Genomic DNA, 47,958 nt, shown 5'->3' on the forward strand with positions numbered 1-47,958 from the left:
AAAAGGGCGCAATTGCTGCGTTCATTAGACATTGTATTTAACCAGGATTAAATTGACCTGATGTAGGTCGGAATTAAAGAGAATGCTTAAGCATTCTGGAGCATAGCGATGAAACAACATCAATATCATGTGACAGTCCAACACTTAAAAGATAATAAAGGGCAAGCCTCAACCTACACCGAACGTCTGGAATTCTATACAGGCAATCATGATGACATTTTCGAGATTGTTGAGCGTTTAAAGAAGGGCGAATTTTTTGATGATCAAACCACCAAGTCATTTGCAGTTGGCTTAAAACTGTTTAGTGAAGTCATGCTAGAACATCGGGATCATCCACTATTTGAAGATTTCTGGCCGCACTTTGGTCAGTTTATGAAGAACCTAAAACAGCAAGTGAAAAATTCAGCATGAATATTTCCAGCTTTGAATTGAGTCTGATCTATTGAAAACGTCCAAACCATTCATCCGTAAATTACCTGCTCAATATGCGGCATGGATTATCCCGCTCATCTTGTCTTGCCTGATGAGTGGCACTTTATCTTTTGCAAATCTGTTGATGAACCTCGGTTTTTCAACAGCATTGATCAATCAATGGCTGAGCACATGGATGGTTTCATGGGTGATTGCCTATCCGCTGGTTTTGATTTTCTTGCCTTTGGTGAGGCGATTGACCAGCCTGATTGTGGAAATGCCACCTCATTAATATTTGAATGAACGTGTGGTGGGATTGTCTCATGAATGGCACTCTGCGTATTACCAAAAGACTATATTGAATGAGGTGGGTATTGTTAAGATCAATAAAACAACTCATTGCAATAGCATAGGTAAAAGAGAGCAAAATCATGAGCAATAATAATGACTACGATATTTCTGACTCAAAAGACTGCGAAACGTATATCAATCAATTTATTCAGGAATTTACCATTCGCTCAGCGGAAATTGGCAAAGGAACTGTCATCAAACGTGCGTTACCGAGTCGCCATAAACGCTTAGTCGGCGCATGGTGTTTCCTTGATCATGCAGGGCCTGTGAGCTTTCCTGCTGGCGATGGGCTTGATGTTGGGCCACATCCGCATATTGGTTTACAGACCTTTACCTGGATGATTGAAGGCACCATGATGCATACCGATAGTCTGGGTTCAAAACAGTTGATCCGTCCAAAACAAGTCAACTTGATGACTGCGGGTCGAGGTATTTCGCATACTGAAGTAGCACCTGATAGTGAAACTAAAATGCATGCCGCACAGCTCTGGATTGCCTTGCCAGATGATAAGCTCAATATTGACCCTAAGTTTGAGCATTATCCAGAATTACCTGTGGTCAGCAAAGATCAGGTTGAATTTACGGTATTGGTCGGCGATTTCTTGAAAACAATATCACCTGTTCAAGTGCATACACCGTTGGTCGGTGTTGATTTAACGGCACAAGCCGATACCAAAACCCGTATTCCATTGAATCCAAAATTTGAATATGCCTTTATGGCTTTGGAAGGTACAGCGCGTGTAAATGGGCATGAACTTACAGCCGATAACATGGTGGTGCTTGAAACTGGATTGACTGAAATTGAGGTTGAGTTAACTCAAGGTCATCGTTTGCTGTTAATTGGAGGTGAACCATTTGAGTCTCCAATCTTGCTATGGTGGAATTTTGTGGGACGTACCATGCAAGACTTGCAGCAGGCACGAGAAGACTGGATTAACCATGATGCGCGTTTTGGTGAAATTCCGGATTATCAAGGCAAGCGCTTAGAAGCTCCAGTATTACCAGACCAGATGAGGGCTTCAAAATGAGCATCATTGCCAGCAGCAAAGTCCTGACCTTAGCTGAACCTTGGAAAGGTGAGGTGAGTAGCGGTACACATCAGTTCCTCACCGATAAGCCTGAGCAGTTTGGAGGACATGATACAGGTCCTGCGCCGTATGATTTCCTCACCGCAAGTCTGGCCTCATGTACTATGATCACCTTGCGTATGTATGCGCAGCATAAGGAAATCGATCTGGGTGAATTTACAGTTGAGGTTGATTTTCATAGCAATCGCGAGCAGCAGGAGCGTATAGAACGTAGAGTTGTGTTCAAGCACACTGTTGCACAAGACTTGCAAGAAAAACTTCTCAATGTCTGTAGCAAAACACCAGTAACTAAAACTTTGTTACGTAGTTTAGACATTCACACCATGATTCTTTAAGACTAAAGTGCTATTGTGCTGGGGCAAAACATAATTCTAAGTGCAATTGTGAGAGGGATCTAAAATCGCAATTGCACAGCAAAAAAGCAGGCACAAAAATGATTACCTTACATTATCTACAATGCTCACGTTCGTTCCGCATCCTGTGGGCATTAGAAGAACTTGGGATTGATTATCAGGTTGAGTATTATCAAAGGTTGCCGAGTTATGGCGCACCTGAGAGCCTCAAGAATATTCATCCTTTAGGTAAAGCCCCGATTTTGGTAGATGATCAAGAGGTGATTGTTGAGTCTGCTGTGATCCTGGATTATTTGCAGCAAGAATATGATTCACAACAGCTATTCAAACCACAATCAACTAAAGAACATCGGCAATATGCTTACTGGATGCACTATGCAGAAGGCTCTTTAATGCCTTTATTGGTCATGACTTTGGTGATGAATAGTGTCAGCAAACATGTACCTTGGGTGATTCGTCCGATTGCCGAAAAAATTACAGGTGGTGTAAAAGCAAGTTTTGTTCGTCCACGGGTGAAAGAACATATTCTGTACCTTGAGCAATATTTATCAGAACATGATTATTTTGCGGGAGATTTTTCCTTCGCAGATATTCAAATGGCATTTCCATTAATTGCGATTCAAAACCGTTTGCATGGTAAGTATCCGAATATTCAGGCCTTTGTACAGCGTGTACAGCAACGTTCTGCATTTCAAAAGGCAGAGCAGAAAAGCTTGCATTCGCAATGTGCCTAAATCTGAACAGTAAAAAAGGGAGCAACTCGCTCCCTTTTTTATTAGATATCCAGTTAGTGTTTAATTACGATTGAATCAATGCCACTATGTTGTAATGTTTGTTGAGCTGCAAGCGCCGACTCTTGGCTATCATAAGGGCCAGAGAAAACGCGATACCATGTCTGACCATTTTCAACACTTTTTACCACATCCGCAGACAAGCCATTCAAGATGATTTCTGCACGACGTGCATCCGCACTATCAGGATCAGGATAGCTGCGTACTTGTAAAATGTAGGTTGCGCGTGCTGGTGCAACAGGTTCACTTGGGGTGAGGCCCGCTGGATCTTCTGCTGTGGTGGTTTCAGGTTTTGGTGACTCAATAATTACGACATTACCTTGTTGCTTGGTCTCTGGCACCGCCTGTTCAGGGATTGGTGTGACTTGCTGCTGAGGGAGCAAATCATAGAAACGGTAGTCTTTATTGGTGTTTTCTTCTTGGTAATGCTCGGAAGTAACCTGATTTTTGGTTGGGACAGGTTGCCAAGGCTGCCAAAGCATCAGCATGACAGCTGCACATAGGATCGCAAGAATAGCGACAAGCATTCCTAACCACTTCGGAATGAGCGGTTTTTTAGGCTTGTTTGGTCGTTCAGATACACCACGTTGCGTTTTTCCAAACACCGGAAATTCCTCTTGATCCTATTCGTTTATTTGTAACTTGAATTTACTTAAAAACAAAGCATTATGTTTAAAAATAATGCTTTGTTTACCATATTGTTTAAAAATGATGGCTTAAGTTTACATGGCTTTAAGCTTTGCTGTTTTACAGCCCACCTCAAGCATAGCTTTCGGTCTTGCAGCCATGTGTGAAGCTTCGCTTCACTTTATTACATGGCTTCAGGAGCGGATACACCGAGCAATTCTAAGCCATTGCGTAACACTTGCTGTACGTTGATTGAAAGCAATAAACGCGCTTGTGTCAATTCAACATCATCGCCCAATACTTTATGTTCATTGTACCAAGCATGGAACAGGGCAGCTAACTCTTTGAGGTAGTTACCAATCTGATGCGGTTCATAGGCATTGGCTGCACGTACCAGAATATCTGGATAAGCGGCAAGTTTAGACAAGATCTCGGTTTCAGCATCGAGTTCTAAACGGTTGGCATGTTCGCGTGCTGCGCTTAGGTCTAAATTAAGACCCGTTGTCGCTGCTTTTTCTAACATACGGCAAATACGTGCATGCGCATATTGGATGTAATACACCGCATTGTCTTTGCTTTGAGAAACTGCAAGATCAAGGTCAAAGTCGATGTGCTGTTCAGATTTACGCATCACATAGTAGAAACGGGCAGCATCGTTACCCACTTCCTTACGCAAGTCACGTAAAGTCACGAACTGACCTGAACGAGATGACATTTGCACCATCTCACCGCCACGCCATAAGCTCACGAACTGAACTAAAAGTACCGTCAATTTCTTCGAGTCATAACCCATTGCATCAATGGCAGCTTTTACACGTGAAATATAACCGTGGTGGTCCGAACCCCAGATATCAATCAGGTCTGTATAACCACGTTGTAATTTATTCAAGTGGTAAGCAATGTCAGATGCAAAGTAAGTGGTTTGACCGTTACGACGTTTTACAACACGGTCTTTTTCATCACCAAATTCAGTTGATTTAAACCAGATGTTGCCGTCTTTTTCGTAGAGGTAACCACGTTGATCTAGCGTTTCAAGTGCTTCATCAATCTTGTCAGTTAATGAATCTTCGCTGAACCATTTGTCGAAGGTTACACCAAAGTCAGCTAGATCATCTTTAATATCATCCAGAATGGCATGTAAAGCTGCCTGATGGAACACGCGATAAGCTGCACCCAAGTGTTGTTGCGAGTTCGCAATCAAACCATCAATGTGCTTTTCTTTATCGCCTGAAAGCACAACTTTATTGCCTTCAGCATCAAGTTCTTCAGCATATTGCACATCTTCTGGTACATCTTTATAGATGTCAGCAACGGCACGAATGTGTGAATCGCCATCTTTATCAATAATTTCTTGTGCGATTTCTTTAACGTAGTCGCCTTGATAAGCATTTTTAGGGAAAACCAGTGTTTGCCCAGTCAATTCTAAATAACGTAAATAAGTTGAAGTCGCCAAGATATCCATCTGACGGCCAGCATCGTTGACATAGTATTCACGATCAACTTTTGCACCCGTTGCTTCGAGTAAGTTCGCAACGGTCATGCCATACGCAGCACCACGGCCATGACCGACATGCAGGCTAGAAGTTGGGTTTGCAGAAACGAATTCGACCTGAATTTTTTTAGTCGCATTGGCTTGGCTGCGACCATATTCATTTTTTTGTGCCTGAATCTGGTCGAGCACTGCATAACGTTGGTCTGCATTTAAAAAGAAGTTAATAAAACCAGGACCTGCAATTTCTGCTTTGGTAATGTCAGCGACTTCTGGAAGTGCTGCCAGAATTTTTTCAGCAAGATCACGTGGTTTCATGCCTGCGGCTTTAGAACCGATCATGGCAATATTTGAAGCAAAGTCTCCGTGACTTCGGTCTTTGGTACGGGTTAAATGGCTCGTGTTGGTCCAATCTGAAGGGAGTACACCTTGCTGTTGCAGGGTTTGTACCGCATGATCAAGAGCTGCTTGTATTGCCGTATTCATAGTTACCGAAAATAAATGTCGCGGAAAAACGTCAAATATAGCAAACTTTGCAGGCTTAAGGGGAGAGTGATTTAGCTGGAATTCACATATTCCGGTAAATCTTTTGTCAGTTCTTGTTTTTGTAGTTGCAGAATAGATGCTATATTATTGAATAACATAGCATCTTTCGATTTTTTAATCTTCTAAAACCTGTTCCAGCAATTCATCGCTTGGCGCAAAATAATAAGCACCATCGATTGCAGTGGTAAAATGCAATAAGCGGTCATGGATGCCATCTCCAGCTGTTCCAAACATGCGCTTAAGCATTTCATCAATGATGCTTAAATTGTTGGTATAAGCCACAAAGAAAAGTCCTTGTTCGCCTTTACCATCTCCATAAGGTAGGCTGTGACGCAAGATTTCCATTTCTTCGCCTTCATCATCTTCAACGACTGTACGCGCGACATGTGAGTTTTCTGGTTTTACGTCATCATCGAGTTCAATCGATTCAAGTTTGGTACGACCAAATACATGTTCTTGCGCATCCACTTTGAGCTGGCGCCATTTGACTAGGTCATGCGTATAGCGCTGAGCAAAGATAAAACTGCCATCTGCAAAAGCACCCGCTTCTTCAGGAAGTAAAGCCGCCTCAGCACGATCATCAGGGAATTGTGGATTCTCTGTTCCATCAATAAAGCCTGTCATGTCACGACCGTCGAAGAAACGGAAGCAGGCACGCTCATCCAGTACTTCAACTTTATCCTGAATGCCAGTAAAGAAGGCCTGACTCATGGCAAAGCAGATATCTGCACGCGCACTGGCAATATGGATAAAGACATCAGCTGGCACTACTGGCATGTTAAATGCCCCACTTTGAGGGTCAAGTTGCTTGAACCCTTCAGGTGTTTGTGCATAAAGTTTTGCCCAAAGTTCAGGACCGAAGGCGATAGCCGTTTTGATCTGGTCATTGGGATGTTGAGTGATTAAACGATCGCGCGTTGAAAGTAGAGCTTCAATCTGTTGTTTTAATTCAGCAATGTTTAAGTCTTTTAAACGTAACACAATAAAGCGTGCATGATCAGAAGGTAATGGAAGAATGACAGATTGCGCAGTCATTAAAATCTCCTTAGTGTTTAAGGGATAAAAAAAGAATTATTGTGCCTGATGTTAGGAGAGCTGAGTAGCTTATTTATGCAATTTTGTTGCCTAAAAAAGCATCGTAACTTGTCAATAAAACAGTATAATTCACCTTTTCGTTTTGATGCTGTGCTTATGTCTTTGCAGGTTTGGTTTGCTTTTATGTTGGCGTGTTGGGTGATTAGCATCTCGCCAGGCGCAGGCGCAATTGCATCTATGTCGAGTGGTCTCAATTATGGTTTTCGGCATGGTTACTGGAATGTGATTGGCTTACAGATCGCATTGATGATTCAATTCTTGATCGTGGCCGCAGGGGTAGGGGTGCTGTTTGCGACAACGCCGTGGGCTTTTCAGGCGGTGAAATGGTTTGGTGTCGCTTATCTGATTTATCTGGCCTATAAGCAGTGGACTGCACCTGTTCAAACGATTGAGATTCAGCAGGAACAATATCAATCTGCTTTCGCCTTAATCTTGAAAGGCTTTGTGGTGAATATGAGTAATCCGAAAGCGATTGTCTTTTTGCTTGCTGTTTTGCCTCAGTTTCTGGATCTGAGCCGACCACAGTGGCTGCAATACCTGATTATGGCGATCACGATGGTGATCATTGATCTGATTGTGATGGCGGGATATACAGGACTGGCATCGAAAGTACTCAGGCTGTTGCGCTCACCCTCACAGCAAAAGTATTTAAATCGTGGTTTTGCTGTGATGTTTAGTGGCGCAGCACTGTTATTAAGTGCGATTCAACAGTCAAGCTAATAGCCGATTAGGCAGATTGAGCTTGGCTTTTTAATTTTTGTACGAGGAAAATAGTGGCAAAGCAGAGTGCCATACATAAAACAATGCTTAAGCCCGTCGAAATATTGAGCGCCGCACTCGACCAGAGACCGACCGTCACACCGAATTGAGCCAGTACAAAGGCCCAGATCACCATTTGTTTTGGAGAATGGGCCAGTAGGCGAGCGCTCAGCGCTGGAATCACCAGCAAGGCACCCATCAATAATGAACCCACCGCACGTAATGCCAACACCGTAAATAATGCCAGTAGCAACATAAAGATTAAACGTTGCCAGTTGGCGCTGACGCCTTCACTCATGGCAATATCTGGATCAATGGCAATTTGAATCTGCGCTGACCATGAACGATAGAGTACGATCAATGCTGCCGCAATGACGACCGCAAACATAGGTAAATCAGTCCATTCAATGCTGAGCAGATCACCAAACAAATAGCTAAGCAACTCTGGACGCAAGCTTGGTACCTGTTGAATCAACAGTAGGCCAGAACAGAGCAGGGTGGCAGAGCTTAAAGCCAGCAATGCATCATTCGGTAAGCGCGAGTCGTGTAATACCCAGAGAATCGCCACCAGTAATAATGCCAGACAGGCGACGCCTAACCAGAACGGTAAATTGAGGATTCCTGCAATCGCAACGCCGAGCAGGGTGCCATGTGCCATGGTATCGGCAAAGAAAGACATTCTGCGCCAAAGCATCAGGCAACCGAGTGGTGCAGTCAGGAAAACCAGCAGTGAACCCATGATCCAAGCAGGTAAGAGGAGTTGTAACCATTCCATCATGGCTTAGACCTTCGGCTCAGGGTGAATATGTGGGCGTGGATCATGGGTGCAAGGCTCGGCATGATCACTGTGACCGCAGTGGTTGTGATGATGCTGATAGAACATCCGTTGTGTACCAAAAATGGCCTGATATTCAGGATGTTGCTGGATACTTTCCGGTAAACCACTACAGCAAATATGTTTGTTCAGACAGACGACACGATGAGTCCCTTGCATGACCCATTGCAAATCATGCGAGACCATCAATACGGCACAGCCATAACGTTCTGGCAGGCTACGTACATATTCGTATAGTTCTGCTTCGGACTGGATGTCCAGACCTTGCATGGGTTCATCCAGCACCAGAATATCTGGCTGACGTAATAAGGCTCTCGCAAGTAAAACCCGTTGCCGTTCGCCACCAGACAGTTGCTGTACTTTAGATGACTGTAACTTCTGGATGCCCGTATCGCGAATGATTTCTGCACGAAGCGATGCTTCGCAAACTTCCAGATCCAGTAAGTCTTGTACACGTAAGGGTAGGCTGGCAGAAGGATTAAACTTCTGTGGTACGTAAGCCAGCTTTAATTTTTTTGAGAAATGTATTTTGCCTTTAGTCGGTGACATGATCCCGAGCAGGACTTTAATTAAAGTTGATTTACCTGCACCATTGGGACCGATCAGCGTCACAATCTCTTTTGCTTGTAGCGAAAAATCGACATTTCTCAAAATATCCCGTTCATCAAGTCGAACCGAGATACCCTCCAGTTGAATAAGTGGAGTGCTTATTGAAGTGTGCTGCACTGATGACATTTTCCAGAAATTTCAATAATGCTATGTTGAGCAGAAAACTGGTCTGAGGCAGCAAGTTGATCAAGTTGTTGGATCAGTCCCTGAGCGGAGGCTTCTTTTACAGAATGACATTCAGTGCAAATCAAAAATGCAGCCTGATGTCCTTCACGTGGGTGACAACATGGAATATAGGCATTAATAGATGTTAAGCGGTGAATCAGACCTTTTTCTAATAAGAAATCTAAAGTGCGGTACACCGTGGGTGGCGCAGCAGGTCGATCTGCCTGACCTTTTATTTTAGCTAGCAAGTCATAAGCACCCATTGGTGCAGAGGCATTCAAAATGAGTTCAAGGACTTCTTTGCGTAAAGGTGTTAGGCGTGCGCCAGTCGCAGTACATAAAATTTCTGCTTCAGCAAGTCGCGCTTTAATATCGTGATGACCGTGAACACCATGTAAAGCATTGTCATGTTCATGTGAACAAGAACTCATAGATTGACCTCATTGTTTTTGTAGAGTCTATTGATTCTTCACTGGCATAGAATGGCTCGCTGATGTCTCAATAGCCCTGCTATCATAACATGCAATTTATGATAACTATCTATATAAGTGAAGCGCACGACGGATAGTGCGGCAAATCTGAAAATAGACATAGGTATTTTGCAACTTTTGTTATATTATAACATGCTTCGCCAAATTGAGTAATATTGTGATGTCCCGCCTAATTGTTCTCGTCTTGTTTTCAATGTTAAGCACATGGGGCTGGACACAAAGCTTGGTGGTTTCAACACATCCAATTTACCTGATTGCGAAAGAAGTCACGGAAGGGGTGGAAGAACCTGTTCTTTTATTGAAAGACCAAAGTGGTCATGATGTACAACTAACACCTGCACACCGTAAAGCGATTCAGGATGCTTCTCTCGTTATCTGGTTAGGCAAGTCGCATGAAGCGCCCCTCGAAAAGATGTTGAATCAGAACCGTAAAGCGATTGCGCTATTAGACTCTGGTATTTTAACCGTCTTGCCACAGCGTAACCTGCGTGGTGCATCTTTGGCGAACACAGTGGATAGCCATGTCTGGTTAGAACCAAATAATGCCGTACGTATTGCGTTCTTTATTGCAACTTTACGTTCACAACAACATCCAGAAAATAAAGCCAAATATCTTGCCAATGCCAAAGCATTCTCACAACAAATGCTGCAGGCATCACAACAATATGAAAGCTCAAGCAAGGCGAAAAACTACTGGTCTTATCACGATGCCTATCAGTATCTGGAAAGAGCATTAAATCTAAAATTTGCGGGCGCTTTGACCGATGATCCACATATTGCACCGACAGCAGCGCAAATTAAGTACTTAAGAGACAATCGTCCGCAGAATAAAATGTGCTTATTGGCCGAAACGACAGCAAGTTCGAGTCAGTACCAAAAAATGAACCCAGTAGTTTTCCAATCCGTCGATGAAAGCATGCGTGGGGAAGACGATTTTGTAACAGCGTGGAAAAAATTGGCTTCAAAAACTGATAAGTGCGTAATAAGTGCACAAAATTGATGAAAAAAATAAAAATCAATTGACTCTAGCGTCAAAAAATATGGTAACGAAAAAACCAGACTTAAGTCGAGAAAAGATTGCATGTTCAGGGGTGTAACTCTATAATGCCTGCGATTCGAAACGATCATGATTAAAACTTGTCAAGCAGTTCTGCTGTAAGTGGGTAAAAAATGAGCCAAACTAGTCGCATGATTGACCGACGATTAGCAAAAGCTTTGGTCTTCTTACAAGCATGTATGATTCCCGTTGCCGCTTTACTGGCATGGGCAATGAAAGACACAACTGCTGCTTTGAGTGCTGCGCTTGGGGCTTTGGTATGTTGGTTGGCACATTGTTATTTTGCTTGGCAGTCGTTTAGAACGGCAGGCGCAAGAGCATCAAAACAAGTCATGCTGAATATGTACCGAGGGATGCTCGGTAAGTTTGCGATTGTGATCGTGGGTTTTATATTAATTTTGAGCAATGTTAAACCGCTGTCACCGGTTGCATTGTTTTGTGGATTTATTCTCGTACAAGCGATGTCGTGGGTCGCGCCATTTTGGGTGGCACGTCTACAAAAACGAGTTTAAGACACATTTTAAGATTTTTGGAAGTAGAAGCGGAATCATTGCCATCCGCACGATTCGTTTCTCTTCTTTTTAATGATTGACATTGACCAGGTGTGATTTATGGCTGCTGAAGAACATGCCCTGACTTCGACCGAGTATATCAAGCATCACTTGACCAATATGACCTATGGCAAAATGCCTGACGGTACATGGAAATTGGCTGAGACTGCTGAAGAAGCTCAATCGATGGGGTTCACTGCAATTCACTTGGATTCAATGGGTTGGTCTATCGGACTTGGTGTGATTTTCTGTTTGATGTTCTGGATCGTTGCGAAAGCTGCTAACGCAGGTGTTCCAACGAAATTCCAGTCAGCAATCGAAATGATTATCGAGTTTGTTGACTCAAGTGTTCGTGATACTTTCCACGGCAAATCACGCTTAATTGCGCCATTGGCATTAACCATTTTCGTGTGGATTTTCCTCATGAACTTAATGGACTTAATCCCTGTTGACTGGGTTCCGTATCTAGCTCAACAAATTGGTGCAAGTGTGTTTGGTATGGACCCTCACCACGTGTATTTCAAGATTGTTCCATCTACTGACCCTAACATTACTTTAGGTATGTCTTTGTCAGTATTTGCCTTGATCTTGTTCTACAGTATTCGTGAGAAAGGGATCGGCGGTTTCGTCGGTGAATTGGCACTTAACCCATTCAACCCAAGTAACAAATTTGCAAAAGCGTTATTGATTCCAGTGAACTTAGTTTTGGAATTAGTAACTTTCCTTGCTCGTCCAGTTTCGTTGGCTCTACGACTGTTCGGTAACATGTATGCGGGTGAGTTGATCTTCATCTTGATCGCATTATTGCCGTTCTGGATCCAGTGGGCGTTATCTGTGCCTTGGGCTATCTTCCACATTCTCGTAATCACGCTGCAAGCATTTATCTTTATGATGCTGACCATCGTTTACTTGAGCATGGCAAGCGAAAAGCATTAATGGTATTGCCTAACTGTCACCTGATGGTTGGGCTTAAATTTTAGTTTAATTTGGTAATAACCTAACCTCTGAGGAATTTTTCATGGAACTCACTTTAGGTCTAGTTGCAATTGCATCTGCTATCTTGATCGCTTTCGGTGCTTTAGGTACTGCGATTGGTTTCGGTCTTTTAGGTGGTCGCTTCTTAGAAGCTGTTGCTCGTCAACCAGAATTGGCTCCACAACTTCAAACTCGTATGTTCTTAATTGCGGGTCTTCTTGATGCTGTGCCTATGATCGGTGTTGGTATTGGCTTGTTCTTCATCTTCGCTAATCCATTTGTAGGTTAATAGCTTAATTCCTAAATCCACATATTGAGGAATAGCGAAATGAATATCAACCTCACATTGATTGGCCAAGCGATTGCATTTGCGTTTTTTGTCGCATTCTGCATGAAGTTTGTTTGGCCACCACTAATCAATGCGATTAGTGAGCGTCAGCGTAAAATCGCTGATGGCTTAAATGCTGCTGAAAAAGCAAAAGCTGACCTTGCTGATGCGCAAGCACAAGTTAAGGCAGAATTAGACGCAGCAAAAGCACAAGCGGCTCAATTGATCGAACAAGCGAACCGTCGTGCAGCACAATTGGTCGAAGAAGCGCGTACCCAGGCATCTGCTGAAGGTGAGCGTATTCGTCAACAGGCGAAAGAAACTGTTGATCAAGACATCAATTCTGCTCGCGAAGAATTACGTCAACAAGTTGCTGCTTTGGCAGTTGCTGGCGCAGAAAAAATTCTGAACCAACAAGTTGACGCAGAAGCTCATAATGCCATGCTGAATCAGCTGGCTGCTAAACTTTAAGCGAGGCGAATATGGCTGAACTCTTGACGTTAGCACGCCCGTACGCCAAAGCAGCATTTGCTTATGCATCTGAGCAGAATGCAACTGACGCTTGGTCAAATGCGTTACAACTGCTCGGTGCTGCGGTGCAAGACGAAGCATTTTCCGCTTATTTAAATCGCCCTGAGCTGACTCCTGCGGAACAAGTAGGTCTTTTTGCAAAGGTTTTAGGTGAAGATCAATCACAATCAGTGTCTAACTTTTTGACATTGCTTGCGGATAACGATCGTTTGGTTTTATTGCCTGAAATCGCTGCAGAATACGAATTACTTAAATCGCAGAACAACAACACGTTGGAAGTAGAGATTGAATCTGCTTTCCCAATGGATGCGACACAAGAGCACATTTTGGCTCATGCGCTTGAAAAACGTTTTAACAGAACCGTTCAGGTTACTGTCAACGTTAATCCAGCGTTAATCGCAGGTGTTGTGATTCGTGCAGGCGACCAAGTGATAGATGACTCTGCGCTTAACAAGCTTGAAAAAATGCGGACTCGTCTTCTTGCCTAACAGCAAAAAGACTGAACTTAAAAAAGATTGAGGAATAGCGCAATGCAACAACTGAATCCATCCGAGATCAGTGCGCTCATTAAACAGCGTATCGGCGATCTGGACACCAGCGCGACCGCTAAGAATGAAGGTACCATCGTCATGGTATCTGACGGTATCGTGCGTATTCACGGTCTTGCGGATGCAATGTACGGTGAAATGATCGAATTCGACGGCGGCTTATTTGGTATGGCACTGAACCTAGAACAGGATTCAGTGGGTGCCGTTGTTTTAGGTAACTACCTAAGCCTTCAAGAAGGTCAAAAAGCTCGTTGTACAGGTCGTGTATTAGAAGTTCCGGTTGGTCCTGAACTTCTTGGCCGTGTAGTAGATGCTTTGGGTAACCCGATTGATGGTAAAGGCCCTATTGATGCAAAACTTACTGATGCTGTTGAAAAAGTAGCACCAGGTGTAATTTGGCGTCAGTCTGTCGACGAACCTGTTCAAACTGGTTATAAATCAGTTGATACCATGATCCCTGTAGGTCGTGGTCAGCGTGAGTTGATTATTGGTGACCGTCAAACTGGTAAAACAGCAATGGCGATCGATGCGATCATCGCTCAGAAAAATTCTGGCATTAAATGTGTATACGTTGCGATTGGTCAAAAACAATCAACAATTGCAAACGTTGTACGCAAGCTAGAAGAAACTGGCGCTATGGCGTATACAACTGTTGTCGCAGCTGCGGCCGCTGATCCTGCAGCAATGCAGTATTTAGCTCCGTACTCTGGCTGTACAATGGGTGAATACTTCCGTGATCGTGGTGAAGACGCGTTAATCATTTATGATGATTTGTCTAAGCAAGCTGTTGCTTACCGTCAAATTTCATTACTTTTACGTCGTCCACCAGGTCGTGAAGCGTATCCAGGTGACGTATTCTATCTTCACTCGCGTCTTCTTGAACGTGCTTCGCGCGTTTCAGCTGATTATGTTGAGAAATTCACGAACGGTGCAGTAACTGGTCAAACTGGTTCTTTAACTGCATTACCGATCATTGAAACTCAAGCTGGTGACGTATCTGCATTCGTACCAACGAACGTAATTTCGATTACTGACGGTCAGATCTTCTTAGAAACATCATTATTCAACGCAGGTATTCGTCCTGCTGTGAACGCGGGTATCTCTGTATCTCGTGTTGGTGGTTCTGCGCAAACTAAGATCATCAAAAAATTGTCTGGTGGTATCCGTACCGCTCTAGCGCAATACCGTGAATTGGCTGCGTTTGCTCAGTTTGCTTCTGACCTTGATGAAGCGACTCGTAAGCAACTTGAGCATGGTCAACGTGTAACTGAGTTAATGAAGCAAAAACAATATGCTCCTTACTCAATCGCTGACCAGGCTGTATCTGTTTATGCATCTAACGAAGGCTATATGGCTGACGTAGAAGTGAAGAAAATCGTAGACTTTGATGCTGCGTTAATCTCTTACTTCCGTTCTGAATATGCTGCGTTAATGCAACAGATCGATGAAACTGGTGATTACAACAAAGACATCGAAGCAGCAATCAAATCAGGTATTGAGAGCTTCAAAGCGACTCAAACTTACTAAGTTTATCTTTAGTTAAGTTTGGTTCACGGATCAACCTTCGGAAGCTCGAAAGAGCTTTCGAATACTAGGTTAAGCGTATGGCAAATTTAAAAGAAATTCGCGCCAAAGTAGCTAGTATCAAGAGCACGCAAAAGATTACTCGCGCGATGCAAATGGTAGCTGCTTCGAAAATGCGTCGTGCGCAAGAGCGCATGGCTCAGGGCCGTCCGTATGCCGATAATATGCGCCGTGTAATTGCTCACTTGGTACAAGCAAACCCTGAATACAAACATCGTTATATGGTTGAACGCCCAGTTAAGCGCGTTGGCTATATCGTTGTGTCTTCAGATCGTGGCTTGGCGGGTGGCTTGAACATTAACTTGTTCAAGAAAGTTGTGCAGCATGTCAAAGCACAACAACAGCAGTCAATTGAAGTTGAATTTGCTTTGATTGGTCAAAAAGCGGTTTCGTTTTTTAAGAATTACGGCGGTAAAGTGCTTGGTGCAACGACCCAACTTGGCGATGCGCCGAGTTTGGAACAGTTAACAGGCTCAGTACAAGTAATGCTTGATGCATTTGATAAAGGCGAACTAGATCGTATCTATCTCGTTTCAAATGGCTTCATCAATGCAATGACTCAGCAGCCTAAAGTAGAACAACTTGTTCCTTTAGCACCGGCAGAAGAAGGCGATGACCTCAACCGTACTTATGGTTGGGACTATATCTACGAACCAGAAGCAGAAGAATTGTTAAATGGTTTGTTGGTTCGCTATATCGAGTCTATGGTTTATCAAGGTGTGATTGAAAACGTTGCATGTGAGCAGTCAGCTCGTATGGTCGCGATGAAAGCAGCGACAGACAACGCAGGACAACTGATTAAAGACCTACAACTCATTTACAACAAGCTGCGTCAAGCCGCGATTACTCAGGAAATTTCCGAGATCGTTGGCGGTGCCGCTGCCGTTTAACATTATTAAGTTTGAATTGAGGAGACAGCAATGAGTAGCGGTCGTATCATTCAGATCATCGGCGCGGTTATCGACGTCGAGTTTGAGCGCAATAGCGTTCCTAAGATCTATGACGCTCTCCAAGTTGACGGTACTGAAACTACTTTAGAAGTTCAGCAACAGCTTGGCGATGGTGTTGTTCGTACCATCGCAATGGGTTCTACAGAAGGTCTTAAACGTGGCCTTAATGTAACTAGCACAAATGCACCGATTTCTGTTCCAGTAGGTCCAGCGACACTTGGTCGTATCATGGACGTATTGGGTCGCCCTATCGATGAAGCAGGTCCTGTAGCGACTGAAGAGCGTTTGCCGATTCACCGTCAAGCACCTTCTTATGCTGAACAAGCAGCTTCGACTGACCTTTTAGAAACTGGTATTAAAGTCATCGACTTACTTTGCCCGTTCGCGAAAGGTGGTAAAGTTGGTCTGTTCGGTGGTGCCGGTGTTGGTAAAACCGTTAACATGATGGAGTTGATCAACAACATCGCGAAAGCTCACTCAGGTTTATCTGTGTTTGCTGGTGTTGGTGAGCGTACTCGTGAAGGTAACGACTTCTATCACGAAATGAAAGATTCTAACGTTCTTGATAAAGTAGCAATGGTCTACGGTCAGATGAACGAGCCACCAGGTAACCGTTTACGCGTAGCGTTAACTGGTTTGACTATGGCTGAATACTTCCGTGATCAAAAAGACGAAAATGGTAAAGGTCGTGACGTATTATTATTCGTCGACAACATCTACCGTTATACACTTGCGGGTACTGAAGTATCAGCATTGTTAGGTCGTATGCCATCTGCAGTAGGTTACCAACCGACACTTGCAGAAGAAATGGGTGTTCTTCAAGAGCGTATTACGTCTACTAAATCTGGTTCGATCACATCGATCCAAGCAGTATACGTACCTGCCGATGACTTAACAGATCCATCGCCTGCAACAACGTTTGCTCACTTGGATGCTACAGTTGTATTGAGCCGTGACATCGCATCTTCTGGTATTTATCCAGCGATCGATCCACTTGACTCAACTTCACGTCAGTTAGACCCATTAGTGGTTGGTGCTGAGCATTATGAAATTGCACGTTCTGTACAGAACGTATTGCAACGTTATAAAGAGCTTAAAGACATCATCGCAATCTTGGGTATGGACGAGTTAGCTGAAGAAGATAAATTGGTTGTTTACCGTGCGCGTAAAATCCAACGTTTCTTCTCTCAACCGTTCCACGTAGCTGAAGTCTTTACTGGTGCACCTGGTAAATTAGTACCACTTAAAGAAACGATTCGTGGCTTTAAAGGTCTATTAGCTGGTGAATACGATCACATCCCAGAACAAGCGTTCTATATGGTTGGTGGTATTGACGAAGTGATTGCTAAAGCCGAGAAACTTTAATTAGCAACTCTAATTTAAGGAGATTCTCATGGCGACTATGCAATGTGATGTTGTAAGTGTTAAAGAGTCGATTTACTCTGGACAAGTTACGATGTTAATCGCAAAAGGTGCGGGCGGTGAGCTTGGTATTTTACCAGGACATGCGCCACTCGTAACTTTGCTCCAACCAGGCCCGATTCGTGTTCAGTTGGAAAATGGTACAGAAGAAATCGTTTATGTATCAGGCGGTGTGTTAGAAGTTCAACCTCACGTTGTGACCGTGCTTGCAGATACTGCAATTCGCGCTGACAATTTGGATGAAGCTGCAATTATGGAAGCTCGTAAACAAGCTGAACAATTGTTAGCCAACCAAAAGAGTGATTTGGATTCTGCTGCTGCACTTGCTTCGCTTGCAGAAACTGCAGCTCAGCTTGAAACGATTCGTAAAATCAAAAACCGCGCACTTTAATTATTGCAGGTTCGAGATTAAAAAAAGCCACCGTCAGGTGGCTTTTTTTATTTAGATATCTTGAATAATTATAAATTTTCTATAAATTACCAAGCATATTTAGAATTATTAAACCAAAGAGTAAAAATCATCATGAAAATGATAAAAAGTCTTCCATTGTTCATTGCTGTGGCTTTTGTGGGGTGTGCATCGGTACCACCAGCGAATAATCAACTGAACGAACAAGCCAAGAAACTTGCAGCTCCTTCTGAGGGTAATGCCGCAATTTATGTTTATCGTTCAAATAGTGTTGTGGGTGCGGCACTCAAGAAAGATGTATGGGTAGATGGGGAATGTTTAGGTGAAACTGCTCGTGGCACATTTTTCTTAAAGGAAGTTTTAGGAAATCAAGAGCATACAATCTCGACTGAATCAGAATTTTCACCTAACCATTTGGTACTTAAAACAGAACCAGGTAAAAATTACTTTGTTCAACAATCGATCAAAATGGGTGCATTTGTTGGTGGTGCGAATGTGAAACAGGTTGATGATGAAACTGGGAAAAAAGCAGTAAGTGAATATAAACTTGCACAATCTGGTAAATGCAGTAAACCAACGATTACACTCGAGAAAAAGTAAAAAATAAAGCCACCGTCAGGTGGCTTTTTTATATGGAATCGAAAATTAAAATAAACGGACTTTAAGCGTTTGAATCATCTTTATTGCCGAGCACCAAGGTTGCCAGTTTCACCATATCCATTTGAATGGTGTTGAATTGCTTTTCAATCTTGACAAAATCAATTTTTGAAAGATCAGTTTGACCATGCAATAACGGCATATTTAACAGTTTTTGATTTGCAGTTAATAAGTTTTGGCGGATCTGATCCACTTCATTGCTTCTTAAATTTAACGATAATAAAGCATCATGCAAGCCATGTAGCTCTTGGTTTAAATCACCTGTTGTATGCTGTAATTTCTGGACATTCTTATCTTGAATGGCTTGTTCAAGATTGCTTTGTGATTGCTTGAGTAGCGTTACATAGTCATCAGTTTCAATTTGCAACTTGGCAATATCGCGGGCGATATTCAGCATATTGCCTTTGCTCAGGTTTTGAGTGTCCTGAGTAATGCTTGCTTCACGTTCTGTATCTTCAAAGGTTGTTATTGATTGTTCAATCTCAGTGTTTTGCTCAGCTTGCTCATTGTCATGAGGAACCTGATCGCAACCTGCCAGCGTTAAGAGACTAACCAAGGTGGTTACTGAGAGAATGGCTTTGATAGAGAAATGTTCCATCATGGCTGAACTGCACCAGATTATGAGAAGAGCGTCACTATAATGAGAAAATGTGGAGAAAAAAGTGATTTTTGCAATTCAGCAACAGTTTGATGTAGGAAAATGGTAGAAGGAACTGTCTAGGAGTTTAAAAGAAAAGAATAGATAAGCTATTCTTTTCTCTACATTTCTAATGCTTATTTTGCTAACTCGGCTTCAATCGCGCTGACAATGCGCTCATCATCTGCTGTAATATCAGGTGCAAAACGGGCAACCACTTCACCGTTCTTATTGATGAGGAATTTTTCAAAATTCCATAACACTTCAGGTGGGTTGTTTGGTGTTAAGCCGTAATCAACCAGATCTTTCCACCAAGGGCCTTCACCTGTACGCTCAGGAATTGCCTGAGTCAATGTCTCATATAAAGCATGTTTATCATCACCCGCAACCGAGATCTTGGCGAATAGCGGAAAATGCACGTCATAATTCAGTGAACAGAATTGTTGAATTTCATCGTTGCTGCCTGGTTCCTGTTCCAAAAAGTTGTTGGCAGGGAAGCCGAGGATTTCCAGACCTTGATCTTTCTTGGCTTGATACAGTTTCTCTAAGCCTTCGTATTGTGGGGTTAAGCCACATTTAGATGCAACGTTTACGATCAAAAGCACTTTGCCTTGATATTGATCAAGATCGACATCCTGACCTTTGATGTCCTTAACAGGGATGTGATAAACCGACTGGCTCATGGGATACGTCCTAATTTGTTGTTGTGACAAGACCTGTTTGTTTTAACTGCTATTGAGGCTGAGTGCAATCCTCTTGTTTGCAATACATACAAATAATAAGCAAAACCAAGGATTTGTTTAGCTTGCCGCATTTTTAAGCTGGATTGGTGTTTGTCCAGTATAGCGTTTAAAGAATTCAATAAAGCTGGAGCTATGATGATAACCCAGTGTAAATGCCAGTTGCTTTATGGTCATGCCTTGCCGAATTTGATTGATGGCAAAAATGATTTTGGCCCGATTACGCCATTCAGATAGAGACAATTGCAGTTCTTGCTGGCTGAGACGTAACACATGACGCTCACTGACCGGAAAATTTTGTAAGACTTTCTGTAGGCTGAGATGAAATAAATCTGGGTCTGCAAGCTGTTCCAGAATTGGAGAAAGAACGGGATGCGTGCTTTGCGGGAGATAATGCGAATAAGCGGGTGCCTGTTTCAGTTGATCATATAAAACCTGAAACAGGTGTTCGAGATACTCAGGTGCTGCCGCCTGTTTTTGCTGTTCCAGAATATGAATGACCAGCGCGCGGAAAAAAGGTTCAATACTAAAACAACGGCAAACTTCGCCTAAAAATGCGCCGAGCCGCGGATGTAATCGAATACAGATATAGTGGATTTCATGCTCAACAGGAAGTGACTGGTGCTCAGTGCGAGGCGGCAGCCACAGTCCATAGCTGGGAGGCGAGAGGTAATATTGCCCTTCAATATCAAACTCTAAAGTTCCGTTCAAACTGAAATTAAAATCCCCCCAGAGCGAAGAATGCGGGCTGACAATATCATCCTTTTGATATAGAAATTCATGGATTTCTATATCGCGTAGCAAGGGAAATTGTTCAGCAAGGTTATGCTTCATTCGGGGAGGCTCACTTTTAGTTTTCGCACGTCATTTTAGGGTTATTCAAGCCTTTGGCTAAAGTGAAGATGCTAATCAATGCCAAAGCCACAAAGCTGATAACGCCATAAATCAGGATGTTTTCATTGAAATGATCAACCACATAACCGCCAAGTAATGAACCAGTTGCAATCATGACCTGAAACATGCCGACGAACAAAGGCATGCCTTTTTCTACCGCATGCGGTGCATGCACAAACATCCAGATATTGGCAGAGGTTGGAAATGCGCCGAAGGCAAAGCCCCAGAGTGCGGTTAATACAATCGCGCCAAACTCATGAATCGCAAAGATCGGGAAGCCAAAGAACACAATCACAAAACAGATCCCGACAAAGGCGAGGGTATAGCGTACATTCAGATTACCACTATAGCCTGCAAATGCATTGCCGAAAATACCTGCAATCCCATAGAGCAATAACAGGGAACTGATGGTGGTGCCGTTGAATCCTGCAATATTTTTAAAGAATGGTGCCAGATAGCTATATGCACAGAAATGGGCGAGACCGATGAGCAAGACGATTAACATACCGCTACGTGCTTTGGGGGTACGTAATAACGCTGGTAGATCGCGAATATGAATGGCTGAATCAGGTTTTAGTTCAGGCAAGAAAATCAGTTGTACCACCAAGACAATCAAGCCAATGCCAGCGGTAATACCAAATGCACTGCGCCACCCGTAAAACTCGCTAAGCCAGGTTCCGATCGGAACACCGAGTACAGTGGCAAAGGTCACACCTGCCATGACGATGGCGGTTGCTTTAGCGATGGGTAAATGAGGCGGTGCCAGTTTGCCACTCAAGGCAATCGCAGTCGCCCAGAAACCACCAATCGAAATGCCTAATACCAAACGGCTCAATAACAGAACATTAAAGCTTTCTGCAAAGGCGGTAATGGTATTGGCAATCACCATAATTGCGGTCAGCAAGATCAATACATAGCGTCGATCAAGCTGTTTCACGGAAACGGGCAAGAGCGGCGCTGCAATTGCAGCCATCACCCCTGGCAGGGTAATGATTAAGCCTGCTGTGCCCACTGAGATATTCAGGTCGGCTGCAACACTGTTGAGCACGCCGACAGGTAAAAATTCACTGGTGACCAGTGCAAAGGCTGCGATGGCAACCGCTAAAATGGCATACCAACTTCCTTGTGTGGTTTGCGTGGGTCGTACGTCTGAAGATGTAGATTGTTGCATGGGATTTTCCTGAGGTGTCAGCACAAGGACAAAAGCTAAAGATGAAGTTTTATTTTATAACGATCACTATGAAATAAAATAAAGAATAAAAAGAGAGACGTCAATTAATTTTATAATGGTCATTATAAAAATATATGTGGCATTTATAAGAATTATGCATGAGCTGTCATCATGGGTACGCAGGCGATTGTTCAAGAAAAATACAGTCGCCCTGAATCATGGGAGTGGGCGAACTGTATAAGAGGAAAAGCAAATTTCTGGATTTTTCTCACAGAGCAAACAGAAGTCGTTTAATCTCCTGTTTGATCTGTAGGCTAAAGACTAATTTTTATAAGTGACTTTAGGATTATTTAAGCCGCGTGCCAGTGTAAAGATCAGGATAAGTGAACAAAGCACCAGCGGAAGCATCGCGAAGAATAAGATTGAGCCATCAAAATGGTCAACGATAATGCCACCGAACATGCTGCCCAGCGCAATCAGGATTAAAAAGGTCAATGTCACCATTGGCATACCTTTTTCAACCGCTTCGGGTGCATGCGTAAACATCCAGATATTCACAGCAGTTGGAATAATCCCGTAGGCGAAGCCCCATAAAGCTGTTAATACAATGGCAAGCATGACATTTGCCCCGACTAGCGGAAGAGCTAAAAATGCAAGCAAGAACGCAACACCACTCACTGCAAAGGTATAACGGATATTGATCTGACCGAGGTAGCCTGCAAAAACATTACCAAAAATTCCTGCAATCCCGTAGACCAACAGTAAACGGCTGATCAGGCTATCGGAAAAATCGACCTGATGTTTAAAGAAGGCAGAAAAGTAGCTATAAGCTGCAAAGTGGGCGAACCCCATGAATAGAAAAATGATCAGACCTTTGCGGGCGGCAGGATGTTGTACCAAGATTGGCAGCTCTTTCCAGCGCAAAGATGAAGAGGGCTTTAATTGAGGTAGATACAGGTACTGGAAGATCAAAAGCAAGATGCCCATAAGCGAAATCGCCGTGAAAGAGGTTTGCCAGCCATTATATTGAGCCAGCCATGTGCCCATTGGGACGCCTAACACGCTGGCTAAGGTCACCCCGAAAGCCACCCATGCAGTCGCTTTGGCAATGGGTAAATGAGGGGGGGCCAGACGACCACTTAATGCAACAGCAGTTGCCCAGAATCCTCCAACTGCAACGCCTAAAATGATTCGTCCGAACAATAAAATCATGAAATTAGGTGCAAATGCGGTGAGCAGATTGGCAATGATCATTAACAGGGTGAGCATTAATAAAAGCGAACGCCGATCCATTGTTTTGGCTGAGATCGGAATCAGGACCGCAGCAAACATGCCCACGATTGCAGTTAAAGAAACGGTGAGACCTGCTGTTCCGACTGAGATTTGAAAGTCACGCGCGATGTCATTGAGTACACCAATGGCAAGGAATTCGCCAGTGACTAAGGCAAAAGCGCTAAAGGTGACAGACAGTAAGGCAAACCAGTTACCTTGAGATGGATTAGATTCAAGTGCAGTTAGCTCAGCGGGCGTGGAGTTTTCCATAATAATTCCCTTTATTGTTATACAGATAACAATAAAATTGAAAAAACATTCGTTTTTATAACGATCGATATAAAATAAAATAGTTGATTAAAGTGCGTGCGTCAATTAATTTAATAGTGATCGTTATGAAATATTTGTGACAGTTATGACAAATGCACATGAGCCAACAGTAGCACCCTGTGATGACAGCTTAAAAAAGAAGCGTGGTCGTCCGAAGTGTTTTGATGAACAGCAGGCACTGGAAAAAGCCATGTTGCTGTTCTGGGCGAATGGCTATGAAGCGACGTCGATCAGTGATTTGACTCAGGCTTTGGAACTGACTGCACCGAGTCTATACAGTAGTTTTGGTGATAAAGCCGGACTGTTTTATAAATGCATCGATTATTATCTGGCACATGAAGCATGTCCAATTGTCCCTATTTTCTTAGAAGCCAAAACTGCCAAAGTTGCCTTTGAGCTGTATCTATATGACAACGTCAAACGTTTGGCGCAACCCAATAAACCAGCAGGCTGTATGCTGGTGGTGGCAACCATGAACTGCTCGGATAATGCGCAGGCGGTGCAACATAATATTCTGGAAAAACGTTTGCAAACCAAGCAGAAACTGTTTGAACGTTTAGAGCAGGGCGTGGCGAACGGTGATCTGGCAGCAACTGCTCCTTTACAGGAAATGACAGACTTCTATGCCACCGTGGTACAAGGTTTAACCATTCAGGCTCGAGATGGCGCAACGGTTCAGCAACTGCATAAAGTTGTGGAACATGCCATGCGCGCTTGGGAGCTGTTCTAGGCAGGGATGTCGTAAGCGCGATATAAATGTCTGAAATACGATATTTCAATTATTTTGGACATCTTCCACAATACATCCATTGCTGAGATATTGTGAGAAAATGATGGGTCAGTTAACGAAATACCAAAAATGGGCATTTGTATTGCCTTTGATTGCCGTGTTGATTTGGTCACTCAATATTGCGGTAACTCGCTATGTGGCAGACTATATTTCCCCAGTCAGTATCAGCTTTTATCGCTGGTTTGTTGCCTTCCTGATCTTGACCCCTTTTATGTTGCCAAAAGTCTGGAAGCAACGTGCTCTAATTCGTCCGTTCATTCCTAAACTGGCGGTACTCAGTGCATTTGGGATGGTGTTGTATCAAGGGCTGTCTTATACCGCAGCGCACTATACCACCGCGACGAATATGGGAATCGTAAATGCCTTTGTGCCTATTTTTACCATTTTCATCTCTTACATTATTTTAAAAGATGCACCGAATCGCTATGCCATTTTCGGGAGTTTATTGTCTTTTGCTGGCTTGATTTATGTCATGAGTCAGGGGCGTATTTCTAGCCTGTTTGAGCAGGGCGGTCATTGGGGCGATGCGGTCATGGTATTGGCCGTGGGATTCTATGCCTTCTATGGTGTGTTCCTGAAAAAATGGCAAGTTCAGTTGCCATTGATGACCAGTTTATATGTGCAGATTGCATTTGCCCTGATTTATCACTTGCCATTCTTATTGTGGTTGGGGCTGGATGGGATCAATGCTGAAAATGCGGCCAGTGTGCTTTATGCAGGGATGTTCCCGTCATTGATTGCACCATTGTTATGGATGGTCGCCGTGCAAGCGATTGGACCAAACCGTACCAGTATTTTCATGAACTTGATGCCAGTATTCACCGCGATTATTGCTAGTCTGTGGTTATCGGAACACTGGACTATTTACCATACCATTGGTGGTGTCATGATTCTGGTGGGGATCATCATGGCACAAAAGAAAACCCTTAAAGCACCAGTCAAATTGGCAGAGTCTGCCTCATAAAGATGAAAGCCATAGGTGTGTTTGTTTAAAAAATAGACAAACGCACCGATTTATTTTTTGAATGATTCTCCTTTCTATCTGATTTGCAACTATATTTTTTAAGATAGTGAAGGTTTAGGCTCAAAAAAAGCTGAATAAAAATAAAAATATAATTTTATTAAAAAGGTTGAAGTGACAAAAAAGGTACGCTTTTCACATTTTTTGTTAGATAAATAATATATTTGTATAAATGAAATGATTGGCTCATAATACCAGCCACAGCAAAATGATTCATTTTAGAATGAATAAGTTGCTTACCGAATTGATGAACCCTCTGGATGTGATTATACACATCCTTTTTATGCTCAGTTATCCCTATATAACTGAGCTTTTTTTTGTCCGCTATTCACCTAAATCATCAAGCCCGAACAATTTCACCTGTCAGTGCATTGAGGATACGACTCGGCTCCCGACTCAATCCTAGATCGCCTTCTAGATAATGTAATGCGTCGCCAAAATATGCTTGAGCATCTGCCACACTATGAGCAGGTGTCTGGCCTGCTGGATTGGCACTGGTCGAGACAATAAATCCATTAAAATGTTGGCACAGTTGTACGCATAAAGGATGGGTGGTTACACGCACCGCCACCAGAGGATGCTGACCTTTGATCCATGTTGGAATGTGTTTATCAGCTGGTAATAGCCATGTTGTGGCCCGTTCAGTTGGCTGGCGATTTGACCAGCTGCGGATCACTTGCTGACGAATGTCGTTACTTAAACCTTGTAGTAAATGTGCTACCTGATCTAAATGACCTGCTAATAAAATGACGCCTTTTTCAACGGGACGATGTTTGATTTCCAGAATCTCCTGAAAAGCCTGTTCATTATAGGGATCACAGCCCAAACCCCAGACCGCCTCGGTTGGGTAAGCCAGAACCTGTCCTTGTTTTAAAAGTTGTGCTGCTTCAGAAATAGAAGAGGTGATCATGCGAGGTCAATACAATAGCAGAGGGAGAGGTGACTAGTTTAATGCATTGGGCGGCAACGTAAATAGCGACCTGCCTGTTGCATGCTTAAACCGAGTAATTCCAGTTCCATTAATTGGGCCGTTAATTCAGCAATAGGCGCAGCATAGCGTTGCGCCAGTTGATCCAGATCTTGTCCAACCCAGTCTAAAACCTGATAGAGCTCAATTAAATGAGCGGGTAGCGTTGGCGGTGCAGAGACAATATCTGTTGCTGGTTGTTGCTGGGCTTGCCATTGTGTAGGTAAAGCCAGATCTTCAATCACCTGTTCAGGATGATCCACCAGAATCGCACCTTCGCGGATCAACTGATGACAGCCCTGATGATGTTCACTATAAATATGTCCAGGAATGGCAAATACCATTTTTCCCTGACTGGCAGCTTCATTGGCAGTAATTAATGAACCGCTTTTAAGTGCAGCTTCGACCACCAATACACCCAGACTTAAACCACTGACAATACGGTTTCGCCGAGGGAAATGTTGTTGTAAAGGCATGGTCGTGGGTAGAAATTCAGTCACTACTGCGCCTGACTGGGTAATTTGTTGTGCCAGTTGTTTATGCTGGGCAGGGTAGACGGTGTCTAGTCCTGTACCTGTCACTGCGATAGTACGCTGATGAACCAGACCACCTTGATGGGCTGCCTGATCAATGCCATGAGCCAAGCCGCTACTAATATAGAAACCTTTTTCACTTAAATAGTAAGCAAAATCATAGGCAACTTGTCGCCCGTGAGGACTCGGTTTTCGACTGCCGACCATGGCAATTTGAGGTTGTAACAGCGCTTGCGCCTGACCTTGTCCGAACAGAATCGGTGGACGATCTGTATAAGGCAGCAGTTGCGTCGGATAGCCAATATCTTCGGGCGTTAAAATAAAGTCACTATAGCGGCTAATCAGTTGAACCAGTTGTTCAAACTGTTGCTGGCCTTGTGCTGTCTGGAATTCCGCTAAACGTTTTAAATGATTGGCATGCAGGCCAAGTTGAGACCATTCTGAAAAACGATGACTTTGTGTGGCCTGTTCACAGCTACCGAAATGCTGCTGGATCTTTTGGAAGCTGGAAAGCGAATGTTGAACCAAGTACCACACCAGCACAGTATGGTAGTGATGAGGCGATAATTGATTCAACATCTTAGGCCTTAATCGTCAAGACGTGGTGGTTTGATATCTGAGCCAAGCTTAATTGGTAACTCGCTTTCGAGTACATAGGCATAGCTGATACGGTCAAAACTCTTGAAGATCATGACACTACCCAAATATTGTCCAGGTAGTTTCACTTGTTCTTTGGTTTTTGGGTCACGAACAGTTTCACCATCTTGATAGATACTAAATACCTGACCGACCTCAACACCATCAACCGTTCCACGATCTACGGTTACGACCCCATTTTTTGCGGCTGTACCGATGGAACCCATCACACGGATAATTTTACCACCATCTTTGACCTGATTGGCGTCAGTTGGATAGAACAGGGTCGGAAGCATGGCATCCTGTTCAGCCATGACACGGTCGCCACGACGTACTTCCCCATTATAGCTATCGGTCAGTTCAACCGTGGTGATGTCATTTTCACTACGAATCGCCACACCAGAGGCAACTTGCGTCAGTTCAACTCCAAGATTCTGTTTTTTACCATTCTGATCCAGTACTACATAGGGTTCACCTTCACGGAATACGCCGTAGCGCTGGCCATTTTCAAGGCCTTGGCCACGCACATAAACACTTTGGCCTTTACCTGCCATAACACGGTTATCGGCAGTGCCTAGAATATAAGGTGTATTGGCAATCGCGTCTGCTGGCAGCACAGAAGTGCGCTCTAACCATTGCTGAATATGTGTCAATGGAATAACAGGCACGCTATTGTTCAATGCTTCAACACGGACTTGCGGGCGCAGAGTAGACGTATTGCCTGTATAGCGACGAATAATACCGTCACAGCCATCACCTTCATCTTTACCAATCAATGGCTTACCGTTCAGGCTACAGAGTAATAGGCGATCCCCTGGATAAATCCAGTGTGGATTTTTGACATGCTTGTTGCTTGCCCAGATTTCAGGCCAGCGCCATGGCTTCTTTAAAAATTTACCCGAGATATCCCAGAGCGTATCGCCTTTTTTCACCACATAGACATGCGGAGCACCTACTTTCACCGCAGGTGGGCTAACATTCGGGCTGGCTGCATGCGCAAAATTGACACTCATCCCCAATCCTGCACAAATTGCAGCTGCAATCAGTTGTTTTTTTAACCCCAAGGCATGAAATGATGGTATGCCGTTTAAAACCTTTTTCATTATCATAATTCCTAAAAATTATGTGTGTAGTTGCGCTATAATAACGACTTTACACACAATTTTTTTGATCAAGCATTCCCTTCAGTTGGTTTTTTGATCAATGGCATAAGTGAGGACGACAGTATGGCCTTATTACCTATTTTAAGTTTTCCTGATCCCCGCCTTCGTACCATTGCCAAGCCAGTCGAAGAAGTCACTGATGAAATTCGTCAGCTTGCAGCAGATATGTTTGAAACCATGTATGAAGCACCAGGTATCGGTTTGGCGGCAACTCAGGTTGATCATCATATTCAGCTTATTGTTATGGACATCTCGGAAGAGAAAAACCAACCGATGGTGTTCATTAACCCCAAAGTCATTCCACTGACCGAAGATACTCAGCCTTATGAAGAAGGCTGTCTCTCTGTGCCTCAAATATACGACAAAGTTGAGCGTCCGTCACGCGTAAAAATCGAGGCAATTAACCTTGAAGGTCAAGCATTTGAGTTAGAAGCTGACGAACTTCTCGCTGTTTGTATCCAACATGAAATGGATCACTTAAATGGCAAACTTTTTGTCGATTATTTATCGCCTTTAAAACGTCAGCGTGCACGTGAAAAAGTGGAAAAAGTGGTGCGCCAACGCGATAAAGAGAAAGTTGCAGTTAAACGCTAAACTGTAACGACGATGAATTAACAGATGTTGTCCTTGTTTCGTTGTGGGTTGTTGCTGGCTTTAACCGCGGTCTGTTTACAGATTGCGGTTTTCTTGCAGCCGCTCCTTCCGAAGCAATATCAGATTGCGCCTGTGTGTGAAACCATCACCCAAGCGCTCCTGTTACCTAAACTACAAAGTACCCAGAGCCATTCGGCACAACATCCTCATGAACATCAGCTTGAGCATGCTCAGGTTTCGATGCCGCATCATGACCATCATGATCCTAATCACCAATGTCAGTACTGTACGGTCTATGCCAATCTGGTCCTGCCGCCTGAATTTGGTGTGAAAGAAGTGCTGGTTCGGATTCAAATCCGTTTAGTTGCTTATCAGCAAGCGTTTAAGCATGTTTATTTTGCACTACAACGGTTATTTCTGTTGCCCCAAGGGCGAGCCCCGCCACTCTTTGCATAAATTAAAACGTCATTTTCATTAGGGTTTTCAAAACTCTAGCCTAGTTTTACTTATGTTTTAAGAGAGACCTATCATGGCTCAACCTAAATTTTTATTACAACCGCTCACGGTTGCGATCCTTGCTGCCTCAAATACGGTAACGGTTTGGGCAAATCCTGCCGACTCATCCGCAGCTGAACATGCTCATGTTTCGCTTGCGCCGATTGTGGTAACCGCCCAACAACCAAATGAGAGCAATGGTTTGGTGGTACAAGCCGATCCAAAACAGCCGATTCAGCCAATCCCAGCAACGGATGGGGCAGATTATTTACAAAGTATTATGGGCTTTAATGCGATACAGAGTGGCGGTACCAATAGTGACGTGACTTTCCGTGGCATGTTTGGTTCACGTATCAAAATTCTGACCGATGGTACGGAAAATCTGGGGGCATGTCCGAGCCGTATGGATGCACCGACCTCGTATATTTCACCCGAAAGCTATGATCGTATTTCGGTGATTAAAGGCCCACAAACGGTTCAATATGCCAATACAGGTTCTGCTGCAACCGTGATTTTTGAACGTCAACCAGAGAAGTTAACCCAAGCTAAACCTTATCGTGGCCAAGCAAGTGTACTGTGGGGTTCATTTGGGCGTTTAGACCAAAATGTTGAAGCCGCGGTGGGGGACGAGAAAAAATATATCCGTTTGAATGCCAATCGTTCTGAGTCGAATAGCTATCAGGATGGTGACGGTAAAACCGTGCCTTCTTCATGGGAACGCTGGAATGCAGACGTTGCTTTAGGCTGGACACCTGACGAAAATACCTGGTTGGAATTGACGGGTGGCAAGGCTGATGGCGAGGCTGAATATGCGGGTCGTGGTATGGATGGTGCCCAATTCGCACGTGAGAGTTTAGGCCTGCGCTTTGAAAAGAAAAATGTCACCGATGTGATCAAGAAAATTGAAGGTCAGGTGAACTATAGCTACAACGACCATATTATGGATAACTATAGTTTGCGCACACCGCCCATGGTTGAAATGCAGCATGGTGATCACAGCATGCTGATGCCAAACCCAATGGCAATGCAAGTGACGCGCCGTACTTTGAACTCACGTTTGGCGATGACCTCTGAATGGGATCAGTGGAGCTTAATCACGGGAGTGGATTCTCAGTTCAATAAACATGGTGGCAGCATGTCATCACCGATCATGCCATCTATGAATGTTCCATTCCGTCAGGATATGCGCTTCCAGTCTTATGGCGCTTTTGGTGAGTTAACTTATCAGTTGAATCCGCAGAGCAAGATTGTAACAGGCGCTCGTGTCGATCAGGTTAAGGTTGATGATGAGCGTGCTGACTCTAAGGCCAAAGGATTCAATACCCAGCTTGAAAAAACCTTACCAAGTACATTTGTCCGTTTGGAAAATCAAAATGTCGAGCATGGCCTCAATAGCTATGTTGGACTGGGTTATGTAGAACGTATGCCTGATTATTGGGAGCTATTCAGTCCTGAACATGGTAATGCAGGTTCGAGCAATACCTTTAACGGCGTCCGTCCAGAAAAAACCTTACAGCTAGATCTTGGTTTTACCCAGCAACAGGGTGCATTTAACTCATGGGTTTCTGCTTATGCAGGACTGATTGATGATTATATTCTGATGAGTTATCACGATCATAGCCACTTACATGAAGGTGGACATGGCGGGCATGGAGGTGGTGGAATTACCGCAGGTGCCAAGAATGTTGATGCCACCATTGCAGGGGCTGAGGCTGGAATCGGGTATCAGTTTACCGATCATATTCAGGCAGACGTGAGTGCGATGTATGCATGGGGTAAAAATACCAGCGACAATACGCCGTTGCCACAAATTGCACCTTTAGAAGGTCGTGTGAATTTACGTTATGTTGCTGATAAATACACGCTTGGTATGTTGTGGCGTGTCGTCGATCAGCAAAACCGTGTGAGTTTGCACCAAGGAAATATCGTGGGATATGACCTTAAACCAAGTGCGGGTTTCTCAACGATTTCATTGAATGGTAGTTATAGTCTGAATAAAGACGTCGATCTTTCAGTTGGTGTCGATAATCTGCTCGATAAAACTTATACCGAACACCTGAATAAAGCGGGCAGTTCAGGTTTTGGTTTTGCCAGTGAAGAGCAGTTCAATAATACTGGACGCAACTACTGGATGCGTATGAGCATGAAGTTCTAAGCCATGCAAAAACAAGGTGGATCAGTCCACCTTGTTTTACTTTAGCTCTAAGCCAGACAATCCTGTTTTGGCATCAGGCTATCGCAATACAATGGATTTAATGCACATTGCAAATCATCAATTTGTTCTTGAGTGACGTAACCCTTACTCTTGAGATATTCCGCCACGCGGTCATCACGCAGGCTTAAAAATGCTGCATCATAAACGCCTAAATCAACAAATAAAGCAGCTGTTTCCAGACTATTAAAATGATCGAGGAAGACATCATTATCATGCATCAGGAAAATATGTGTGAACGGTGCATTGCTATCGACTTTTAAAAGCTGCGCCAATTGTTCAGGACGCGTTTTGATAAACAATAAGTCGGAAAGTTCATCAAACTGGCTTTTGTCCAGTTGGTTTTCATCGCCTTTGACATGACTTAACCATGCTTTAAAGACCAGAACTGCACCGCCGCGTAACAGCATGCTCCAAATTTGATGGCGTGTTTCATGGCCGAGATGAGCAGATTCTGCTTCAAGTGCATCTAAAAATTTCTGCTCTTGCTGTGCCAGCTTTTCAAATAATCCCAAACCTTGTGGATGGTAGGCTGCGGGAGCAAATACATCAAAATTCAGTTCATGGAATACATTCAACGCTAGTGGAACTGCCGCCTGATAGAGGGTATCTAGTGCATGTAAATGTGTCTCTTCGAGTTTGCTATGCGCAAAAATCTGTTGCCACTCTAATTGCGGTAATAAGGCATTCGCGCTGTATTGGCGATAAAACTGTTGTGACGTATGGTCTGTTGTGGGGTGACTATTATTCATGATCAATGTCCTTTTCGACAGTCTGTTTCTAGAAACCCAACACGATGAGCCATAGGTTTCCATTAATTTGATCAATTTATGCGGTATCAAGAAAGCAAGTAGAATACGACTAAAGTTGTAGGATGGTTTTTTAGGGTAAAATTACAAAATAAAAACAATAACTTAATTAATTGTAAGTAAGTGTACAAACGTTCACTAATGTAAGTGAACGTTTTTGCCATAGCCAATTATCATTTGAGCACTTTGGTCAATTTATCATCGGTCAAAATGCTGCTTTTTGATGATTTTTGCCTATATTGCAAAATATTTTGTCATTTATTGCATAGGCATGATTTTTAAACCAGATAACCACGCACGTAAGCCAGCAGGTTTAAGCGGCTTTTTCAGCAATACAATATTCTGCTGTTTTAAATATTGAGGCAGTTCTGGATCAGAATCTGCTGTGATCAATGCTACTGGAATATGTGCAGGACGATATTGTTCAATAAAGTCCAAACCACGTTGATCATGATTCAAATGCTGATCAATCAGCCAGACCTGAATCTCTTCCTGCTCAATAAGTCGTAATGCCTCTTCAGGTTCTGTTGCAGTGAAGATCTGATAGCCCCATTTGCTCAACAGTGTTCGCATGCCTTCCAGAATGGTTTCATCATTATCCAGACATAGAACTTTATAGGCCGTATGCTGTAATGCTGTCACATGCGGTGTCGCCGTTTGAATTTTAGGTGCTTCCACTAAAGGGACTTCGATCATGAAGCAGGAGCCTTTACCCAGTTCAGAATAAACATGTACGGGGAAATCCAGCAGGCTGGTCATTCGTTGTACAATTGCAAGTCCCAGTCCAAGACCTTGTTCTCCCCAAGGTGAAGTATGCCCACAACGCTCAAATTCTTGGAACAGTTTAAGGCGCTGTTGTTCATTAATCCCTGGCCCTGTATCCCAAACACCAATACGAATATGGTTTGCTCGCTGTGCGGAACGCAACACACCAACCACCACACGTCCTTGCGCTGTATAACGTAAAGCATTGCTGACAAAGTTCTGAATAATTCGTCGCATCCATTGAGGATCGGTATCTACCCAAAACTTGGTATCGTGGACGGAGAGTTGAATATCGCGCTGGGCCGCAATGGATTTGAACTGTAATTCTAGGTCGTTCAATAAATCATGCAATGAATAGGCTTGGCGTTTGGGTTGAATGGTACCGCCTTCTAAACGGGCAATATCAAGTAGGGCAGAGAGCATACTTTCTGCGCCGTAAAGTGCCCGATCCAGCTGTTGTAAGGTCTGCTGATCTTCTGCGGAATGGACACTTTGTTCTAAAGCGGTACTAAATAAACGTGCTGCATGCATCGGTTGAAGTAAATCATGACTGGCTGCGGCCAAGAAACGGCTTTTCGATTGATTGGCTTTATCGGCTTGTTCCAGCGCCAATTGCTGTTCGGTCAACGCATTCGCAAGCTGCTGGGTTCGGTCACTGACACGTTCTTCCAGTACGGCTTCATTTTCACGGAATGCCGTAATATCGGCAAAAGTGGTGACGAAGCCACCGCCTTCAATGGGGTTGCCGCGCATTTGAATAACGAGACCATCTTTACGAATCCGCTCGAACTCATGCGCACTGCCGACTTTCATCCAGTGCAGTCGTTTACGCACATGTTCTTCAACTGGGCCCGGCCCACATTCACCACGTTCCGCGTTATAGCGAATCAAGTCTGCAATTGGACAGCCGACATAAACCAGATCTTTTGGATAATCAAATAGTTTCAGGTATTGATTGTTCCACGCCACCAGACACATATTTTTATCCACCACACTGACCCCTTGTGTCATGTGATCGATCATGGTCATCAATAAATTTTGGTTAAAACGCTGCCATTGCGAGGCTTGGTCAAGAATATTGGCGACTTGACCCAGTGCCAGACCATTATTAATCATGGCAGTGGTTAATAGCGTACGAGCAGATGCAGCTCCAATAATCCCCGCCAGGTACTGCTCGGTAAAGCGCCACCACATGCCATTCGCCACATGATTTTCATTTAAAACCACATGATTTTGTTCACAAAATTGCTGGAAAGCTTGTAGCGTTGGTTTATCACCTGTGACACGCTTGGCTAATGCCAGTAAATCACCGACTTTAAGTCGTGCAGCATTCAGATGTAGATCTGTCAGGTCAGTGTTGGACTGGGCGGATGGTAACGGTTTGCTTTCATAGTAGAAGAAGCTTTCCGCCTGAATTTGTTCGGCCACACTTGGACGGTAGAGGCGCGATACCCAAATATAAAGCACCACGTTCAAACCTAAAGACCACAACACACCATGGGTGAGCGGGGCAAACGATTCAAACCCGAGTAAGGCTTCGGGACGTAAGCCATTAATATTAAAAGGGCCAAATAATAAAATATGTTGTGCAAAATCTTGATAATGATCAGGCAGGCTACGCAGTACGGTCGGGAACAGTAAGGTGTAGCTCCACATAGCAAAGCCTATTAACAGGCCGACGTAGACACCCTGACGACTTGCACCACGCCAGTATAAGCCACCAATCAAGGCAGGAGAAAATTGTGCGACCGCACTAAAAGCCAGTAAGCCAAAAACAGAGAGTTGGTTGATATCATTAAAGAAATGGAAAAACAAAAAGCCCAGTAACATTACGCTAATGATACTAATGCGGCGGGTGAGTTTGAGTACCCGAGGCAAATGCTGATCATGACGGGAAATAATTTTAAAACGCCACAGGGCAGGCATGATCAGGTCATTACTGAGCATAATTGACAATGCCACAGAGGCAACCAAAAGCATGCCAGTCGAAGCTGAAAAGCCTCCCAGAAAAGCCAAAAGTGCTAACCAATCCTGCTGATAGCTCATCGGTAAGGCCAGTACGGCAATGTCTGGTGTCCCCAGCGATTCGGGTAAAGAATGCAGCGCCCAACTGGCAATTGGAATAATCGCAATCACGGTCAGAATCAGATAGGCAGCGAACCAGCGACGCGCCCCACGAATATGTTTTTCATCCCGTAATTCCACCACCGCCACATGAAACTGACGTGGTAGGCAGATCATGGCTAGACCAGCCAGTAACGTTTGCACCCAGAATGTTTCAGGAACACCGAGTTGTTGCAGGTCATGAAAATGCTGATGAACATCAGTACTGACCTGTTTGATATTGTCAGGTGATTGTAATAAGAAAAATGCTGCCACACAGAGCAGGGCAAAGAGCTTAACAAAGGACTCAAAGGCAACAGCCAGCATTAAACCGCCGTGCTGTTCGGTATGCGCAATATGCCGTGTCCCAAAAATCATGGCTAAAATCGCCAGTACAGCCGTAAGCACCAGAACACTATTGGTGGTGGTATGGATATGTGCGTTCTGCTCCAGAATCACCGAAGCGCTAAGTGCAATAGCGCGAAGTTGCAAAGCCAGATAGGGCACAATCGCAATGACGGCAAGAATCGTGACCAGTGCTGCCAGACTTCCGCTTTTGCCGTAGCGGGCAGCCACAAAATCGGCAATTGACGAAATAGCATGGTGCTGACGGATGCGGCCTAAGCGCTTCCAGATGTCATAACCAAACCAGATAAATAGCAATGGCCCAAGATAAATCGGCAGAAAGATCACGCCTTGGCGAACCGCGGCGCCTGTTGCGCCATAAAAGGTCCATGAAGAACAATATACGCCCAAAGTTAAGCTGAACAGCAGCATCCGACCACGCGTACTTAAACGGCTGGCGTGCTTTTCACCAAAAAAAGCACAGCCGAATAACAGCACAATGTACAGGGCCAATACCCCAAGAATAAGCCAACTGTTCATATTGCTCACGTGATCAAATTCCATTTTTTATCATACCCGAAGCGCGGGTATAGCAAGGAGTAGAGATTTGCATTTAGAGACCAAAGTCTAAGTTACGAGTCAATCATAATCTTGTTAAGTTGGATAATGAAAAATCCCACGTAAAAAGGGGTCCACGGTTGGACACAAAAATAAGGAGTTGATTATGGATGATTCTCAGGTAGATCGAATTCTACATAATCCAAAGTTTCAAGAAATGGTCAGCAAAAAGCGTACATTAAGTTGGACATTAACAGCAATTATGCTGTTTATCTACGTTGGATTTATGCTTTTGGTTGGCTATAACAAAGAATTTTTAGCAAGTTCATTTAGCGGTGGTGTAACCACTTGGGGTATTCCCCTCGGTTTAGGCATTATTGTGTTGTCATTTATTTTATGTGGGGTGTATTCCTACATTGCCAATAATAAGCTTGACCAGTTGAATGAAGAAGCCCTCAAGGAAGTTGAGGCCATTGCACATGAAAAAGGGATGCACTGAGATGAAAGGGACATCATTCAAAGCGATACTGTTCACACTGCTCAGCTTTTGCTGCACAAGTATTGCATTCGCCAGTCCAGATTTAGGTACAGCTGAACAGCAAGCGACCAACTGGCATGCGATCATTATGTTTACGATCTTTGTCGGTTTTACATTGTTCATTACCAAATGGGCAGCGAAGCAAACCCAGTCTGCACAAGATTTCTATACCGCTGGTGGCGGGATTAGTGGTTTCCAAAATGGTTTGGCGATTGCCGGTGACTATATGTCAGCCGCATCGTTCTTGGGTATTTCTGCATTGGTGTTCAGTTCGGGCTTTGATGGCTTGCTTTATTCACTCGGTTTCATGGTCGGTTGGCCAATCGTTTTGTTCCTTGTGGCAGAGCGTTTACGTAATCTGGGTAAATATAACTTATCCGATGTAGTGTCGTTCCGTCTGGAAGAAAAGCCAGTACGTACCTTGGCAGCATTTAGTTCACTGGTTGTCGTGGCGTTCTACCTGATTGCACAGATGGTCGGTGCAGGTCAGCTCATCAAATTATTATTCGGTTTGAACTACAACATCGCAGTTGTGATCGTGGGCCTCTTGATGATGGCGTATGTGATCTTCGGTGGCATGTTGGCAACCACGTGGGTGCAAATCATTAAAGCAGTGATGTTGCTCAGTGGCGCGACTTTCATGGCATTTATGGTAATGAAAGCAGTTGGTTTTAGCTTCACCAATATGTTCAATCAAGCGATTGAGGTGTATAGCCAGGCGCACAGCATGAGCTGGGATGAAGCCGCTAAAATCATGGGGCCAGGTTCATTAACGGCTAACCCGATTGATGCGCTTTCACTTGGTCTTGCCTTGATGTTTGGTACTGCTGGTTTACCGCATATCTTGATGCGTTTCTTCACGGTGAAAGATGCCAAAGAAGCACGTAAATCAGTTGTGGTGGCAACGGGCTTTATTGGTTACTTCTATCTTTTAACCTTCATTATCGGTTTCGGTGCAATCCTGTTTGTTGCAAACAACCCGCAATTCCTTGATCTTGCGAAAGCAGCAGTGACAGGCAAATTAGAGTTGGTGGGCGGTAACAACATGGCGGCAGTTCACTTGAGTGATGCTGTGGGCGGTGACTTGTTCATGGGCTTCATTTCAGCGGTCGCATTCGCAACAATCCTTGCGGTGGTTGCAGGTTTAACGCTGTCAGGTGCATCTGCAATTTCACATGACCTTTATGCCAACGTATTCAAGAAAGGCAAAACAACACCTGAATCTGAATTGAAAATGTCAAAAATCGCAACTTTAGGTTTAGCGATCTTCGCCATGATTTTGGGTATCTTGTTCGAGAAACAAAACGTTGCCTTTATGGTTGGCTTGGCATTCTCGGTAGCATGTTGTGCAAACTTCCCAGTACTCGTGTTATCAATGTTCTGGAAAGGCTTAACAACGCGTGGTGCAGTGATTGGTGGGGTCGTAGGTTTAGTTGGTGCGGTGAGCCTGATCATTCTATCTAAAGCGGTTTGGGTAGATACCTTGGCGATTTCTGAAACTGCGCCAAACCCATTCAATGGCCCAGCATTATTTGCAATGCCACTTTCATTCTTCTGCTGTTGGTTCTTCTCTGTCACTGACAAGTCAGCACGTGCAGAGAAAGAGCGTAAAGCCTTTGATGCTCAGTTTGTTCGCTCAATGACTGGTATCGGTGCTTCTGGTGCGTCAGATCACTAATTCGCTTGAGCTAAAAAAAGCCCTCATTGATTGAGGGCTTTTTTACGGCTTATTGATGCATGCTCGCCAGTTGCTGTGACTGATTGCGATAGAGCGACAAGCCAATGCGTTGCAAATGACGCCCATTTTGTTCAAGAAAACGGTTTAATTTTGGAATATGTTTGGCACTGGTATACAGCGCTAAATTTCGACCAATCAGATAATAAGCAAACCAAGCTGCTGATTGTGGAGCTAAACCTAACTTCTGCATTTTCTTGCGACCAATAAAGAACTGGGTAATTTCTAAATGCTGTTTATATGCCAGCTTTTGTTGAAAGGTCCTTAAATAGCGATATTTGCGTTCGAATGGCTCTTTGGAAAGACTTGAGCCGAGTGAGATACTACTGGCATCGGATTGCGGATGGGCAAATTGCATCCAGTAAATCAGTTTCCAGCCTTCTGCCTCATGATCGACCAGCCATTTTTCCTCAACACCCATTAACCAGCCCGCATATTTCCAGAAATGTAAAAAGCTATCGATTTCCTGCTTGCTCGGAAAAATCCCCAAAGCACGGATACCAATCAGTACCACACCACTAAAGGCAATATTGGTCATGGCCTGATCATATTGGTTGATCGGTAGACCCCAAGTCTCAGCATCCCATTTTTCTGATTTTTGCAGTTGATGACGGACTAAGGCATGAATGAATCGCACAAAAATGGTGGATGTAAAGCCTTTACTAAAACGTGCAAAACCATCTGCTTCGGTGATATCGACCCACCATTTAGTGGTTTCAGCGAGACGAGTTCCTGCCTGTTTCTTTAATGCACCAGTCAGGATCAGAGGCTGGTTAAATCCTGGATACATATAGCCGGTCATTAAGGATAAATCCCGTAGGATGAGTCCATTATTAACGCCTAAACGATAAGTAAATTTGAGTGCTTCATCTACTTTGGCTTGCTCATACCAATCAGGTTTCCGTTCCACCAGTTGGAAGAAAGTCGTGAGTTCAGGAATTTCATGCGGTAATTTATCTAAACCTTCATATAGTGCCGTTTCAAAGTATTTACGATGCAGTTTAGGATTTTGTAGCACCCAAAGCAGCACCTGATCCATCGGTTCATCACCACTTTGCAGGGCCGTGTTCAAGTCAAGATAGTCCTGATAACTCGGTTGAACTTCCTGTCGGGTCATATAGCTGAGAATCTTGGTTTTGATATTGCGCTGAATCATGTCTTCAAACGCCGCCAAGCGTTTAGGTTTAACGATGCTTTGCATTGCATAAAGTCCCTGATTGTTATTTAATTAAAGCTTAATATGAATAATTATTCGCATTCAATTCGCATTTCAATTGAGGCTGAGCATGAGAAAACGACCGCAGCAGCAACGCGCCAAAATGATCGTTGAAAGCATTTTGGAAGGGGCACAGAAATGTATTTCTGAATATGGGGTTTTGCAGGTGACCACGCCTAAAATCTCTGAAAAATCAGGGGTGAGTGTCGGATCGATTTATCAGTATTTTGAAAATAAAGAGCAAATCATTGCGGAATTATTGCTACGTAAAAGTGAAAATTTGGGACAGGCGGTAAAGCAACTGGTGATGCTACAACAGCAAACTTCTATTCAGGACATCATCACATTAAGTATTGCCTTTGGCTTTGAATCGCTAAAGTCTGATCAAGGTTTTTTTATCGAAATTTTAAAAAACTGGCATGCTTATAGTGATTCGGAAGCGGCACAAGTTTTAGAGCAGCACTTTTTAGAAGTCGGCATGTATTTATTTGGGCGTTATTATCCACACTGGGATTTTGAGACCTTAAAACATAAGTCTTTTGTGATTATTAACAGTACCTTATTTACCATGATGCGTTATGCCAGTAAAAATACTTTTCTCATTGAAGAACAACGCCTGCAACAAGAACTGTCAAAAATGATCGTTTCTTTTTTAGATACAGTATGATGCACTCAACAAAAATGAAAACCATAACAAGATTCAGGAAAACCACATGCAAAGCTTAAAACAATTCTGGAGTACATTTCGTTTATTGCCATCTGCATGGTTGTTGCTGGTTCAACTGGCTTTATTGGTTCTGTATATGCTGACCTATGGTGATAGTGAATATCGTGCCTTAACTTGGTCAATGGGCGTTTTGGCGCTTCTGATTATTGCTAAGGTGATTCGACAAACACCTGTATTTACCTTTTGGGGCTTGGTTTTTGTCAGTGGTGCCTTCCTATTTTCGATTATGCTCTTTATTGGTTATGCCACACCGACCATTCAAATTATGGCCTATAGTTTTGAGGCTTTGGCCTATTTCTATGCAGCTTATGGCTTGTTGCGTTATATGTTTGCCGACCGTTATCTGACCAAAGATGAGCTATTTGCAGCAGGTGCTGTATTTACCCTAATCGCTTGGGCCTTTGCTTTTTTATACAGTATTTGTCAGCTACTTTTGCCGAACAGTTTCCTGAATCCCAATCAGCCACAAGCCTTACAAAGTTGGCTGGATCTGCTGTTCTTAAGTTTTAGTCTGCAATCGGCAACAGGTTTATCTGACTTGATGCCGATGAGCCCAGCCGCCAGAGTCCTGGCAATGTTACAAATGTTTGGTGGGGTGATGTACCTCGCCGTGGTGGTATCCCGTTTGATTGCATTGCAATATATTGCGCATTTACCCAAAAATCAGTAATCCGATGTTGAGATGGAGCGGGTTGCCGTTTCCTGTTCCAGCCATTCGATGAATTTCAACATAATCGGGTTATGCGGCTGTTCAGCATAAACAAAATAATAGCAACGCGAACCGCTGAGTTTGTGCAATGACACGATGATCAATTCGCCTCGATTCAGTTCTTTTTCAATCAGCATTTGTGGAATCAGGGCCAAGCCAAGATGGTGAGTAGCGGCAACGGCCAGCATGGAAAACAGCTCATGGCGCTGACCTTCCATCGCATAGGGTGCGTTATAGCCCAGACTGTCGAACCATTCTTTCCAGATTGCAGGGCGAGTGGTCTGTTGTAATAAGGGCAGTTGTGAGAGTTGTGACGCAGTCAGATCCAGCGCCGAGGGTGGCTCGTTTTGAATCAGATCAGGGAAGAACTTTTTGATCAGCGTTGGCGAGCAAACAGCAACCACTTCTTCTTGCATCAAAAAATGTGCAGTTGTTCCGGGCCAATTTTCAACTTGAGCGGGCGTACCTGCATAGATGGCAGCATCAAAAATCTGTTCACTGAATAAAAAGGGCTTGGTGCTGGTTTCAAGGTGGATGGTAATTTTGGGATAGTTTTCATTAAAACGATGTAGGCGTGGTAGCAGCCAGCGCGTTGCAAAGGTCGGCACCACCCCGAGTTTGAGCGTGCCACCTAAACCTTGATGTGACATTAGGTCGAGCGTGCTGTGTTCCAGTCCGAGCAAATGTGTCTTGATATTTTTGAGATATTGTTCCCCCGCAATCGTCAGTTCCACCCCATGTCGTACCCGATGAAACAAGGGCAGATTAAGAAACTCTTCCAGTTGCTGAATCTGTCTGGAAACCGCACTTTGGGTCATGCTGAGTTCCTGTGCCGCATGGGTATAGGTCTTATGTTTGGCAGCGGCTTCAAAGCAAATCAATGACTGGAGTGAAGGAATCATACGTCGCATAACAGCGTCCTTGTGTTACCTGCAAAAAAAAACCATGAGGTTGGGAGAATTTAAGCGTTGTACATTATTCTCTGCTGTATTTTTAACAGAATAATGGAGTCTGTTTCAATTGAGCTATGCATAAAACGCATAGCTGTATGAAAAAACATCGTTTGCCTGAAGCTTTAATCTGGCCTAGCATCAAGTACATCACTGATATTCAGATTGCTTAAAAGGAAGATAAAAGTCATGGCAAATCAAGGAAAGCGTGTCTCTTTTAACTGGCAAGATCCATTTTTACTCGAACAGCAACTCAGCCCAGAAGAACGCATGATTCGGGATAGCGCTCAGGCCTATTGTCAAGACAAACTCATGCCACGCGTACTGGAACAATTCCGCCATGAAAAAACAGATCCAAGTATTTTTCGGGAAATGGGTGAGCTAGGTTTATTAGGCCCAACTATTTCAGAGCAGTACGGTGGAGCAGGATTGAACTATGTCAGTTATGGTTTGATTGCACGCGAGATTGAACGCGTAGATTCTGGCTATCGCTCTATGGCTAGTGTGCAAAGTTCGTTGGTGATGGTGCCAATTGATGAATTTGGTACAGAGGCACAAAAACAGAAATACCTGCCTAAATTGGCGTCAGGCGAGTACATTGGCTGTTTTGGATTGACTGAGCCTGACCACGGTTCTGATCCGGGCAGCATGCTATGCCGTGCCAAAAAAGTTGCAGGCGGCTATCGTCTCAGTGGCAGTAAAATGTGGATTACCAACAGTCCAATTGCAGATGTATTTATGGTTTGGGCCAAAGAAGTCACTGAAGCAGGCAATGTCGGAGAGATTCGCGGCTTCATTCTGGAAAAAGGCTGGGAAGGGCTGTCTGCACCTGCCATTCATGGCAAGGTCGGACTACGTGCATCGATTACCGGTGAAATCGTGATGGATCAAGTGTTTGTACCAGAAGAAAATGCATTTCCTGAGGTGCGTGGTCTGAAAGGGCCGTTTACCTGTCTGAACAGTGCCCGTTATGGTATTGCATGGGGTGCAATGGGTGCTGCTGAATTCTGTTGGCATACCGCACATCAATACACCATGGATCGTAAACAGTTCGGTCGTCCGTTGGCAGCCAATCAGCTGATTCAGAAAAAGCTAGCGGATATGCAAACTGAAATTGCTCTAGGCCTACAAGTCGCTTTGCGTTTTGGTCAAATGAAAGATGCAGGCATTGCTTCAGTCGAAGGCACGTCGCTGATCAAACGCAATAACTGTGGTAAAGCGCTGGAAATTGCTCGATTGGCACGTGACATGATGGGCGGTAATGGCATCAGTGATGAATTTGGTGTGGCACGTCATCTGGTCAATCTGGAAGTGGTGAATACCTATGAAGGGACTCATGATGTACATGCCTTGATTCTTGGGCGTGCACAAACAGGCATCGCTGCATTTTCTAACTAAAAATTCATCACTTATTAAACGTAAAGACACGTTTTCGGACGTGTCTTGAGGCACATTCATGCCTAAAAAATATCGACCAAGGCTGTGAAGCAGGGTCGTCAATACGATCCACAATAATCATAAGGAAGGAACAGGATGGGTGCATTAACAGGTTTACGTGTACTGGATCTTAGCCGAGTGTTGGCAGGACCGTGGTGTAGTCAGATTCTGGCCGATTTAGGCGCTGAAGTGATCAAGATTGAACGTCCTCACACAGGTGATGATACCCGTATGTGGGGACCACCGTGGATGAAAGATGATGCAGGACAACCTACACGCGAAGCGGGGTATTATCAGTCTGCCAATCGGAATAAATACTCGGTCGCCATTGATATTGCTTCAAAAGAAGGCCAAGCCTTGCTCAGAGAAATGGTCAAGGACAGTGATGTGCTGATTGAAAATTATAAAGTCGGTTCATTACGCAAATACGGGCTGGACTATGCCAGTCTGAGTGAAATCAATCCGAGATTGGTCTATTGCTCCATTACGGGCTTTGGGCAAACAGGGCCGCGTGCATCTGAACCTGGTTATGATTTTGTGATTCAGGGCATGGCGGGATTGATGAGCATTACTGGTGAAAAGGATGATCTGGCAGGGGGAGGCCCACAAAAAGTTGGCGTTGCAGTCACAGATTTACAAACAGGGTTGTATGCCACCATTGCGATTCAGGCAGCGCTTTGGGCGCGTCAAACAACAGGCAAAGGACAGCATATTGATTTGTCCTTACTCGATGTGCAGGTCGCAGGCTTAGCCAATCATGGCATGAACTATTTGATCACAGGTCAGGCACCGAAACGTTGGGGGAATGCCCATGCCAATATTGTGCCTTATCAAACCTTTAAGGCAAAAGATAAGGACTTTATTATTGCGTGCGGAAATGATGCCCAGTTTAAATCCTTGTGTCAGGCCATCGGTCAAGCTGAATGGGCAGCGCATCCCAAGTTTCGATTCAATCAGGATCGGATTGCGCATCGTGGGGAATTGACCACTTTAATGGATCAGCATTTTCTCACGCAATCTGCACAATACTGGGTAGAGCGGATTCATGCCGTTAAAGTACCTGTAGGTATGATCAATAATGTGGATGAGGCCTTGCAAGAACCGCAAGTACAAGCACGGGAAATGGTAGTGTCGATTCCACATCCACAATATCGGCAATTTAAAATGATTGCGTCGCCATTGAAGTTGTCTGAGACACCTGTGGAATATCGTCTTGCACCGCCCCGTTTGGGAGAGCATACCCAACAGGTTTTAGCAAAATCTTGTTCAGCAGAGGTCTTGGTAGCGTTGACTGAGCAAGGGGTGATTGGGCATTTGTAGAGAATGCCCTGTGTCGTTTAGATTGCTGAAATTTTAGCTTTATCTATATAAAATCAAAATCTTACTGTTTTATTTTATATCCTGTTACAGCATTACAACTGCGTTATTCTTGATATTTTTTATACTAGAGCACGAGTTTTACATTACATGAACTCGCTTTTATTCACGTTGTGAATGTCTTATTTTGGCTGTTATGGCCTGTCCATTATCATTAGAATAACGTGGGGGAATTATGCCTTCCAAGCCATCTTCGCTGTTTGCGAATGTGAATCCAAACGTGTTTTTAAGCACGGTGATCATTATTGCGATTTTTCTCGCAATCGTCATTGTTGCACCAAGTTCCTTTGAACTTCTTACACAGCAGCTTAAACAATGGATCACCGATTCATTTAGCTGGTTTTATGTTTTATCAGTCGCCGTCTTTTTGATTCTACTGATTTATATTGCCTGTTCCGCCAGCGGAAAAATCAAATTAGGACCTGATCACAGTCAGCCTGAATATAGCAATGGCTCATGGTTTGCCATGCTATTTACTGCTGGGATGGGGATCGGTCTGATGTTCTTTGGCGTGGCGGAGCCCGTCATGCACTATATCAGTCCACCGAGCGGTGATCCTGAAAGTGTAGAGTCAGCGCAGCAAGCCTTACGCATCACCTTTTTCCATTGGGGCTTACATGCCTGGGCAATTTATGCAGTTGTCGGGTTAGCGCTTGCTTACTTTGCCTATCGTCATAATCTTCCGTTAAAAACTCGTTCCGCTTTATATCCAATTATTGGTAAAAAGATTTATGGTCCTTTGGGCGATAGTATCGATATTTTTGCCACCATTGGTACGGTATTTGGTGTTGCGACCTCTTTAGGTTTTGGTGTTACCCAGATTAACTCGGGTTTACATTATCTCTTTGGTATCGAGCAAAGTAGCAATGTTCAGGTTGTTCTGATTATCTTTGTCAGTGCCTTGGCATCTTTATCTGTGTTCTTAGGACTGGATAAAGGCGTGAAGCGTCTTTCTGAACTGAATCTGATCTTGGCTTTAGTGCTGTTGGCCTTTGTCTTTATTGCAGGGCCAAGTATCTACTTATTGCAAACAACCATTCAAAACACAGGTTCTTATATTTCCAACCTGTTTAGCATGACGTTTAACTTATATGCCTACCAACCGAATGGCTGGATTGGCGGCTGGACGATCATGTATTGGGCATGGTGGATTTCTTGGTCGCCATTTGTCGGGATGTTTATTGCACGGGTTTCACGTGGTCGAACCATCCGTGAGTTTATCGTCGGTGTATTACTGATTCCAACGGGCTTTACTATCATCTGGATGGGCTTCTTGGGGAATGCCGCACTGTTCAGTATTTTGCAAGAACACAATGTCACCCTGATTCAAGCTGTACAAAATGATTCTTCAGTTGCCTTATTTGAATTCCTGAATCATTTACCGTTTTCGGGTGTGATGAGTTTACTGGCAACAGTACTGGTGATGCTGTTCTTTGTGACCTCTGCCGACTCTGGTGCATTAGTGACGGACTATCTGACCGCTAAAACAGAAAACTCGCCGGCTTGGCAAAGACTGTTCTGGACGGTATTGATGGCGGCTTTGGCAATTATTCTACTTCTGGTGGGTGGTCTCGCTGCGTTGCAAGCGTCAATCATTATGAGTGCCTTGCCGTTTACTTTAGTGATGTTATTGATGAGTTGGGGTTTATTGAAGGCCTTAAAAATCGATGTGACCAAAATGCAAGCTATTCAGGAAGCGCGTATTACACCACGGGCAATTCATAATCCTCGTAGTTGGCAGCAACGTTTAGGTCTGATTATGCATTACCCGCATACTGAAGCTGAGGTAAGAAACTATATTGATACTCAGGTGAGAAAAGCATTTGAAAGTATTCAGAAAGAATTTAAACGCCGTCATCTTGAAGTGAATATTCAAAATACTGAACAAGGCTTGCAATTGCGTGTCGATCATCATCATGAGATTAACTTCATCTATACGGTATATGCCCATGAGACCGTACCGCCAAGTTTTATGCTTGGGCAAGGTGACGCTGACGAAGCTCAATATTACCAGGCAGAAGTATTCTTGAGAGAAGGTGGTCAGAACTACGATGTCATGGATTGGACCCAAGAGGATTTAATTCAGGACATTATTGATCAGTATGAACGTCATCTTTACTTCTTGAATGTTGTACGAGGTACAAATTCTTAATCAAAGATTCGTACTGAAACAATAGAAACAACGGTTTTGAGCATTTCAAAACTGTTGTTTTCTTTTTGGAGCATCTTTTTTAAAGCTAATTTTTAGCTGAAAGCGCTTTTATAAATAAAAAATAAAATGAATCTGCTAAAGAAATGATCAACTTTAAGAAATTTTTGATGTTAATTAAAACGATTTTAATTAAAAATCATTAAATAATAATTGGTTATGCGTGTTTTTGTGTCTTTAAATTATCTTTTAAGATAACTGATAAATTTAAAATTATATAAATCAGTGGATTAGATAAGTTAAAGTTTAAAAATAAAACAACCGAATAATTTAATTTTCAAAAGTGCTTGCGTGTGACCTGAAATGCTGTAGAATGCACATCCATCGGCGGTGATGCAGATAAAAACTTGTTGAGAAACAAGGATTTGGCTAAATAGGTTGGATTCTTGGGTTGGTTGATAAG

General features: G+C 43.7%; 47 protein-coding genes. 29 read left to right on the top strand and 18 right to left on the bottom strand.

Annotation, left to right across the window (positions count from 1 at the left end):
* Window positions 1-108: 108 nt before the first annotated feature.
* The 5 genes from IEV36_RS15625 to IEV36_RS15645 all read left to right on the top strand — a co-directional run bounded on the left by IEV36_RS15625 (window position 109) and on the right by IEV36_RS15645 (window position 2,937).
* Entirely contained in the window at window positions 109-411 is a 303-nt protein-coding gene (locus tag IEV36_RS15625) for a DUF3861 domain-containing protein (protein WP_004773258.1), read from the top strand.
* A gap of 31 nt (window positions 412-442) precedes the next feature.
* The gene (locus IEV36_RS15630; RefSeq protein WP_032810744.1) at window positions 443-703 is read left to right on the top strand and encodes a DUF2798 domain-containing protein; all 261 of its coding nucleotides are present in this window, start codon (window positions 443-445) and stop codon (window positions 701-703) included.
* 139 nt (window positions 704-842) lie between these two features.
* Complete coding sequence (locus IEV36_RS15635) at window positions 843-1,790, top strand: pirin family protein (RefSeq protein ID WP_005255693.1); 948 nt, start codon at window positions 843-845, stop codon at window positions 1,788-1,790.
* Window positions 1,787-2,185 carry an OsmC family protein gene (locus IEV36_RS15640; RefSeq protein ID WP_005255691.1) on the top strand — a complete coding sequence of 133 codons (399 nt, stop codon included), beginning with the start codon at window positions 1,787-1,789 and terminating at the stop codon, window positions 2,183-2,185. The genes IEV36_RS15635 and IEV36_RS15640 overlap by 4 nt, the downstream gene beginning before the upstream one ends.
* Before the next feature lie 98 nt (window positions 2,186-2,283).
* Window positions 2,284-2,937: a glutathione S-transferase family protein gene (locus IEV36_RS15645; RefSeq protein ID WP_005255689.1), complete on the top strand. Its 654-nt coding sequence runs from the start codon at window positions 2,284-2,286 to the stop codon at window positions 2,935-2,937.
* A gap of 53 nt (window positions 2,938-2,990) precedes the next feature.
* Here the strand turns inward: IEV36_RS15645 and IEV36_RS15650 are convergent, their stop codons facing one another.
* From IEV36_RS15650 to IEV36_RS15660, 3 genes are all read right to left on the bottom strand, one after another.
* Entirely contained in the window at window positions 2,991-3,599 is a 609-nt protein-coding gene (locus tag IEV36_RS15650) for an SPOR domain-containing protein (RefSeq protein ID WP_004773251.1), read from the bottom strand.
* A gap of 206 nt (window positions 3,600-3,805) precedes the next feature.
* The gene (gene argS, locus IEV36_RS15655; RefSeq protein WP_005255687.1) at window positions 3,806-5,596 is read right to left on the bottom strand and encodes an arginine--tRNA ligase; all 1,791 of its coding nucleotides are present in this window, start codon (window positions 5,594-5,596) and stop codon (window positions 3,806-3,808) included.
* Window positions 5,597-5,770: 174 nt separating this feature from the next.
* Window positions 5,771-6,691 carry a Dyp-type peroxidase gene (locus tag IEV36_RS15660; RefSeq protein WP_005255685.1) on the bottom strand — a complete coding sequence of 307 codons (921 nt, stop codon included), beginning with the start codon at window positions 6,689-6,691 and terminating at the stop codon, window positions 5,771-5,773.
* A gap of 156 nt (window positions 6,692-6,847) precedes the next feature.
* Here IEV36_RS15660 and IEV36_RS15665 point away from each other — a divergent pair, with 156 nt between their 5' ends.
* Window positions 6,848-7,471, top strand: coding sequence for a LysE family transporter (locus IEV36_RS15665; RefSeq protein WP_032863823.1), 624 nt, complete (start codon window positions 6,848-6,850; stop codon window positions 7,469-7,471).
* A 7-nt stretch (window positions 7,472-7,478) separates the two neighbouring features.
* Here IEV36_RS15665 and znuB read toward each other — a convergent pair whose 3' ends face one another.
* Genes znuB through IEV36_RS15680 form a run of 3 tightly spaced genes read right to left on the bottom strand, consistent with a single transcriptional unit; the run spans window position 7,479 to window position 9,550 of the window.
* Window positions 7,479-8,288, bottom strand: a complete 810-nt coding sequence (gene znuB / locus IEV36_RS15670) for a zinc ABC transporter permease subunit ZnuB (RefSeq protein ID WP_004773244.1) — start codon at window positions 8,286-8,288, stop codon at window positions 7,479-7,481.
* Window positions 8,289-8,291: 3 nt separating this feature from the next.
* A complete protein-coding gene (gene znuC, locus IEV36_RS15675) occupies window positions 8,292-9,080 on the bottom strand; it encodes a zinc ABC transporter ATP-binding protein ZnuC (RefSeq protein WP_004773242.1) in 789 nt (262 codons plus the stop codon).
* Window positions 9,053-9,550 (bottom strand): transcriptional repressor, encoded by a 498-nt coding sequence (locus IEV36_RS15680; RefSeq protein ID WP_004773240.1) that lies wholly within the window; start codon window positions 9,548-9,550, stop codon window positions 9,053-9,055. The genes znuC and IEV36_RS15680 overlap by 28 nt, the downstream gene beginning before the upstream one ends.
* Window positions 9,551-9,770: 220 nt before the next feature.
* Here IEV36_RS15680 and IEV36_RS15685 point away from each other — a divergent pair, with 220 nt between their 5' ends.
* From IEV36_RS15685 to IEV36_RS15735, 11 genes are all read left to right on the top strand, one after another.
* On the top strand, window positions 9,771-10,610 hold the full coding sequence (locus IEV36_RS15685; protein WP_005255680.1) for a metal ABC transporter substrate-binding protein: 840 nt from the start codon (window positions 9,771-9,773) through the stop codon (window positions 10,608-10,610).
* A gap of 170 nt (window positions 10,611-10,780) precedes the next feature.
* The gene (locus IEV36_RS15690) at window positions 10,781-11,179 is read left to right on the top strand and encodes an ATP synthase subunit I (RefSeq protein ID WP_004773236.1); all 399 of its coding nucleotides are present in this window, start codon (window positions 10,781-10,783) and stop codon (window positions 11,177-11,179) included.
* 99 nt (window positions 11,180-11,278) lie between these two features.
* Window positions 11,279-12,154 (top strand): F0F1 ATP synthase subunit A, encoded by an 876-nt coding sequence (gene atpB / locus IEV36_RS15695; protein ID WP_004773235.1) that lies wholly within the window; start codon window positions 11,279-11,281, stop codon window positions 12,152-12,154.
* 82 nt (window positions 12,155-12,236) lie between these two features.
* Complete coding sequence (gene atpE / locus IEV36_RS15700; protein ID WP_000424060.1) at window positions 12,237-12,482, top strand: F0F1 ATP synthase subunit C; 246 nt, start codon at window positions 12,237-12,239, stop codon at window positions 12,480-12,482.
* 39 nt (window positions 12,483-12,521) lie between these two features.
* Window positions 12,522-12,992: a F0F1 ATP synthase subunit B gene (locus tag IEV36_RS15705; protein ID WP_004773233.1), complete on the top strand. Its 471-nt coding sequence runs from the start codon at window positions 12,522-12,524 to the stop codon at window positions 12,990-12,992.
* An 11-nt stretch (window positions 12,993-13,003) separates the two neighbouring features.
* The gene (locus IEV36_RS15710; protein ID WP_004773231.1) at window positions 13,004-13,540 is read left to right on the top strand and encodes a F0F1 ATP synthase subunit delta; all 537 of its coding nucleotides are present in this window, start codon (window positions 13,004-13,006) and stop codon (window positions 13,538-13,540) included.
* 42 nt (window positions 13,541-13,582) lie between these two features.
* Window positions 13,583-15,127 (top strand): F0F1 ATP synthase subunit alpha, encoded by a 1,545-nt coding sequence (gene atpA, locus IEV36_RS15715; RefSeq protein ID WP_004773229.1) that lies wholly within the window; start codon window positions 13,583-13,585, stop codon window positions 15,125-15,127.
* Window positions 15,128-15,204: 77 nt separating this feature from the next.
* A complete protein-coding gene (gene atpG, locus IEV36_RS15720) occupies window positions 15,205-16,074 on the top strand; it encodes a F0F1 ATP synthase subunit gamma (protein WP_004773227.1) in 870 nt (289 codons plus the stop codon).
* A 30-nt stretch (window positions 16,075-16,104) separates the two neighbouring features.
* On the top strand, window positions 16,105-17,499 hold the full coding sequence (gene atpD, locus IEV36_RS15725) for a F0F1 ATP synthase subunit beta (protein WP_004656517.1): 1,395 nt from the start codon (window positions 16,105-16,107) through the stop codon (window positions 17,497-17,499).
* A gap of 28 nt (window positions 17,500-17,527) precedes the next feature.
* Window positions 17,528-17,947, top strand: coding sequence for a F0F1 ATP synthase subunit epsilon (locus IEV36_RS15730; RefSeq protein WP_005228378.1), 420 nt, complete (start codon window positions 17,528-17,530; stop codon window positions 17,945-17,947).
* Window positions 17,948-18,079: 132 nt separating this feature from the next.
* Entirely contained in the window at window positions 18,080-18,565 is a 486-nt protein-coding gene (locus IEV36_RS15735) for a DUF2846 domain-containing protein (RefSeq protein ID WP_005255679.1), read from the top strand.
* A gap of 61 nt (window positions 18,566-18,626) precedes the next feature.
* Here the strand turns inward: IEV36_RS15735 and IEV36_RS15740 are convergent, their stop codons facing one another.
* From IEV36_RS15740 to IEV36_RS15760, 5 genes are all read right to left on the bottom strand, one after another.
* Window positions 18,627-19,223 carry a PM1805 family lipoprotein gene (locus tag IEV36_RS15740; RefSeq protein WP_005255678.1) on the bottom strand — a complete coding sequence of 199 codons (597 nt, stop codon included), beginning with the start codon at window positions 19,221-19,223 and terminating at the stop codon, window positions 18,627-18,629.
* A 173-nt stretch (window positions 19,224-19,396) separates the two neighbouring features.
* The gene (locus IEV36_RS15745; protein WP_005255677.1) at window positions 19,397-19,942 is read right to left on the bottom strand and encodes a glutathione peroxidase; all 546 of its coding nucleotides are present in this window, start codon (window positions 19,940-19,942) and stop codon (window positions 19,397-19,399) included.
* Window positions 19,943-20,059: 117 nt separating this feature from the next.
* Entirely contained in the window at window positions 20,060-20,833 is a 774-nt protein-coding gene (locus IEV36_RS15750) for an AraC family transcriptional regulator (protein WP_005255676.1), read from the bottom strand.
* A 16-nt stretch (window positions 20,834-20,849) separates the two neighbouring features.
* A complete protein-coding gene (locus IEV36_RS15755) occupies window positions 20,850-22,064 on the bottom strand; it encodes an MFS transporter (RefSeq protein ID WP_005255675.1) in 1,215 nt (404 codons plus the stop codon).
* Between the two features lie 321 nt (window positions 22,065-22,385).
* On the bottom strand, window positions 22,386-23,606 hold the full coding sequence (locus IEV36_RS15760) for an MFS transporter (RefSeq protein WP_005255673.1): 1,221 nt from the start codon (window positions 23,604-23,606) through the stop codon (window positions 22,386-22,388).
* 136 nt (window positions 23,607-23,742) lie between these two features.
* Between IEV36_RS15760 and IEV36_RS15765 the strand changes: the two genes are divergently transcribed.
* Entirely contained in the window at window positions 23,743-24,396 is a 654-nt protein-coding gene (locus tag IEV36_RS15765) for a TetR/AcrR family transcriptional regulator (RefSeq protein WP_171067962.1), read from the top strand.
* 103 nt (window positions 24,397-24,499) lie between these two features.
* Entirely contained in the window at window positions 24,500-25,420 is a 921-nt protein-coding gene (locus IEV36_RS15770; RefSeq protein ID WP_005255670.1) for a DMT family transporter, read from the top strand.
* A 397-nt stretch (window positions 25,421-25,817) separates the two neighbouring features.
* Here IEV36_RS15770 and tsaC read toward each other — a convergent pair whose 3' ends face one another.
* Genes tsaC through IEV36_RS15785 form a run of 3 tightly spaced genes read right to left on the bottom strand, consistent with a single transcriptional unit; the run spans window position 25,818 to window position 28,716 of the window.
* Window positions 25,818-26,387, bottom strand: coding sequence for an L-threonylcarbamoyladenylate synthase type 1 TsaC (gene tsaC / locus IEV36_RS15775; RefSeq protein ID WP_005255662.1), 570 nt, complete (start codon window positions 26,385-26,387; stop codon window positions 25,818-25,820).
* 38 nt (window positions 26,388-26,425) lie between these two features.
* On the bottom strand, window positions 26,426-27,556 hold the full coding sequence (gene dprA, locus IEV36_RS15780) for a DNA-processing protein DprA (RefSeq protein ID WP_005255661.1): 1,131 nt from the start codon (window positions 27,554-27,556) through the stop codon (window positions 26,426-26,428).
* 8 nt (window positions 27,557-27,564) lie between these two features.
* Entirely contained in the window at window positions 27,565-28,716 is a 1,152-nt protein-coding gene (locus IEV36_RS15785) for a LysM peptidoglycan-binding domain-containing protein (RefSeq protein WP_004773213.1), read from the bottom strand.
* Between the two features lie 123 nt (window positions 28,717-28,839).
* On the opposite strand from IEV36_RS15785, the gene def reads away from it, so the two are divergent.
* The 3 genes from def (at window position 28,840) to IEV36_RS15800 (ending at window position 32,020) form a co-directional block, all read left to right on the top strand.
* Window positions 28,840-29,370 carry a peptide deformylase gene (gene def, locus IEV36_RS15790; protein WP_004773212.1) on the top strand — a complete coding sequence of 177 codons (531 nt, stop codon included), beginning with the start codon at window positions 28,840-28,842 and terminating at the stop codon, window positions 29,368-29,370.
* Window positions 29,371-29,394: 24 nt separating this feature from the next.
* Window positions 29,395-29,826 carry a DUF2946 family protein gene (locus IEV36_RS15795; protein WP_004773211.1) on the top strand — a complete coding sequence of 144 codons (432 nt, stop codon included), beginning with the start codon at window positions 29,395-29,397 and terminating at the stop codon, window positions 29,824-29,826.
* Between the two features lie 73 nt (window positions 29,827-29,899).
* Window positions 29,900-32,020 (top strand): TonB-dependent copper receptor, encoded by a 2,121-nt coding sequence (locus tag IEV36_RS15800; RefSeq protein WP_005255660.1) that lies wholly within the window; start codon window positions 29,900-29,902, stop codon window positions 32,018-32,020.
* A gap of 47 nt (window positions 32,021-32,067) precedes the next feature.
* On the opposite strand, the gene IEV36_RS15805 is transcribed toward IEV36_RS15800, so the two are convergent.
* Window positions 32,068-32,829: a hypothetical protein gene (locus IEV36_RS15805; protein ID WP_005255659.1), complete on the bottom strand. Its 762-nt coding sequence runs from the start codon at window positions 32,827-32,829 to the stop codon at window positions 32,068-32,070.
* A gap of 315 nt (window positions 32,830-33,144) precedes the next feature.
* A complete protein-coding gene (locus tag IEV36_RS15810) occupies window positions 33,145-36,639 on the bottom strand; it encodes a hybrid sensor histidine kinase/response regulator (protein ID WP_171067961.1) in 3,495 nt (1,164 codons plus the stop codon).
* Between the two features lie 184 nt (window positions 36,640-36,823).
* On the opposite strand from IEV36_RS15810, the gene IEV36_RS15815 reads away from it, so the two are divergent.
* On the top strand, window positions 36,824-37,156 hold the full coding sequence (locus tag IEV36_RS15815) for a DUF485 domain-containing protein (RefSeq protein ID WP_004773206.1): 333 nt from the start codon (window positions 36,824-36,826) through the stop codon (window positions 37,154-37,156).
* Between the two features lies 1 nt (window position 37,157).
* Entirely contained in the window at window positions 37,158-38,873 is a 1,716-nt protein-coding gene (locus IEV36_RS15820) for a cation acetate symporter (protein ID WP_032810733.1), read from the top strand.
* A 49-nt stretch (window positions 38,874-38,922) separates the two neighbouring features.
* Here IEV36_RS15820 and IEV36_RS15825 read toward each other — a convergent pair whose 3' ends face one another.
* Complete coding sequence (locus tag IEV36_RS15825; protein ID WP_005255657.1) at window positions 38,923-40,131, bottom strand: oxygenase MpaB family protein; 1,209 nt, start codon at window positions 40,129-40,131, stop codon at window positions 38,923-38,925.
* Between the two features lie 85 nt (window positions 40,132-40,216).
* Here IEV36_RS15825 and IEV36_RS15830 point away from each other — a divergent pair, with 85 nt between their 5' ends.
* Together IEV36_RS15830 and IEV36_RS15835 are read left to right on the top strand one after the other, a co-directional pair.
* A complete protein-coding gene (locus IEV36_RS15830) occupies window positions 40,217-40,813 on the top strand; it encodes a TetR/AcrR family transcriptional regulator (protein WP_005255651.1) in 597 nt (198 codons plus the stop codon).
* 46 nt (window positions 40,814-40,859) lie between these two features.
* Window positions 40,860-41,543 carry an ion channel gene (locus IEV36_RS15835; protein ID WP_004773200.1) on the top strand — a complete coding sequence of 228 codons (684 nt, stop codon included), beginning with the start codon at window positions 40,860-40,862 and terminating at the stop codon, window positions 41,541-41,543.
* Here IEV36_RS15835 and IEV36_RS15840 read toward each other — a convergent pair.
* Window positions 41,537-42,493 carry a LysR family transcriptional regulator gene (locus IEV36_RS15840; RefSeq protein ID WP_005255649.1) on the bottom strand — a complete coding sequence of 319 codons (957 nt, stop codon included), beginning with the start codon at window positions 42,491-42,493 and terminating at the stop codon, window positions 41,537-41,539. The two genes, IEV36_RS15835 and IEV36_RS15840, sit on opposite strands and share 7 nt — an antisense overlap.
* Window positions 42,494-42,721: 228 nt before the next feature.
* Here IEV36_RS15840 and IEV36_RS15845 point away from each other — a divergent pair, with 228 nt between their 5' ends.
* From IEV36_RS15845 to IEV36_RS15855, 3 genes are all read left to right on the top strand, one after another.
* Entirely contained in the window at window positions 42,722-43,930 is a 1,209-nt protein-coding gene (locus IEV36_RS15845; protein ID WP_005255647.1) for an acyl-CoA dehydrogenase, read from the top strand.
* Window positions 43,931-44,065: 135 nt separating this feature from the next.
* Window positions 44,066-45,289 (top strand): CaiB/BaiF CoA transferase family protein, encoded by a 1,224-nt coding sequence (locus tag IEV36_RS15850; RefSeq protein ID WP_005255645.1) that lies wholly within the window; start codon window positions 44,066-44,068, stop codon window positions 45,287-45,289.
* Between the two features lie 232 nt (window positions 45,290-45,521).
* On the top strand, window positions 45,522-47,498 hold the full coding sequence (locus IEV36_RS15855) for a glycine betaine transporter (protein WP_005255644.1): 1,977 nt from the start codon (window positions 45,522-45,524) through the stop codon (window positions 47,496-47,498).
* Window positions 47,499-47,958 lie beyond the last annotated feature (460 nt).

The organism is Acinetobacter vivianii (assembly GCF_014635885.1).
Lineage (GTDB): Bacteria > Pseudomonadota > Gammaproteobacteria > Pseudomonadales > Moraxellaceae > Acinetobacter > Acinetobacter vivianii.

Bases quoted from the DNA above. Each gene is read 5' to 3' on its own strand.
- IEV36_RS15815 (WP_004773206.1), top strand. From the start codon at position 36,824: ATGGATGATTCTCAGGTAGATCGAATTCTACATAATCCAAAGTTTCAA.
- IEV36_RS15840 (WP_005255649.1), bottom strand. From the start codon at position 42,493: ATGCGACGTATGATTCCTTCACTCCAGTCATTGATTTGCTTTGAAGCC.
- IEV36_RS15645 (WP_005255689.1), top strand. From the start codon at position 2,284: ATGATTACCTTACATTATCTACAATGCTCACGTTCGTTCCGCATCCTG.
- IEV36_RS15795 (WP_004773211.1), top strand. From the start codon at position 29,395: ATGTTGTCCTTGTTTCGTTGTGGGTTGTTGCTGGCTTTAACCGCGGTC.
- IEV36_RS15805 (WP_005255659.1), bottom strand. From the start codon at position 32,829: ATGAATAATAGTCACCCCACAACAGACCATACGTCACAACAGTTTTAT.
- znuB (WP_004773244.1), bottom strand. From the start codon at position 8,288: ATGATGGAATGGTTACAACTCCTCTTACCTGCTTGGATCATGGGTTCA.
- IEV36_RS15830 (WP_005255651.1), top strand. From the start codon at position 40,217: ATGAGAAAACGACCGCAGCAGCAACGCGCCAAAATGATCGTTGAAAGC.
- IEV36_RS15770 (WP_005255670.1), top strand. From the start codon at position 24,500: ATGGGTCAGTTAACGAAATACCAAAAATGGGCATTTGTATTGCCTTTG.
- IEV36_RS15635 (WP_005255693.1), top strand. From the start codon at position 843: ATGAGCAATAATAATGACTACGATATTTCTGACTCAAAAGACTGCGAA.
- def (WP_004773212.1), top strand. From the start codon at position 28,840: ATGGCCTTATTACCTATTTTAAGTTTTCCTGATCCCCGCCTTCGTACC.
- IEV36_RS15735 (WP_005255679.1), top strand. From the start codon at position 18,080: ATGAAAATGATAAAAAGTCTTCCATTGTTCATTGCTGTGGCTTTTGTG.
- IEV36_RS15855 (WP_005255644.1), top strand. From the start codon at position 45,522: ATGCCTTCCAAGCCATCTTCGCTGTTTGCGAATGTGAATCCAAACGTG.
- IEV36_RS15710 (WP_004773231.1), top strand. From the start codon at position 13,004: ATGGCTGAACTCTTGACGTTAGCACGCCCGTACGCCAAAGCAGCATTT.
- IEV36_RS15750 (WP_005255676.1), bottom strand. From the start codon at position 20,833: ATGAAGCATAACCTTGCTGAACAATTTCCCTTGCTACGCGATATAGAA.
- znuC (WP_004773242.1), bottom strand. From the start codon at position 9,080: ATGTCATCAGTGCAGCACACTTCAATAAGCACTCCACTTATTCAACTG.
- atpE (WP_000424060.1), top strand. From the start codon at position 12,237: ATGGAACTCACTTTAGGTCTAGTTGCAATTGCATCTGCTATCTTGATC.
- IEV36_RS15835 (WP_004773200.1), top strand. From the start codon at position 40,860: ATGCAAAGCTTAAAACAATTCTGGAGTACATTTCGTTTATTGCCATCT.
- IEV36_RS15755 (WP_005255675.1), bottom strand. From the start codon at position 22,064: ATGCAACAATCTACATCTTCAGACGTACGACCCACGCAAACCACACAA.
- IEV36_RS15640 (WP_005255691.1), top strand. From the start codon at position 1,787: ATGAGCATCATTGCCAGCAGCAAAGTCCTGACCTTAGCTGAACCTTGG.
- IEV36_RS15740 (WP_005255678.1), bottom strand. From the start codon at position 19,223: ATGATGGAACATTTCTCTATCAAAGCCATTCTCTCAGTAACCACCTTG.
- atpB (WP_004773235.1), top strand. From the start codon at position 11,279: ATGGCTGCTGAAGAACATGCCCTGACTTCGACCGAGTATATCAAGCAT.
- atpA (WP_004773229.1), top strand. From the start codon at position 13,583: ATGCAACAACTGAATCCATCCGAGATCAGTGCGCTCATTAAACAGCGT.
- atpD (WP_004656517.1), top strand. From the start codon at position 16,105: ATGAGTAGCGGTCGTATCATTCAGATCATCGGCGCGGTTATCGACGTC.
- IEV36_RS15730 (WP_005228378.1), top strand. From the start codon at position 17,528: ATGGCGACTATGCAATGTGATGTTGTAAGTGTTAAAGAGTCGATTTAC.
- IEV36_RS15850 (WP_005255645.1), top strand. From the start codon at position 44,066: ATGGGTGCATTAACAGGTTTACGTGTACTGGATCTTAGCCGAGTGTTG.
- IEV36_RS15705 (WP_004773233.1), top strand. From the start codon at position 12,522: ATGAATATCAACCTCACATTGATTGGCCAAGCGATTGCATTTGCGTTT.
- IEV36_RS15680 (WP_004773240.1), bottom strand. From the start codon at position 9,550: ATGAGTTCTTGTTCACATGAACATGACAATGCTTTACATGGTGTTCAC.
- IEV36_RS15810 (WP_171067961.1), bottom strand. From the start codon at position 36,639: ATGAACAGTTGGCTTATTCTTGGGGTATTGGCCCTGTACATTGTGCTG.
- IEV36_RS15800 (WP_005255660.1), top strand. From the start codon at position 29,900: ATGGCTCAACCTAAATTTTTATTACAACCGCTCACGGTTGCGATCCTT.
- IEV36_RS15760 (WP_005255673.1), bottom strand. From the start codon at position 23,606: ATGGAAAACTCCACGCCCGCTGAGCTAACTGCACTTGAATCTAATCCA.
- tsaC (WP_005255662.1), bottom strand. From the start codon at position 26,387: ATGATCACCTCTTCTATTTCTGAAGCAGCACAACTTTTAAAACAAGGA.
- dprA (WP_005255661.1), bottom strand. From the start codon at position 27,556: ATGTTGAATCAATTATCGCCTCATCACTACCATACTGTGCTGGTGTGG.
- IEV36_RS15785 (WP_004773213.1), bottom strand. From the start codon at position 28,716: ATGAAAAAGGTTTTAAACGGCATACCATCATTTCATGCCTTGGGGTTA.
- IEV36_RS15820 (WP_032810733.1), top strand. From the start codon at position 37,158: ATGAAAGGGACATCATTCAAAGCGATACTGTTCACACTGCTCAGCTTT.
- IEV36_RS15825 (WP_005255657.1), bottom strand. From the start codon at position 40,131: ATGCAAAGCATCGTTAAACCTAAACGCTTGGCGGCGTTTGAAGACATG.
- IEV36_RS15625 (WP_004773258.1), top strand. From the start codon at position 109: ATGAAACAACATCAATATCATGTGACAGTCCAACACTTAAAAGATAAT.
- atpG (WP_004773227.1), top strand. From the start codon at position 15,205: ATGGCAAATTTAAAAGAAATTCGCGCCAAAGTAGCTAGTATCAAGAGC.
- IEV36_RS15690 (WP_004773236.1), top strand. From the start codon at position 10,781: ATGAGCCAAACTAGTCGCATGATTGACCGACGATTAGCAAAAGCTTTG.
- IEV36_RS15845 (WP_005255647.1), top strand. From the start codon at position 42,722: ATGGCAAATCAAGGAAAGCGTGTCTCTTTTAACTGGCAAGATCCATTT.
- IEV36_RS15685 (WP_005255680.1), top strand. From the start codon at position 9,771: ATGTCCCGCCTAATTGTTCTCGTCTTGTTTTCAATGTTAAGCACATGG.
- IEV36_RS15660 (WP_005255685.1), bottom strand. From the start codon at position 6,691: ATGACTGCGCAATCTGTCATTCTTCCATTACCTTCTGATCATGCACGC.
- IEV36_RS15745 (WP_005255677.1), bottom strand. From the start codon at position 19,942: ATGAGCCAGTCGGTTTATCACATCCCTGTTAAGGACATCAAAGGTCAG.
- IEV36_RS15665 (WP_032863823.1), top strand. From the start codon at position 6,848: ATGTCTTTGCAGGTTTGGTTTGCTTTTATGTTGGCGTGTTGGGTGATT.
- argS (WP_005255687.1), bottom strand. From the start codon at position 5,596: ATGAATACGGCAATACAAGCAGCTCTTGATCATGCGGTACAAACCCTG.